Source organism: Prosthecobacter sp. (genome assembly GCF_044222565.1).
Lineage (GTDB): Bacteria > Verrucomicrobiota > Verrucomicrobiia > Verrucomicrobiales > Verrucomicrobiaceae > Prosthecobacter.
The window spans coordinates 1-57,671 of sequence record NZ_JBGANA010000034.1; the positions used below are offsets into that span (position 1 = coordinate 1).

General features: G+C 61.7%; 24 protein-coding genes (1 of these 24 running past the window's edge). 16 read left to right on the forward strand and 8 right to left on the reverse strand.

Annotation, left to right across the window (positions count from 1 at the left end; translation table 11 throughout):
* On the forward strand, nt 1-439 hold a 439-nt coding region (locus ACILSR_RS30325), incomplete at its 5' end, for a hypothetical protein (protein WP_395753567.1).
* A 135-nt stretch (nt 440-574) separates the two neighbouring features.
* On the opposite strand, the gene ACILSR_RS30330 is transcribed toward ACILSR_RS30325, so the two are convergent.
* Nucleotides 575-2,602 carry a DNA gyrase/topoisomerase IV subunit A gene (locus ACILSR_RS30330; RefSeq protein WP_395753568.1) on the reverse strand — a complete coding sequence of 676 codons (2,028 nt, stop codon included), beginning with the start codon at nt 2,600-2,602 and terminating at the stop codon, nt 575-577.
* Nucleotides 2,603-3,010: 408 nt separating this feature from the next.
* Between ACILSR_RS30330 and ACILSR_RS30335 the strand changes: the two genes are divergently transcribed.
* Nucleotides 3,011-12,832: an Ig-like domain-containing protein gene (locus ACILSR_RS30335; protein WP_395753569.1), complete on the forward strand. Its 9,822-nt coding sequence runs from the start codon at nt 3,011-3,013 to the stop codon at nt 12,830-12,832.
* A gap of 122 nt (nt 12,833-12,954) precedes the next feature.
* On the opposite strand, the gene ACILSR_RS30340 is transcribed toward ACILSR_RS30335, so the two are convergent.
* Nucleotides 12,955-14,289 carry a carbon-nitrogen hydrolase family protein gene (locus ACILSR_RS30340; RefSeq protein WP_395753570.1) on the reverse strand — a complete coding sequence of 445 codons (1,335 nt, stop codon included), beginning with the start codon at nt 14,287-14,289 and terminating at the stop codon, nt 12,955-12,957.
* A gap of 123 nt (nt 14,290-14,412) precedes the next feature.
* On the reverse strand, nt 14,413-17,181 hold the full coding sequence (locus tag ACILSR_RS30345; protein WP_395753571.1) for a zinc-dependent metalloprotease: 2,769 nt from the start codon (nt 17,179-17,181) through the stop codon (nt 14,413-14,415).
* 200 nt (nt 17,182-17,381) lie between these two features.
* Between ACILSR_RS30345 and ACILSR_RS30350 the strand changes: the two genes are divergently transcribed.
* Both ACILSR_RS30350 and ACILSR_RS30355 read left to right on the forward strand, forming a co-directional pair.
* Nucleotides 17,382-19,547 carry a DUF1549 domain-containing protein gene (locus tag ACILSR_RS30350; RefSeq protein ID WP_395753572.1) on the forward strand — a complete coding sequence of 722 codons (2,166 nt, stop codon included), beginning with the start codon at nt 17,382-17,384 and terminating at the stop codon, nt 19,545-19,547.
* Nucleotides 19,548-19,566: 19 nt separating this feature from the next.
* On the forward strand, nt 19,567-20,865 hold the full coding sequence (locus tag ACILSR_RS30355) for a DUF1501 domain-containing protein (protein WP_395753573.1): 1,299 nt from the start codon (nt 19,567-19,569) through the stop codon (nt 20,863-20,865).
* 33 nt (nt 20,866-20,898) lie between these two features.
* On the opposite strand, the gene ACILSR_RS30360 is transcribed toward ACILSR_RS30355, so the two are convergent.
* Nucleotides 20,899-21,333 carry a type II toxin-antitoxin system VapC family toxin gene (locus ACILSR_RS30360; protein ID WP_395753574.1) on the reverse strand — a complete coding sequence of 145 codons (435 nt, stop codon included), beginning with the start codon at nt 21,331-21,333 and terminating at the stop codon, nt 20,899-20,901.
* A 4-nt stretch (nt 21,334-21,337) separates the two neighbouring features.
* Nucleotides 21,338-21,574 (reverse strand): hypothetical protein, encoded by a 237-nt coding sequence (locus ACILSR_RS30365; protein ID WP_395753575.1) that lies wholly within the window; start codon nt 21,572-21,574, stop codon nt 21,338-21,340.
* A 122-nt stretch (nt 21,575-21,696) separates the two neighbouring features.
* Between ACILSR_RS30365 and ACILSR_RS30370 the strand changes: the two genes are divergently transcribed.
* From ACILSR_RS30370 to ACILSR_RS30415, 10 genes are all read left to right on the forward strand, one after another.
* Nucleotides 21,697-23,025, forward strand: a complete 1,329-nt coding sequence (locus tag ACILSR_RS30370; protein ID WP_395753576.1) for a hypothetical protein — start codon at nt 21,697-21,699, stop codon at nt 23,023-23,025.
* Between the two features lie 66 nt (nt 23,026-23,091).
* Nucleotides 23,092-25,962 carry a hypothetical protein gene (locus ACILSR_RS30375; RefSeq protein WP_395753577.1) on the forward strand — a complete coding sequence of 957 codons (2,871 nt, stop codon included), beginning with the start codon at nt 23,092-23,094 and terminating at the stop codon, nt 25,960-25,962.
* A gap of 12 nt (nt 25,963-25,974) precedes the next feature.
* The gene (locus ACILSR_RS30380) at nt 25,975-26,958 is read left to right on the forward strand and encodes an AAA family ATPase (RefSeq protein ID WP_395753578.1); all 984 of its coding nucleotides are present in this window, start codon (nt 25,975-25,977) and stop codon (nt 26,956-26,958) included.
* Between the two features lie 12 nt (nt 26,959-26,970).
* On the forward strand, nt 26,971-27,858 hold the full coding sequence (locus tag ACILSR_RS30385; RefSeq protein ID WP_395753579.1) for a DUF58 domain-containing protein: 888 nt from the start codon (nt 26,971-26,973) through the stop codon (nt 27,856-27,858).
* The gene (locus ACILSR_RS30390; protein WP_395753580.1) at nt 27,855-29,870 is read left to right on the forward strand and encodes a BatA domain-containing protein; all 2,016 of its coding nucleotides are present in this window, start codon (nt 27,855-27,857) and stop codon (nt 29,868-29,870) included. The genes ACILSR_RS30385 and ACILSR_RS30390 overlap by 4 nt, the downstream gene beginning before the upstream one ends.
* Nucleotides 29,867-32,065 carry a hypothetical protein gene (locus ACILSR_RS30395; protein ID WP_395753581.1) on the forward strand — a complete coding sequence of 733 codons (2,199 nt, stop codon included), beginning with the start codon at nt 29,867-29,869 and terminating at the stop codon, nt 32,063-32,065. The genes ACILSR_RS30390 and ACILSR_RS30395 overlap by 4 nt, the downstream gene beginning before the upstream one ends.
* Before the next feature lie 19 nt (nt 32,066-32,084).
* On the forward strand, nt 32,085-34,811 hold the full coding sequence (locus ACILSR_RS30400; protein ID WP_395753582.1) for a hypothetical protein: 2,727 nt from the start codon (nt 32,085-32,087) through the stop codon (nt 34,809-34,811).
* A 41-nt stretch (nt 34,812-34,852) separates the two neighbouring features.
* Nucleotides 34,853-35,485 carry a DUF4159 domain-containing protein gene (locus ACILSR_RS30405; protein ID WP_395753583.1) on the forward strand — a complete coding sequence of 211 codons (633 nt, stop codon included), beginning with the start codon at nt 34,853-34,855 and terminating at the stop codon, nt 35,483-35,485.
* On the forward strand, nt 35,469-39,659 hold the full coding sequence (locus ACILSR_RS30410) for a cytochrome c biogenesis protein CcdA (RefSeq protein WP_395753584.1): 4,191 nt from the start codon (nt 35,469-35,471) through the stop codon (nt 39,657-39,659). Before ACILSR_RS30405 ends, ACILSR_RS30410 begins: the two co-directional genes overlap by 17 nt.
* 24 nt (nt 39,660-39,683) lie before the next feature.
* Nucleotides 39,684-42,221: a peptidase MA family metallohydrolase gene (locus ACILSR_RS30415; RefSeq protein WP_395753585.1), complete on the forward strand. Its 2,538-nt coding sequence runs from the start codon at nt 39,684-39,686 to the stop codon at nt 42,219-42,221.
* Here ACILSR_RS30415 and ACILSR_RS30420 read toward each other — a convergent pair whose 3' ends face one another.
* The 3 genes from ACILSR_RS30420 to ACILSR_RS30430 form a co-directional block, all read right to left on the reverse strand.
* Complete coding sequence (locus tag ACILSR_RS30420) at nt 42,222-42,851, reverse strand: hypothetical protein (protein ID WP_395753586.1); 630 nt, start codon at nt 42,849-42,851, stop codon at nt 42,222-42,224.
* A gap of 63 nt (nt 42,852-42,914) precedes the next feature.
* Entirely contained in the window at nt 42,915-44,216 is a 1,302-nt protein-coding gene (locus ACILSR_RS30425; RefSeq protein WP_395753587.1) for a nucleotide sugar dehydrogenase, read from the reverse strand.
* A gap of 115 nt (nt 44,217-44,331) precedes the next feature.
* Nucleotides 44,332-45,234 (reverse strand): hypothetical protein, encoded by a 903-nt coding sequence (locus ACILSR_RS30430; RefSeq protein ID WP_395753588.1) that lies wholly within the window; start codon nt 45,232-45,234, stop codon nt 44,332-44,334.
* 157 nt (nt 45,235-45,391) lie between these two features.
* Between ACILSR_RS30430 and ACILSR_RS30435 the strand changes: the two genes are divergently transcribed.
* Nucleotides 45,392-46,168 (forward strand): YdcF family protein, encoded by a 777-nt coding sequence (locus ACILSR_RS30435; RefSeq protein WP_395753589.1) that lies wholly within the window; start codon nt 45,392-45,394, stop codon nt 46,166-46,168.
* A 511-nt stretch (nt 46,169-46,679) separates the two neighbouring features.
* Nucleotides 46,680-57,671 carry the 5' portion of an autotransporter-associated beta strand repeat-containing protein gene (locus ACILSR_RS30440; protein WP_395753590.1) on the forward strand. Its footprint extends 10,518 nt past the window's final position, so the window shows 10,992 of its 21,510 coding nt (coding positions 1-10,992); the start codon lies at nt 46,680-46,682; its stop codon lies beyond the right edge, outside the window.

Consider the following 57,671-nt stretch of genomic DNA (forward strand, 5'->3'; position numbering starts at 1 on the left):
TCTTCGCCACATACTCTTTTCGACTCAATTGACTCATGTCCGGTGGGGGCTCCATCCGGTGTCATTCATTTTGAGGCAACGTTCCGCCAGGGCCTCACTCGTTCACGCTCCCCCGGTGTGTTTCTTTTTGAGGCAACTCGGTATCACTGTCAGCTCACGGTTCACCCTCGACAAGCCAATCGATCCTGGTGTTATTATCGTCATCATGCTCGCCACCTACTACCCGCCTTCGTTTGTGCTGTTCATGTGGGTTCTCGTGCTGTGGCCGATCTATCCTGGGCTTTTCGTATGCATGATCGCTTTCATCCAGATGCTTCGAGGGCGCAAAAGTGGTGGACGGCTGGCTCGTATCGGAGGCCTGCTGCTGCTTCTCGGGGCTGGTTTCGTTGCCTGGAATTGGGACAGCATCACCTCGGGCAATCCCTACCACATGTTCTGACTTGTGGTGTGGCGTCCTCAGGCTGTTTGAAAGGGGGGGCGGGCTTGTTTGAAAAGTAGTCAGGAGCTTTAGCTCGTTCTGGACAGCACGGAGCTTCCCAGAGCGAGCTAAAGCTCTAGACTACTTTGGCGCTCTCTACGCGCTCTCCCCCGCCTTCGGCTCACGCACCACGCGGTCCACCGAGTGCTTGGTGATGATGTTCCCCTGGGACTCGCGTCCTTTGATGGCGAGGGTTTTGAACTCGAACTTGATCGTGAGGTTGCGCAGGTACAGCGCGGGCTTCAGATGAACGATGACGTTCTGGGCGTCGCTGTCCTCCTGGGTTTCGTGGCGGATGAAGTACAGCACGTTGGAGCCGGGCGTGCCTTTGGTGAGCACGTATTCCTTGTCTCGGGTGATGCCGCCGATGCGGAAGCGCTTGGCCATGAGGCTGCCCTGGCGGCCGTCGCGGAAGATCATGGTGTAAACGGCCGTGTCGTCCTTTTTGAAGAGGTTCACATACAGCGGGTTCTTGCCCACAAAGAACTTCGGCGCGGCCTTGGTCACGGTCATGTTGCCCTCGCGGGTGAAGAAGAGCACGTCGTCCAGCGGCGAGCATTTGCAGATGGGTTCGCCTTCACGCTTGAGCCCGGTGCCGGCAAAGCCTTCCTTCGCATTGAGGTAGAGGGTTTCTCCCTGGATGATGACTTCGGCGGCGGCCACGCGGTCAAAGCTGCTGATCACCGTCCTGCGTTCGCGGCCGGGGCCGTAGGTCTTTTTGAGCTCTTCAAAGTGACGAATGGTGTACTTCGTCAGGCCCTTGAGGAACTTCTCCGCCTGGTCGATCTCCTCCTCCAGTTCGCGGATGTGCTCGTTGGCTTCGAAGGTGTTGAACTTCGAGATGCGCTTGATCTTGATCTCGGTCAGGCGCGCCACGTCGTCATTGGTCACTTCGCGCTTCAGCAGTCCGAGGTGCGGCTTGAGGCCTTTCCAGATGGCCTCCATCACGGCCTCCCAGGTTTCGGCTTCTTCAATGCGGCGGTAGATGCGGTTCTCGATGAAGATCTTTTCCAGCGAGCTGAAGTGCCACTTCTCATTGAGCTCGCCGAGGAGGATGCCCAGCTCCGCGCCGAGGATCTTCTTGGTGTTCTCCGCGCTGGCCTTCAGCAGGTCGTTCACGTTCATGAACTTCGGCTTGTCGTCCTGAATGACGACGGCGTTGGGCGAGAGGGAGACTTCGCAGTCGGTGAAGGCATACAGCGCCTGGATGGTCTGCTCCGCATCCGTGCCCGGAGGGAGCTGCACGACGATCTCCACCTTGTCCGAGGTGTTGTCATCCACGCGGGCGATCTTGATTTTGCCTTTGTCGTTGGCGGCCACGATGCTGTCGCGCACGCTGTCCGTGGTGGTGCCGTAGGGGATCTCGGTGATGACGAGCGTGTTTTTCTTGTCGCCTTCATCGATCTTCGCACGCACGCGGATGCGCCCGCCGCGCAGGCCGCCATTGTAGTCGCTGGCATCCATGGTGCCGCCGGTGGAAAAGTCGGGCTTCAGATCCACCTCCTCACCGCGCAGCGCGGCGATGCTGGCATCGCACAGCTCGATGAAATTGTGCGGCAGAATGCGGCAGGAAAGGCCCACGGCGATGCCTTCCACGCCCTGCGCGAGCAGCAGCGGGAACTTCACCGGCAGCGTCACCGGCTCCTTATTACGTCCGTCATAAGAGGCCACCCACTCGGTGACCTTTGGGCTGTAAACGACATCCAGCGCAAATTTGGAAAGGCGCGCTTCGATGTATCGTGGCGCGGCGGCGTTGTCGCCGGTGAGCGTGTTGCCCCAGTTCCCCTGGGTGTCGATGAGAAGGTCCTTCTGGCCGAGCTGCACCATGGCATCGCCGATGGAGGCGTCGCCATGCGGGTGGTATTTCATCGTGTTGCCGACGACGTTGGCCACCTTGTTGTACCGGCCGTCTTCCAGCTCGTCCATGCTGTGGAGGATGCGGCGATGCACCGGCTTCAGGCCGTCATTGATGTGCGGCACGGCGCGCTCCAGGATGACGTAGCTGGCGTAATCGAGGAACCAGTCGCCATAGAGCGTGTCCACCGGCTTGTGCTCCACCGGGGCGGCGGAGGGCAGGATGGGGGAGTAGTCGTCAGCGGATTTTTTGGAGGACTTTTTGGCCACGGCGGGAAGGGGCGGGGGGAGTGCAGATGAACAGGCAACGGAACGAACCGCTCTATTAGGAAATCATTCGGGTCTGCGCAAACCGAAAATTCACTCCCAGGGCGGAGATCAGCCGCCGTGTAGCGGGCGATCTCTGCGGAAACGGGGAGCAAAAGGGGGGGCTGGAGCAGGGGCCACGACCTGTTTCTAAACCCGGCCAGGCGGCTGCGTGGCGGGCGTTCTCCCTCACAGATGGCGCAGGCCCACCTCCAACGCTCGCCCTGATGTCAGCCGGGCGCTGAACGCTACCGGGCGGGGAGATTGTCAGGCCTTGCCAAAGGTTCAGGGCACGAAAGCTCATTTACAATCTACTGAATTGTCCCGCAGGAAGGATGGTCACTTCTTCCAGCTTTGAAAATTCGTGCAATTATGAATCGCAATTTCGAAGTTTTTCGACGGGCCAGGCAGTGCTCGGGTGCCGGACTATGGGCTGTGCTTGCGCTGCTGTCCTTCGTGACGCCGCTGCAGCTGCGGGCGGACGGGGGCGGTCATGCCGAGGCGGACGCCCTGCTGGCGGAGGCCGCGCGCCTCGCTCCCATGGCGGAGGCGGTGGTCTTGAATGTGGGAATTGTATCTCCCACGGAGTATGTGACCAAAGGAAACTGGGGCGGCGTCATCCCCTGGACGCCGCACATTCCCACCTCCGCGGCCCTGCTGCCGGACGGCAGGCTGCTCACCTTTGCCTCGAATCAGCGCACGACCTTTCCTGACGGCCCGCAGTTCACTTACGCGGCGGTGTGGGACCCCGCGACGGGCATCTTCACCGAGATCAACAACGGGCGGCATGACATGTTCTGCGGCGGTCTCTCGCTGCTGCAGGACGGGCGCCTGCTGGTAAACGGCGGGAATGGCATCAATGGGACAACGGCCCTCGCGAGCCTGTTTGACTGGCGCACGAATGAATGGGTGCCGGCGCAGACCATGGCGGACGGCCGCTGGTACAATACCAGCATCGCCCTGCCGAACGGCGAAGTGCTCACCGCCGGCGGCAATGCGGGCGCGAATGGCAATGGCACCATCGAGCAGTGGAACGCCAGCTCCGGCTGGCGGCGCATGAGCGGCATCAACTGGGCTGCCGTGGCCAATCCGCCCATCGCCAACGCCATTGAAACGAACTGGCATCCCTTCTTCCTCGTGGCTCCGGACGGGCGTGTGGCTCACTTCGGTCCGCATCAGGTGCTGGATTGGATCACCGCAACGGGCACGGGCTCCATGACCGCAGCGGGAGCCAGCATTCCCGGCACGCATTACCCGAAGCAGGGCGCCTGGGCCATGTATGCTCCCGGCAAGGTGGTGGTGGCAGGTGGACTGACGGCGATCGATGACGGCACGGTGGTGAAAAATGCCTTCACGGTGGATCTCAATGGTGCCACGCCTGTGACCGCGCCCACCGCGCCGATGGCCAATGCGCGCTCGTTTTCAAACTCCGTCATCCTGCCGAACGGCGAGGTGATGGTGGTGGGTGGCAACAGCACCGGCGAGTTCTTCAGCGATGTGGGCGCCATCATGACCCCGGAAATCTGGAACCCCACCACCGGCCAGTGGCGCGCCGTGGCGGACATGTCTGTGCCGCGGAACTACCACTCCCTGGCGATGCTGCTGCCCGATGGCCGCGTGTGGTCTGGCGGTGGCGGCCTCTCTGGCGATGCGCTCACGGACCATCAGGACGCGCAGGTCTTCACCCCGCCGCAGCTTTTCAATGCGGATGGCAGCGCCGCCGTGCGACCGGTGATCACCGCTGCGCCGGACCGCATTGGTCCTGCGAGCGTGTTCACAGTCAATGCCAGCGCGGGCGTGCAGTATTTCAGCGCCATCAGCATGTCCGCGCTCACGCATTCCGTCAGCACCGGCCTGCGGCATGTGCGCTTCACGCATACCAATCCCTCTGCAGGCGTGTATGCGGTGACCGCACCTTCGAGCATCAATGTGCTCACACCGGGCTACTGGATGATGTTTGCGGTGGATGCGAACGGCGTGTGGTCCGTCTCGCGCATCATTCAGGTGACGAATGCCACGCTCCCCGTGGTGACGAATCCGGGCACGCAGACCGTGAATCAAAACAGCGTGGTGTCCCTGCCCATCAATGCCAGCGCCAGCGGCGGCACGCTCAGCTATACCGTCAGCGGACTGCCCACAGGTCTTGGCATCGATGCAGGCACTGGTTTGATTTCTGGCACCGTCACCGCCGCGCCGGGAACCTATCGCAGCACTATCTTGGTGACGGCGGCAGGGCAGGTGACCTCGGTCTCGTTCAACTGGATCGTGCTGCTGCCCAATCTCGGCACCGGCCAGATCATGCGCGAGTACTGGACCAGCATCAATGGCATCACCGTCGCGAGTCTGACGGGTAACACCGTGTTCCCGGCCAATCCGAACGGACGCGACATGCTCGGGGCCTTTGAAGCTCCGTCGAACTGGGATGATCAGACGGGGCAGCGCCTGCGCGGCTTCCTTTACGTGCCAGTGACGGGACAGTACCGCTTTTACATCGCCAGCGATGACCAGTCGAGCCTGAGGCTCAGCACGGATGCCAATCCGGCCAACGCCGTGGAGATCGCCAGCATGCCCGCGTGGTGTCCGCCGCAGACCTGGACGTGGTACGCACAGCAGGCCTCCGCACTGGTCACGCTGCAGGCTGGAAAGCGCTATTACATCGAGGCCCTGATGAAGGATGGCACGGGTGATGATCACCTCTCCGTCGGCTGGATGAAACCGGGAGACGCTGCGGTCTCGGTCATCGCGGGCACTTATCTTTCGCCTTATCTGCCGGTCGAGAATCCGATGATCACGTGGAATTTTGATGAAGCAGGCTGGAATGGCACGGCGGGAGAGGTGAAGTCCACCGCGACGAGTCTCTTCACCGTCAATGGCACCGCCAGCGGCGCGGTCACCACACCCAACAATCCCGCTCTCGGCGGCAATCCCGGCACCGGCGGCAGCGCGCTCTTCAACGGCACGACCCAGAGCGTCGTCATGCCATACAGCGCCGCGCTGAATCCGAATGACTTCACCATCGCCGCGTGGGTGCGGAACGATGCGGCGCTGGGCACGGCGCGCTGCATTCTCGCCTCGCGGGATGAGTCCACGGGCACCAAAAAGGGCTATGGCCTGTGGGTCACGGCGGATGGCTTCTGGCAGCTGCGCACGGGTGCGGACGCCTCGGGCCTGAAAGGCAGCGCCGTGACGGTGGGGCAGTGGACGCATGTGGCGGCCACCTTCCGCACCACGAGTGTCTCCGGCCAGACTTTGACCGGCGTGCGCAGGCTCTACATCAATGGGGTGCTCGTCAATGAAGACACCGGCACCTATGTGCCGAATGGTGCCAGACCGCTCGTCGTGGGTGCGGCGGACAGCCCCGGAACATCCTTCTTTGCAGGCGCGGTGGATGAGGTCACGCTGCATCAGTCGCCGCTTTCGCCGGCTGACATTTTGGCGCTGCGGGATCTGCGCCACGCCACGAGCATTGTGGTGGTGAATCAGTCGCCGCAGATCACCAATCCAGGCACGCAGACCTCTCTCCTCAATGCGGTCGTCTCACTGCCGGTGGTGGCGAACGATCCTGAGAATGATCCGATCTCTTTCAGCGCCACGGGTTTGCCCACGGGGCTGACCCTTTCTTCCTCCTCAGGCGTCATCTCCGGCTCTGTGACGGTGGCGGGCACCTACAGTGTCACCATTCGTGCCAGCGATGGCATTAGTGCCGCTGGCACCGCGAGCTTCACCTGGAACGTCTCCGCGGGTCTCACGCTGCAGCCGCTGGCGGCCGCACCGAAGGCCACGGGCAGCGTGCTGACCTTCACCGCGCAATCCACGAACGGCGTCAATCCGCGCTACAAGTGGAACTTTGGCGACGGCACCCCCGAGACCGCATGGCTCACCACCACCAGCATCACCCACACGTATGCCGGACCCGGCCGCTATCTGGTGACGCTCACCGCCACCGATGACACGGGCATCACCATCACCAGCACCTTCTACCAGGCCGTGTATGCGGCGCTGACCACGCTCAAGCCGGCGGCCTCCAGCAGCATCGTCTATGAACATCCTGCCACGGGAAATGACCGGGTGTGGTGTGTGAATCCGGACAACAACAGCGTCACCGCCTTTGATGTGGTTACCCGTGCGCGCTACGCAGAAATCACCGTGGGCACCGCACCGCGCAGCCTTGCCCTGGCTCCCGATGGCAGGTTGTGGGTCGCGAATTCGGAGGCAGCCACGCTCAGCATCATCAACACCAGCACGCGTGCCGTCGCGGCCACCGTCACACTCCCGCCCGGCACACGGCCCTTCGGCATTGTCTTTGATCCCGCAGGCACGGCGGCATGGCTTGCCTTGGAAGGAACAGGCCATGTGCTGAAGCTGAACCCAAGCACTGGAGCACAGCTCGCGGATGTGGATGCCGGCGGCCCGGTACGGCATCTGTCCATCTCCGCGGACAGCGCGCGCGTGTATGCTTCACGGTTCATCACTCCGCGAGTCTCTGGAGAAAGCACCGCCACACCGCTGCTCACGGGCGCGGGCGGTCAGGTGGTCGTCATTGGCACGGCGGCTCTGGCGGTAGAGCGCACCATCTTGCTCAATCCAAGCACGGCGGCGGACACCTCCACCTCCGCGCGTGGTCTGCCAAACTACCTCGGGGCCGCGGTCATCTCGCCAGACGGCCTCTCCGCATGGGTGCCGTCCAAGCAGGACAACATCCAGCGCGGTGTCTTCCGCGACGGCCTGCCTTTGAACCATGAAAACAGCGTGCGCGCCATCGTCTCCCGCATTGATCTCACGGCGCAGGTGGAAAACCTCGCATCGAGGGTGGACATCGACAACGCGGGCATGCCGAGCGCGGCGGCCTACGATCCCTTTGGCATCTATCTTTTCACTGCGCTGGAAGCCAGCCGCGAAGTCGCCATCATCGATGCCTGGTCGCATCAGGAAATCACCCGCGTGCCGGCTGGTCGCGCGCCGCAGGGCGTCGTGGTCTCGCCAGATGGCAACACGCTTTACGTGCAGAATTTCATGGACCGCTCCATCACGGTGCATGACGTGCATGGCATCACGCAGGGCGGCAATGCGGCCCCGGTGACGGCGGCCACGCTCAGTGCGGTGACCACCGAGAAGCTCACCGCGCAGGTGCTGCGGGGGAAGCAGCTCTTCTATGATGCGCAGGATCCGCGCCTGGCCCTGCAGCAGTACATCAGCTGCGCCGTCTGCCACAATGACGGCGGGCATGACGGCCGCGTGTGGGATCTCACCGGCTTCGGCGAAGGTCTGCGCAACACCATCACGCTGAAAGGCCACGCCAATCACGGCATGCTGCACTGGACCGGAAACTTTGATGAGGTGCAGGACTTCGAAGGGCAGATTCGCAGTCTGGCAGGGGGCACCGGCCTGATGACGGACACGCAGTTCAACACCGGCACGCGCAACCAGCCGTTGGGAGATCCCAAGGCAGGCGTGAGCACGGATCTCGATGCTCTGGCTGCGTACGTAAAATCTCTCACCACCAACGGCAGCAGCCCGAATCGAACTTCGGCAGGTGCGCTGAGCGTGGCGGCTACGGCGGGCCAGCAGGTCTTCCGCGCGCAAAACTGTGCGTCCTGCCACAGCGGCGCAAACTTCACCAACAGCGCCCTGAATGTTTTTGCCAGCATTGGCACCCTCAAACCTTCCAGCGGCAAGCGTCTCGGCGCGGCGCTCACCGGCCTCGATGTGCCGACTCTGCGCGGCACCTGGGCCACGGGACCGTATTTGCATGATGGCTCCGCTGCCACCATCTCCGACGCCATCACCGCGCACAATGGTGTGACACTGAGTGCGACGGATCTTGCCAATCTGTCTGCGTTCGTGGCCAGCATCGATGATGCGCCCACCACTGCGCCGCTGCCTTTCACCGTCGCTCTCAGCACCAGCGCCACGACCGTGACAGGCGCTTTCAATGTGTCGGTGGCCTTCAATGCCTCGGCATCCGGTTTCACGCTCAGCGATGTCGTGGTCACCAATGGCGCCGCCTCCACTTTCAGCGGCAGCGGGGCCGCCTACACCTTCAAAGTCACGCCGAACAACCCGGGTGCAGTCACCATCAGCATCCCGGCCGCTTCGGCCACGGACAGCACGAGCCTGGGCAACTCCGTCTCCAATCTGCTCACTGTCACTTACGCTCCCACGGACTCCACGCCTCCCACGGTGGTACTGGCCACGCCCGCCAGCAGCGTGTCCGCGCCCTTTGTCGTCACGGCCACTTTCAGCGAAACCGTCACAGGATTGCTCGCTTCCGAGTTTGTCGTCACCAATGGCAGCGTGAGTTCCCTGACCTCCTCGGGCCTGGTGTGGTCCGCCACCATCATTCCTGCGGCGGCGGGGACCGTGAGCGTGTCTCTGCCTGCGGGAGTCGCGCAGGATACGTCGGGAAATCTGAGCACCGCCTCGAGCGTGCTGCCCGTCACCTACGCGCCGTTGGTCACAGGGCAGCCGCTGCGGATCCAGGCGGAGGATTTTGATGAAGGCGGAGAAGGCGTGGCCTACCACGATGCGGAGGAAATCAACCTCGGCGAATTCGTCAGCGGTCTGCACTACCGCACGACGGGAGTGGATATTGAGCCTTCGCAGGACACAGACGGCACGCCCTCCGTCGGCTGGATCACATCGGGGGAATGGCTGCGCTACACCACCGTGCTTTCCGCCGGAACCTACAACTTCAATTTCCGCGCGGGCACTCCCTTCAGCGGGGTGCCGGTCCGTGTTTTGATCAACGGCACGCTCATCACGACGCTCAATCTCACCGGAAACGGCAGCTACTATGGCTGGAAAACGTACTCCGTCACCGGCTTGAACGTGCCCACCTCAGGCACCGCCGTCGTGCGCATCGAGTTTCCCAGTGGCAATCTGAACTTCAACTGGATGGAGTTCATCAGCACGAGCACCACTCCGGACACCACGCCGCCATCGGTGACGCTCGCCACCGCATCGTCTAATGTCTCCGCGCCGTTCACGGTGAACGCCACCTTCAGCGAAGCGGTCACGGGAGTTGCTCTGGGAGATTTCACCGTCACCAATGGCGTGGCCTCCGCGCTCAGCGGCAGCGGTGCCTCCTACAGCGTCACCATCACGCCCATGGTCAATGGTGCCGTCACCGTGGCCATGCCCGCGGCTGCGGCGGCGGACGCGGCCACGAATCCGAGCCTCGCCTCAAACACCCTGAACGTCACCTACACGACGCCGCTGCCTGCGCCTTCCGTGGCTCTCAGCACCGCGGCCTCCACGGTCCCGGGCAGTTTCACAGTGAACGCTGCTTTCAGCCTGCCCGTCACGGGCGTGGCGCTGACTGATTTCACCGTCACCAATGGCGTGGCCTCCAATCTCAGCGGCAGCTCGGCAAACTACAGCATCCTTGTGACGCCGACGGCAGCAGGTGCTGTCACCATCAGTGTTCCTGCCAATGCCGCCATCAATGCGACTGGAGCGGGGAACACGGCTTCGAATCTTCTCTCGGTCACCTACCAGCCGCCTGACACCATTCCTCCCACGGTGGCGCTCACCACGCCGTCCAGCAGCGTCACCGCGCCCTTTGTGGTCACCGCCACCTTCAGCGAGACCGTCACCGGTGTGGCTTTGGGCAGCTTCAATGTCACCAATGGAGCGGCCTCAAATCTCAGCGGCAGCGGAAAAATTTACACCATCACCATCACTCCCGCGGCGAACGGAGCCGTGGCTGTAACGATGCCCGCGGGCGCTGCGTTGGATCTTGCCAGCAATTCAAGCCTGGCCTCCAGCACCCTGAGCGTCAGCTACACTGCCCCTCTTCCCGTACCCACGGTCGCACTCAGCGCGGCGGCATCCACGGTCACCGGCAGTTTCACGGTGAACGCTGCTTTCAGCCTGCCCGTCACGGGTGTGGCGCTGAATGATTTCACCGTCACCAACGGCGTGGCTTCGAATCTCAGCGGCAGCTCGGCAAACTACAGCATTCTTGTGACACCCACCGCCGCGGGCTCGGTGACCATCCGCGTGCCGGCTGGCGCGGCCATCAATGCCACCGGCGCGGGCAACACCGTGTCGAACCTTCTCTCGGTCACCTATCAGCCGCTCGACAGCACGCCGCCGTCGGTCGTGCTGACCACTGCGGCTTCGAGTGTCACCGGCCCCTTTGTAGTCACCTCCACCTTCAGCGAAAGCGTCAGCGGACTGCTTGCGTCAGAGTTCACCGTGACCAATGGCAGCGTCACCGCGCTGTCATCCACCGGAGTCATCTGGTCCGCCACCGTCACGCCTGCCGCCGCGGGAAATGTCACCGTGAGAATCCCCGCCGGAGTGGCGCAGGATGCGGCGGGAAATCCGAACACGGTTTCCAATCTGATCACCGTCAGCTACGCGCCTGTGGTCGCCACCAACGGCCTCACGGGTGATTATTACATCGGCAAAAACTTTGAGCAGTTCAGCTTCACCAAACTGGAGTCCACCATCAACAACACCTGGGGCACCGGAAGCCCGGATGCGCGTATTCCCAAGGACGGCTTCAGCGTGCGCTGGCATGGCTACATCACTCCGCGCTACACCCAGACCTACACCATCATCCCTGTGACCGACGACGGCGTTCGCCTCTGGGTGAATGGCAAGCTCGTCGTCAATGACTGGAACAATCATGGTGATACCTGGAACAACGGCGTGATCGCCCTGCAGGCGGGGGTGACCGTGCCCGTGGTCATGGAGTACTATGAAAATACCGGCGGAGCCACGGCGCGCCTCCTGTGGGAGTCTCCCAGCCAGGTGCGCGAAGTGATCCCGCAGAGCCAGTGGCTGGTCAATGCGCCGGCCACGAGCCAGGGTTCCGCGCCGAACAGCATCACACTCACCTCGGTCATTCCTGTGACGATCTCGCTGGGCTATAATCTGGCCAGGACCGACACCGATGGCGATGGTGCCTCCGATCTGCTCGAGACCACGCTGGGCACTTCGCTCACCAGCGGCATCACCCTGCCGGGCATGGGGCTGCAACTCGTGACTCGAAATGGCAGCAGCGTCGACGCCACGCTGCTGCATCCCTCCGGGCAGAGCCTCTTTGCGCTCTCGCTCGAAAGCAGCACAGACCTCGTCAACTGGACGCCGCTGAACCTCAACCCCACCGTGGTCACTCAAAGCACCGGCTGGGAGCGCGTCACGTGGTCGGATCTTCAGAATCTGCCGGGTCAGAGTCTTGCGCGAGGCATCGTGCGCCTGCGTGTGAATCAGACACTCGGCGGCAGCTCCACCAGTGCGCCGCTGGGCTGGCAGCAGGTGGGCCTCCACACTGGCACGCAAAGCCACGGCCACAATCTCTGCAACGATGTCCTCCTCGCTGGCACCATCACGACTGCCAGCGCCACCAGCATCACTCTCAGCGAGCAGGAGGCACTCGTCTCTGCCATGGACCCCGCGAAGCAATACTACCTCGAAATTCTCAGCGGACCGCAGGCCGGGCATCGTCTCGATATTCAAAGCATCGCCGGCGGGGAATGCTTCATCGCAGAGGATTCGCCAAACACCACGCTCGCAGGCTCCGCCATCGCAGGTTTGACCGGAGCGCGTGTCAGCCTGAGACCGCATCGCACGCTTGGCAGCGTGTTTGACCCGGCGCAGTTTCAGGGCTCCACCGAAGCCACCAGCGCAGATCAGGTCCTCTTCCACACACCCGCCGGCTACAATACCTGCTGGCTTTATGCCTCCGGCGGCCTGCGTTTCTGGGTGCAGAACGGTGCGCCGCTCGCCAGCGTGAATGACACGCCGATCCTCCCTGGCACTGGAGTCATGCTGCAAATCGCCAACGCATCCCCGGCTCCTATGCTCATCACCGGCAGTGTGCGCACCACCGCCTTTGCCCGACCATTGCAGGCAGGCTACAACCTGCTTGCGAATCCCTGGCCGCTCGACGTAGCGCCGTCTCAGGTTGGCATGACTTCCACGAGTACGTTCGTTGCCACCATGAGCGCTTCGAGCGCTGACCAGTTGCAGCTTTGGAAAGGCGACACCACCTCGGGTGCCAGCGGCTACGCCGGCTACTGGCTCCTCCAGAGGCCGGGCCAGATCGTTCCCATCTGGGTCTCCTCCGCCGATGCCACGTTGGTCTCGCAGAACAACGCCACGCTGCTCCGCGCCGGACGAGCCACCTTCATCAAAGCCCAGCCCAAGGCGAACCGGCCGGTGTGGATGATTCCAGCGCCGTAATCGCGGGCTGCCAGCAAGGGTGGCTACGAAGCGACACCCACGTCAGAGTCTAGCAAGCCGTATGCTCAAGTTCACAGCATCGCTAAGCGACGCCAGTTCTTGCGGTTTGTTTCACTTGGGCCTCACTCCTTCAGCGCCGGCGGCCTGTGGCTCGGGATCTGCGCTTTGAAATCTCCCAGGCTGTTCCAGTGCGTGGGCTCATTGAGGTCCACTTCCGCGATCGCCACGGTGCCAAACTCGGCGCCCTGCGCCAGCACATCGCCGTAGTGGTCAAAGATGCCGGAGATCATCCACTGGTTTTTGCGCGCGTCCGTGTAGGTGCTGCTGACGATGTACACGTGGTTCTCACAGGCCCGTGCTGCGGCGAGCATGGGATTGCAGCCCCACACCGGCCACGCGATGATCTCCGCGCCTTTGACTGTGAGCGCACGTGCCACTTCAGGGAAGAAACCGTCGTAGCAGACCATCATGCCCACCTTGCCAAAACGGGTGTCAAACACCGGGTAATCATGACCGGGAGTGATGCCCGCCTCGATCTCTCCACGTGGCAGCGTGACCTTGCGATACTTGCCCACCAGCGTGCCATCCGGGCCCAGCAGCGCGGCGGTGTTGTAGAGAGTCTTGCCTTCGCGTTCGACCAATCCGGCCACGATGTACAGACTGTGTTCCTTGGCCAGTTTGCCGAAATACTCGGTGCTCGGTCCCGGCACGGGTTCCGCGCATTCTTCCATCGTCTTGCCGGTGCCGTAGTAGGTCAGCGTTTCACCCAGCACCACGAGGTCCGCTTTCTGCTTCGCAGCCTCGGCGATCAGCGGTGCATACTGCGGTGGTTTGTCGGCGGGGTTCTTGCCTTCTTTTGGCAGCAGATGGACTGCCGCCAGGCGCACTTTGCGCGGGGCAGGGGCCTCCGTTTCGGTGAGAGAGACCCTCTTCCACTCCACAGTGGCGTTCGCCGCCCACTGGAGGTACAGCTCAATCTTCGCCTGACGGGCCTTCACGGGCGCACGCAGAACGCTGTCGCAAGTCGTCCACTGGTTGGGTTCGCCGAGCGGCATGTGCGGGTATTCTGGTTCGGCGCGCGGGATGGAGCCCTTGGCGTAGCCTTGTTTCGCCGGTTCTTCCCAGGTCACGGGCTTGCCTTTCTCGTCCTGCCAGAGGATGCGCGCATACACACTGCGGCGCGGCGTTTCGATCGGGCTGAACTTGCACAGGGCATAAAAGCGGTAGTGCTTGCCACCGTTGACGGGGACCGTCTTTGTCCAGGCACCGATCCAGTGCTCACCCGCGCCGGTCTTGAGGGTCAGGGTCTCCTCGGGGTGAGGGCCGTCGGACACGTTCATTTTGCCATCTGGCATGGCTTCAATGCGGGGGAACCAAAGATCCCATTCACCCTTGAGATCCGCGGCCAAAGACCATGAGGGGAGGGACAGGCAGAGAAGCGGCAGCAAGAGTTTCATAGCAGAGCAGATGAATACGGAACGGCGCAGCTGATTTAGCGATGATCAGCAAAACGTGGCAGGACGCGGAAAGCTCCAGGGGATTGGAGCTTTCCGATTCGAAAAGGGCATGTCCCTTGCCTGCTACTTCTCATCCAGGCCACGACGGATGCGATACTTGATCGCAAGCTGATGCGCGGGAGAGTTGGCGAAGTTCAGGCCTTTGATGCGCTCAAGCTGCAGCAGCGCGACGCTCTGCACGGCATGGTAGTAGCCGCCATTGTGAGCGACGTTCAGCAGGCGGTTGATGTAGTCCAGCTGCAGGTTCTGGCGCATGATGCTCACCGGTTTGGCTGGATCATCGCCGGTGCAGATGGCGGTGGTGAGGGTGTCCATCACTTCATCCAGCGGCACCTGGTTGCCATACAGGCTCGAGTCTTCGATGCGCTCCAGCGTGTGAGGATGCAGCAGCTGGTCCAGCAAGGCGCGCTGGATCTGGAACACGCGCTCATGCAGCTTCGGGTCCTCGCCTTCGTCATGATGGTCAAAGCCGCGGCGCTGCACCTGCAGGTGCGTGTAGAGTTCAGCCGGTGCGTTCAGCGCATCCGGGGCAAAGCCATACTTTGCCAGCACGGAGAGCGCCTGGCGTTGCTTGGCGGCTTCGACGGGCTTGAACGGCGCGACGTTCGGGGCCTGGCCCTGCACGGGGCGCTCCACATACACGCCGCCCACATAGCGGGAGACGGCATTGAGCGAGCTGCTGGCCTCCTTGGTCAGCGAGGCAAAGGCCTGCGCCACTTCCTGCCAGCTCTTGCCGGGGTCTGACACATCCTTCATGATGTTGGCCAGCTCCACGCGGACGGTCTCGCAGCGCTGCTCGGCGTAGCTGATGGCATCGCTGCTCATGTCATAGAGCATGGCGCGCGGGTCGATGGCCTTGCCGGGCGCACGCATGTCGTCGGCGTCATTGGCAAAGGCCAGCTCGGGCTTGTGCGAGAGCGCGGCGATGGCCTCGAGGCGCTTCGCTTCCTCGACGGGATCTTCCAGGGATTCGCTGTAGCCGTAATTGATCACCCAGTGGTCATACGGTCCCGGTTTGGTGGTGAAATACTGGCCCTGCTTCACCCCTTTCGGCGCGATGTTCACCGGCGGATAGTCCATGACGGAGCCCGTGAGGCCGTTCTTCTCCGTGACCTCGGCATTGTGGATGTCCTTCAGGCTGTGGAGCGTGCTGCCGCGGAAGTTGTGGTTCAGGCCGAGCGTGTGGCCCACCTCGTGCAGGCAGAGGTAGTAGAGAGATTCTTTGATCATGCGGTCCACCTCCACGCGGTCGCTCTTTTGCAGGCGCAGCATGGTCTGGCCAAACATGAGGCTGTTGCGCGCATTGTTGCAGGCATCGCAGCAGTTGGGATCAAAGGCCTTGGTCTGGCCTGGCGCAGGCTCCGCAGCTGCGCCGAGGTCGGCGAAGAGCTTCTTGGTCAGCAGGCGCTTGGTGATGAAGCTGTACTCCAGCATGATGTCCGCGCCGAGGATCTCTCCGGTGCGCGGATTGGCAAAGCTGGGGCCATAGCCGCCGAAGGGCGGAGCCACGCTGCTGGTCCAGCGCAGCACATTGTGCTCGATGTCTCCCGCGTCCCATTTTGCGTCATCGGGCTGCTGCTTGACGACGACGGCGTCTTTGAATCCGGCGGTTTCGAAAGCCTCGTTCCACTTCAGCACCGCGGCGCGGATGGTGTCCCGGAACTCCACCGGGGTGGTGTTTTCGATCCAGAAGACGATGGGCTCCACGGGCTCGCTCAGCGCGGTGCCGGGTTTCTGTTTCACCAGGCGCCAGCGGTGGATGACGTCGCGGTAGGGCGCCGGGTCCGTGCTGGTCATGTCAGTCACCTGGTGGGTGAAGTAGCCCAGGCGCGGGTCGTCCATGCGCGGCTTGTAGTCGCTCTCCGGCATGGCGATCAGGGTGTGCTGCACCTGCACGGTGATGTAGCGCGGGTTGGCCACATCCGCCTGGGTTTCCCAGCTGGGTGTGGGGTTCTCAAACACATATTCCGTGATGATGGCGGTGTTCTTCGGATAGCCGTTGATGCGGAGCACCTTGGTCTTGGCTTCGGAGAGCTTGCCGAGCACGGCACGGTCTCCACCCATGTTGCTAAACTTCACCTGCGTGAGGTTTTCGCGCAGGAAGAGATTGGTGCACGGAATGAGGTAGCCTTCCTCGTCTTCGGCGATGATGGCTTCGCTGGTGAGGATGGCGTTGCTGGTGTTCGCCCGGTTGGCTTTGTTCAGGGCGCTCTGCGGGTCGAAGTAGAGCTTGGTGTTTTGCTCGATGAGCTCGATGCGGTCAAAAATCCGGCGGATGCTGAAGACCAGCGAGTCGCCGTAGCGTCCACGGTTGTGACCGGATGCCACGGGGCCGTCCACGCTGTGATTGAAATAGATGAACTCGGGGCCGAGCTGCGATTTGGAGACAAACAGCCAGGGATTGCCATGCTCAAAATCCAGGTAGGTGCGGAACAGGCCGTCGATGCGCTTGAAGCCCTTCGTGAACTCGGCCACGGATTTGCGCTTTGGCTTGTTGTCATCGCTGCGGGTCAGCGTGGTGGTTTGCGGCGGTGTGTGCGTGGGGCCCTGGACAGGAGCCGCCGGCGCGGCAGGAGGATTGGAGGGCGCAGGGGGAGGCGTCGGCGCGGGCACTGGTTTGGCCGGTTCGGGCTTTGCAGGTTCTGGCTTCGGCTCGGGTTTCGCCGGATCAGGCTTGGCCGGCTCGGGTTTGGGTTCTGGCTTTGGGTCCGGTTTCGCGGGCTCCGGCTTTGCTGGGGCGGGCTTCGGTTCCGGTTTGCGTTCGGGGGCTGCGGGCAGGCTGGAAAGCGTCAGGATCAAGGCTGAGCAGGTGATCAGGAGGCGGCGAGGCATGGTGGTAGGCAGGTGCGGCTGGGATTTAAAGCGAGGTAAAGATATTACCGAACACAACGGCTCAGTGGCGAGATCATTGTATAAATTTGTGGAGCGCTCCGCCGAAGGGCCGAAAACGCAAATAATCAATTTTGCGTTAAGATAGGCTTAAAGCCTGCGTTTTCGCGGCTGGAAGCCCTTTCCGCCCCTCCCCCCCCACTATGAACGCCCCCCGCCTTCTCATCGCGAGCTTACTATCAGCAGCTGCGCTCCAAGCGGCGTCCCTGCCAGAAAGCCAGAAAATCGACCAGCTGCTCAGTCAGGACTGGCAGAAAGCCGGCCTCAAGGCAAACCCGCCCGCCAGCGATGAAGTGCTGGTGCGCCGCCTGTATCTCGACATCGCAGGCCGCATCCCCACTCTCGACGAAGCGCAGGCTTACATGAAGTCCCAGGACCCCGAGAAGCGTCTGAAGCTCATCGACATGCTGCTGGCCTCAGACGGCTACACCAGCCACATGTTCAACTACTGGGCCGATGTGCTCCGCCTGACGGACAATGTCAAAGGACGCATCACCGCAGAGGCCTATGAGGAATGGCTCAAGAAGCAGGTCAAAGACAACGTGCCCTATGACAAGTTCGTGAAGAACCTCCTCACCACCGATGGCGGCGTGTGGGACAGCGGCAGCATCGGCTTCTGGCAGCGGGATGAGAACAAGCTCGACCACCTCGCCTACACCGTGCAGGTCTTTCTGGGCACCAGCATCGTCTGCGCCCAGTGCCACAACCACCCCTTCGACAAGTGGTCCCAGATGGACTACTACCACATGGCCGCCTTCACCTACGGCATGGACACCAAGAGCCGGGGGCTCGACTTTAAAAGCGACTCCATGAAAAGCGTGGAGCTCGACAAAAAGGCCATCCAGGCCATGAGCAACGAGGAAAAGAAAGCCTACCGCGCCAAGTATGCGGCAATGCGCAAGGCGGACGATGCCCGTGTCAGCCGCGAAGATCTGGCTCAGGTGAAGCGCGCCATGCAGGACGTCATGAAGCCCCTGCGCTACACCAGCGCCGAGTGGCAGGACGGCAGGCTGCCCAGCCTTCCCTCCGATTATAAGTATCCCGACGCCAAGCCCGGCCAAAAGGTGGAGGCCAAGACCATGTTTGGCAAAGACGCCGAAGTGAAGCCCGGCCAGACCCAGCTCCAGGCTTTTGCTGACTGGATGGCCAGCCCCGAAAACCCGCGCTTCACCACGGTCATTGCCAATCGCATGTGGAAGAAAGCCTTTGGCATCGGCCTGATTGAGCCGGTGGATGAAATCACTGACAGCACCGTCGCCAGCAATCCGGCGCTGATGGACTACCTCAGCCAGCTGATGGTCGAGCAAAAGTATTCGCTCAAATCCTTTCTGCGGGTGCTCTACAACACAGACACCTACCAGCGCGCCGCCACCACACAGGAGGTGCCCGCCGGGGAGACCTACCACTTCACCGGTCCGGTCCTCCGCCGCATGAGCGCCGAGCAGATCTGGGATTCCTTTGTCACTCTCTCCAAAGGCAACGTCGATGACACCGTCGATGAGGAAAACGCCCGCCTGCATCAATACCTCGACGATCTCTCCTCCTTCCTCGGCACGGTGAAATCCAAAGGCGCTGAAGGACTGGTGCAGGTGGCCAAGGATGGACGCGCCAAGCTGGACGCCAACCAGAAAAGGATCGACGAGATGAAGGCCAAGCTCGCCGCTGACAAGGAAAAGGGCGTGGACACCACCGCCGCCTCCAAGCAGCTCGCCAAAGAAGCCACCGCCCTTCGCAAAGCCTCTGAAAAGGACATTCTCGTCGCTTTGCTTGGCAAGGAGCGCGCGGATGACCTTCGCAAAGGCTACCAGCCCAGCAACAAAGCCAAGGACCAGCGCCCTGAGATCGACCGCAAGACGCTTGAGTCCATGACCAAGGAGCAGCGCAAGGAATTCCTGCAGGCCTATCAGCGCAGCACCAGCCGCAAGGATGGCATGGGCCTGACATCCCGTGCCTCGGAGCAGCCCAGCCCTGCGCGCCCCGGCACCTTCCTGCGCACCTTCGGCCAGAGCGATCGTGAGCTTATTCAGAACGCGAGCGACGACGCTTCCGTGCCGCAGGCCCTCACCCTGCTCAACGGCCCCGCCGCAGATGTGATCAACAATCCGGCCTCCAAGTTGAACCAGGCCATCGCGAAGGCCGATTCACCAGCCCAAAAGATCAACACCCTGTATCAAGCCCTGCTGAGCCGCGCCCCGACCGCCAGCGAGCAGGTCGTGCTCGACGGCGTCATCAAGGAGCGTGGCGACAAGGCTGTGGCCGACGTCACCCACGCGCTGCTCACCGGTTCCCAGTTCCTCTTTGTCCAATAATCCCTCACGCCCCATCCTCATGAAAACTCTCCTCAATTCCTGTGACGATGTGACCCGTCGTGACTTTGCCAAAAACATCGCCAAGACCTGTCTCGGCGTCTCGGTGATGAGCGCTCTCGCGCCGCGCGGATTTGCCGCGCCGTTTGAAGGTTCCAGCAAAGCCAAGCAGGCCGCCACGGCCAAGCGCGTGATCTATTTGTACATGTCCGGCGGCATGACGCACCTGGACACCTTTGGCTGCGTGCCCGGTGCTGATACCATGGGTGGCACCAAGACCATCCCCACCAGCGCGGACGGCGTGCAGATTGGCGAACTCCTGCCGCACACCGCGAAGATGATGCACCGTGGTGCCATCATCAATTCCCTCTCCTCCACCCAGGGTGCGCATGCGCAGGGGAACTATTTCCAGCACACCAGCTACACCATGCGTGGCGCCACACGGCACCCCACGCTCGGCGCCTGGATGCAGAAGTTCCAGGGCAAGGGCAACGTGGACCTGCCCGGCTCCGTCATCATCACCAGCGACAGCAAGCACCCCGGCGGCGGTTTCTTCGAGGCCGCCTGCCAGCCCCTCGTGCTGAACGATCCCGCCCGCGGCCTGCAAAACAGCCACCGTCCCGCCGCCCTCAGCGAGAGCGACTTCGACTACCGCCTCGGTCTCTCCGCCCGTCTCGATCAGGGCTTCCAGCAGGCCTACAACTACAAAAACGTCAAAGCCTACGCCGAAGTGTACAAGGACGCCATCAAGGTCATGAAGAGTGAAGACCTCGATGCCTTCGACCTCAGCAAGGAATCGCAGGAAACGCATGCCGAATACGGCAGCGGAAACTTCGCGCAGGGCTGCCTCCTCGCCCGTCGTCTCGTCGAGCACGGCGTGCGCTTTGTGGAAGTGAACCTCGGCGGCTGGGACATGCATCAGGACATCGGTGCCCGTCTCCCCGAACGCTGCGGAGACTTGGACAAAGCCCTCGGCACGCTGCTCACCGACCTCGAACGCCGCGGCCTGCTGGATGACACCCTCGTCGTGCTCACCTCCGAATTCGGCCGCACGCCGAAGATCAATCAGAACGACGGTCGCGATCACTACCCGAAAGCCTTCAGCTCCGTCCTCTGGGGCGGCGGCATCGCCGGTGGTCAGGTCTATGGCAAAACGGACAAGGGCATCGAAGTGACCGAAAACAAAGTCGGCGTCCCCGACTTCAATGCCACCATCGCCTACGCCCTCGGCCTTCCGCTCGATCTCGTGCTCTACTCCGGCTCCAAGCGTCCGTTTACAGTGACAGACAAAGGCCAGCCGATCACGAGCCTGTTTGGCTAAAAAGTTGCCCAGTTGCGCCGCAACTGGGGTATTTCACGGCTGCAATGGATTAATCCATTGCAGGCCGGGAAATTTGGCAAAGTCAGTGTCGCATGAGGCAAGTTCGCAGCCGTGCTCGATGGCGAGGGCGGCAAGGTGGGCGTCAGTGATGAGGTTGCCCTTGGCGTTGGTTGCGCGGCAGGCTTTTTCAAAGTGATGTGAGTGTCGTGTGCCCGGCTCGATCAGTCTCACATCGGGCAGAGCGATCCATTGATTCACCTGCTGAAGGGCATCATCCAGCGATCGTGGCGAGGTGACGATTTTGGGATTCGTGATGATGCGAACAAAAGCAACGAGGGAAAACCAGCTCAGCGCAACGGATCCCCGCTGGCCATTGAGTGTTTCATGGACCCAGGTTCTCGCTTGGAGATGCAACGGAGCATCGGCATTGACGGCGTAAATGAGCAGATTGGCGTCCAGAAATATCATGAGATCATTCGCTCAAATCGTCTTCGTCCACATGCGCCAGTTTGGTGAGATCAAGTCCCGGACGCACCCCGAGGTTCCAGCTGGGCAGTGTGTAAGGCGCAGTTTTCCGAATGACCGGCGCGGCAGACTGCTTCCTCCGGGCCATTTTTAACATCTCCAACAGTGCACGCTGGATGCTCTGTGCATCCTCGGGTTCGAGTGCTTCAAACTCCTTTTCAAGATTGACACCAATGGCGCTCATGGTGGGATGATAACAGCTTCCTGCCCCATTGGCAATACGCGGCTGGCCACCCGTACTGGGCATTGCTCATAACTCTTGCCCACCCAGTGCAAAACAGTAGCCTCCACCCCATGCCGGACAGCATGAACCAGCGCTACCGCCTGACAGGGATGCCTCGCCGGGTCTTGATCCTTTTGCTGCTGCTCATCGTCGCGCCGCTTGGTTTGGGGGCTTATCTTTCGAGGCGAATCAGTCAGCTGGAGACAGCGGTGTGGGAACGCAGCGAGTTTGGCGAACTGGCAGGCAGCGAGAGCGTTTTGCAGGATGTCGTCACCAGCCAGATCATCCCGGGATTTTTGCGCAACAGAGCTTCCGGCTTGCTCGGCGATCTGTCGTATCATCGCAAAGACTTCAAAACGGCACTCGACTATTACGGCCTGTCGATGGGGAGACTCAAAGACGGCGGCTTCGCGAAGCTGCTGCATTCCATTCCCGCAGCCTGGCAAGGTCCGGGTGACTTTCACCGAGGATACCGTGACTACAACACCTCACCGCCACCTGCTCCCTCCCTAAACGACGCGGATCTCGAGCTCCCTCCTTCCACGAAATCACTGAACACCGAAGCCTGGCGCGATTTGACTGGGATCCCTCCGGTGGATGCTGCGGAAGCTCGGGAAATATGGGCATGGATCGGAAGCAGCAAGGAGGCGTTCCCTGATTATGATCGAGCGGAAGACTTGCTGGAGAAATATCACGGGCAAATTGTCGCGTTGCGCCGCTTCCACGAGCCGATGCCCCCTCCAGACCCGGACGATTTTTCCGACTTGGTGACTCTGAGAGGATTTGCCGGACTGATGATGCTCGATGCATTGCAGTGCGCTGAAAGCGGCAGCTTGGACCAGGCGGGCAGCTCCTTCGACACAGCCTATACTTTGATGGAATGCCCTGAGCAACATCCGCGCATGGTGACACTGTTCTCGTCTGTAAACATGCGTTCAAAGTTTGCAGATCTGCTCGAGTCTGAAACAGGGGGCAGTCTGCGGAGCTTCTTCCGGCAGAAGCACTGTCTGGAGGAAAAGATCTGGAAGCAGCTGCCTCTGGTGGAATATCAGGCCACGAAACGTCTGACAGCGGAGACCATGCCCGCATCAGACCCGACCGCAGTCAGACTCCGCGGACGAGTCCTGGCCAAACAGGCGGCTTTCTGGCGTGGCGTTCGCGAGCATGGAACGGGAAATTCGGTGGCCGATTTTTCCGAAGCCATGGCCGGATACGTTTTCAAGAACCGGCGCTTTTTTCAGCGGGCTGACACCGCCTCCTATGCAGATGGCCGGCGAGCGGCCGAAGAGTGTGAAGACTGCATGGCCGAGATTGTTCATCGGTTGGGCGTCCCAAGCATGGGAAGCATGGACCAGGACTTTGCCGCGTTGCACGCCCGGGAGGCGGCGCTCGCGCAACCACAGGCGAAATAGAAAAGCAGATTTCACAGAGCTTTTGATCGACAAAATTTTCTCTATTGCGCATGATGCCCGAAAATCATGCGAATCGGGAAAGTGCTGCTTCACCTTGAGATTCTTGCCTGTCTGGCGTTCGCCATGCCGACTATGGGCGGTGACCTCACGGACGTGCAGCTTCGCGATGGGCTGACGAAGCTCGAAGCGCTCCTGGGAAATGTGGTGCCGAAAAATGCACGCTGGGTGCAGGTGGAGAGCCAGGGGCAACGCTTCGGCATCTTCACCCGCGAGGAAGACGTCTTCCGCACCGAGGGGAACGCATTTCTCTTTGATGAAAAGCCGGGGGTGGAAGCACAGCTCGTCATCTTGCATTCGGGCACTCTTTTCACCGCCAAGGCTGAGACCAATGACAGACGGGCGGGAGTTCGCCGAGGCGAATATGCCGCCACTTGGAAGAATGCGGACATCTCCAAAGATGTGGCTGCGGCGATAGAGTGGTTGACCAAGGAGTCCAAAAAGCCCGGCATCAATCAGGCGGTGCCGCAGTCGGTTGATCCTTTCAGTCGCGGTGGGCGCATGAACGAGGAGGCCGCCCAGTTGGTGCAGCATCGGCAGACGGCGCTTTACTGGTCAGCGCTGCTGCTGCGCACCGGCCATGAGGCAGAGTCCATTGCTCTCGCTCGCGCGGCTTTCGGCAATGCCGAGGAAAAACTCCGCAAGCAATTGCTCGACGGGTTCTTTGATCGGCAGGCGCAGTCCGCCTATCAGGACGCGATGGGGGCTTTCGCCAAACATCATGATTGGGCAAAACTGAGTGCGGCGCTGACGGCGGTGGTGAATCAGTTTCCCCTCGGCTGGCAGCAGCGCGATGCGGCGCGTGTGTTCATTCACAAGGTGAACGAGCGCGCCAGGCTCCCTGCCATGCCGCCCATCAAAGCTTCGCGTCCGCTGTCGGAAAAGGAGCAAGCTGTGCTGACCGCATGGCTACAGGATCTCGACGCGGGAAAGAGCACGGACCATTCCCGCTGGACTCTGCCCCTGCCTTCGGGTGAAGCAGGCGCGGAGGATCAGGAGGACAAAGACAGCCGGGCCTCATTCCCACGCAACTACGGAATCGCCGCCGTACCATTGCTCGCGGCCATCCTGGGAGATGAAACTCTCACCCTCGCGGGGCTGAACGTGCGCCAGTCACAGTCATTCGGCCTCGGCGGCCACGTCAATTTTGGAGGCCATGCAGATGCCGCAGAGTTGCTCCGCTCAGCCTACGGCAGGCTGCAAACACCTTCGACGCGATCGCAGCTCGCCTGGAGTCTCCTGCAGCAGGTCCTGCCCCAGGACCTGCGGTCTGAAGGATCGCAAAACGTGGCGGAAGTAGCCCCGGATATTCTCGCATGGTATGCCAGTTTGAAGGATGCCACTCCGGGCGAGATTGCACTCGCCTACATCGAGGCGGGGGAGGAGGATGAGGAAATCCTCGCCCAGGCACTGACGGTGACCGATCCCAAAAAGCTCGCCCGGCTTGAAAACGGCATGCTCGAAAGCGCAAACGTCTATGACATGAGCAATCTGACGCCCTTCGTCCGCAAGCTCGGGCCGGAAAAAGCCCCGGCGTTCATCAAAAAGGTGCGGCTGAAGTTGGAAGCCGAAATCAATGGCTTCCGCTCCACCGATCAGGAAAAGCAGCGCAAGCAGATGGAGTCTGGATTGAAGCGGCTCGCAAAGGCGGCCCAGGGAGAGCAGAAAAAACCGGGACTCAAAGAGATGCTGGTGATGCTGGCCGCCTACGATATGAAGGCCGAGGACGAGGATCAGCAGGAAGCGCGGGAAACCTTTGGAAGCCTGCCCACGCTGCTGAACAAACTGTCTGTCACGGAACGCCTGGACATGCTGCTGCCCCTGCTGCCGGATTTCAAATCGCCACAGGTCGCCGAACACTTGCTAGGTCTGGCCCTCAATGGGGAAAACGGTGAGGGGGACAAGAATCTCAAGCCGCAGGAACGTCTGGCTCTGCTGGAGCGCACCCGCCCGCACTGGCAGAAACTTCTGAATTCAAAGGAGATCGAGGACGATTCGCTTCGCATGCTCGTCCAACTCGTGGCAAGCCTGGAGAAACTGGTGACTGGGGAGAATGTGTCTCCAGATTTGTACGAGTTTCCTTCCTTGGGAGACTACGGAGCCAGGCTTCTCAAGGAGCGTGCCAGCGCATTGCTCTCAGGCCAGAAAGTGGAGCCATTGCCGAGTGCTGCCGCCATCAGTTCGGACGAGCGCAAAAAGCTTCTCGAAGACCTGGGCAGGAAAACTGTGGCTGAGATTGGCAAGGAACTCGAAACGATCTCGGTGGACAAGCTGCTGGCGCTCAATCAGGCGTTGATGCGGGGCGCCGAAGTTTCTGAAAACCTCAAGACATACATCGCCACCATCAACGAGGTGAAGGTCAAGGACCTCGCAGATGCCACGCCCTGGCAGGCATTTCGTGGCAAAGGCTTTAGCAAGGATACGATGCTGGAGATGGCCAGACAAATTTCCGCCCAGACTGGCGGGCCTGTCACTGTGGAGTTGCGTCGCAACGTTCCGATCCTCGGTCTCAAACTGCAGGTCCGTGAATCCAAAAAGAGTGCAAAAAACTGGGAGCTGCAGAATTTGGAAGGCATCGCATCCGGCTTTGGTGATAAATTGCCGAAACTCGGCAAGCGGCTCTCCATGGCCTACTTTCAGCAGCAGCGGACGAATGCGCACTGGCACTGGCTGGACGCGCCCATGGCAGACCCCTCCAAGGAGACTCCCAAAGCAACCGGTGATGACGACGATGCCGCGGAAGAGATCCGTATGCTCCGCGGGACTGAAAAAGACGCCTGGGGAACTCTGGCCAACGCCGCTGCTGAGACCAGGGCTCTTCCACTCTCGCTTGTGATCATCAGCGCTGCCACCGCCGATCTCGTCAAAAAAGAAGACTAACCACCTCATCCTATGCCACCACCCGTTCCACAATCCTCCTGGGAGCATGTGCTCAAGCAAGTCACCCGCGTGCGCGAAGAGACCAGCCGCGTCATCGTCGGCCAGAATGCGGTCGTCGAGCAGATGCTCACGGCCCTGCTTTGCCGCGGCCACTGCCTTCTGGTCGGTGTGCCGGGGCTGGCGAAGACGCTGCTGGTATCAACGCTGGGGAAAATCCTGGGCCTCAAATTTCAGCGCATTCAGTTCACGCCTGACCTGATGCCCACGGACATTCTCGGCAGCGAAGTGCTGCAGGAGACGGCAGGTGGCGGCCGCAGCTTCAATTTCGTTCCCGGTCCCATCTTCGCCAATCTCATCCTCGCAGATGAAATCAACCGCACGCCGCCGAAGACTCAGGCCGCCTTGCTCGAAGCCATGCAGGAGAAGCAGGTCACTGTGGCTGGAAAAACTCGCTCTCTTGAAGAACCTTTCCTCGTCTTTGCTACGCAGAATCCCATCGAGCATGAAGGCACCTACCCGCTGCCGGAGGCTCAGCTCGACCGTTTCTTCTTCGAGATCCGGCTGGACTATCCCACCATGGCTGAGGAGGCGGAAGTGCTCGCTCGCACTACCGGCAAATCCTCGGCCGCGGTGGAGGCGGTGCTGGACTCCGCGAGCTTGATGGCGCTTCAGGAGGCCGTGGTGGAAGTGCCCGTTCCGGATCATGTCACGCAGGCCATCCTGCAACTCACCCATCGTTCACGTCCGGGCGGCGAACTCGCCGATGACTACATCAAAAACTACGTCGCCTGGGGCGCTGGCCCGCGTGCCTCGCAGTCGCTCGTGCGCGCTGCTCGTGCCCTCGCACTGCTGCGCGGGCAGGCGGCTGCTTCCATTGAAGAGGTGAAAGCCGTGGCCGCGCCCGTGCTGCGTCATCGCATTCTGCCAAACTACAACGCCACCGGAGACAACATCACAGTCGAGCAGATCATCACGCATCTGCTTGGCAAACTCTGATCTCAAACCACCGTGGCCAGCACCTTCAAGCACCTCAAGCCCGAGGACGTACGCAAGCTCAGGAACTACGAGCTTTCGGCGCGCCTCATGGTCGAGGGCTGGCTCAGCGGACGGCATCGTTCGCACCAGCGCGGCTCATCCATCGAGTTCCATGAGTATCGCGGCTACAGTCCGGGCGATGATCCGAGGCTGGTGGACTGGCGTGTTTTTGCGCGCACCGACCGCGTGTTTTTGAAAACATTCGAGCAGGAGACGAACATGGAGATGCACCTGTTCGTGGACAGCAGCGCCAGCATGGGTTTCCCGCTGGCGGACGGTGTCACCAAACTTGATCACGCCTCCTTCTTTGCCGCCTGCCTGGCATGGCTCGTCGTGCGGCAGACAGACAAGGTCAGCCTGCATCTGTTTGACGACCGCATCCGGGCGTCGTTCCCGCTGGGCAGCACGCGCACGCATCTGCATCAGTGCCTCAATGCGCTGGAAAACAACAAGCCCGGCAATAAGACCTCGCTCGCGGCCGCCTTGGAGCGCTCGCTGCCGGTGCTGAACCGACGTGGCACGCTCGTCATCCTCAGCGATTTTTACGAAGACCCCGCCGCTGTTTTCAAAGCGCTCAATCCCTACATCCACCGCGGGTTCCGCATTCATCTCTTTCAAGTGCTCACGCCGATGGAACTCGACATTGGCGAGATCGGCCTCGCGCGGTTTACCGATCTCGAAACCGGCGAGAAGCTCACCATTCACAGCCAGCAGGTGCGCGAGAGCTACCGCGAGGCTGTGCGCCAGCGCATTCAGACGCTGCGCACTCTTGCCGTCGGCCGCCGTGTGGACTGGATGCTCGCGCGCACGGATGAGAGCTACTTCGCGCTGCTGGACCGACTCACGCAAAATCACGGATGAACTTCTCCCTGCTCAATCCTGCGCTGCTCGCCTGCACGGCCTTGATTGTCGTGCCGGTGCTGGCGCATTTGTTTGCGAAGGCGAAGCCGCGTGAGTTTCCTTTTCCCTCGCTTCAATGGCTGCGTCAGGTGGAGCGCAAAACCACCAATCTGCGCAAGCCCAAAGACTGGCTGCTGCTGCTCCTGCGCACGCTCATTGTCGCGGCCATCGTCGTTGCCTTCCTGCAGCCGCTGCTCTTCACTGGAGCACAGCTTACGGCGGCGAATGCGCGCAAGACCATCGTGCTCGTGGTGGACCGCTCCGCTTCCATGGGCTTCGTCGAGCAGGGCCAGTCACGCTTTGTGCGCGCCACCGCCCAGGCGGAAGATGTGCTTAAAGGAGCAGGCTCTCAAACACTGGCCAATGTGGTCTGGATGGATGCCGCACCGGACGCGGAGTTTCCTGATCCCGCAGTGAATGTGAATGCGCTGCGCGAGTCCCTGCGCCGTGCCCAGGTCACGCTGGAACCCGGCGAAGTGAATGAGGCCATGCGCATCGCCATGGAGCAGCTGGGTCGTGGCGAAGGCGCCAAGGAACTCTATGTGCTCAGCGACTTCCAAAGCGCCGCATGGAAACAGGCCTCGCTGAGCATTCCGCCAAACGTGAAGCTTCTCACCATCCCCGTGGCGACCACCGATGCCGCCAATGCAGCCCTCACCAGCCTCGTCGTACAGCCGGAGCGTCCTGTCAGCGGCACCGAGGCGCGCATCCTCTGCCGTGTGCGCAACTTCAGCGCGGCTGAATCCAAGACCACGGTTCAGCTTGCCTTTGCCGAGGTGCGTCAGACGCGCGCCGTCACTCTGCCTCCATGGGGCGAGGGCGTGGCGGAGTTCCGTGTGCCGTGTGGGGCCGCTGGGTTGCAGAGCATCTCCGCCTCACTGCCGGAGGATGCCTTTCCGGCAGACGACCGCCGCTTTGCCACGGTGGAAATTCGTGAAAACTGGCGTGTCGCCATCGAAGGTCCGCCGCAGGATGCCTCTCTCCTGCTATGGCAGCGTGCGCTGGGCTCTCTAGGCTGGTTGGATATGAAGAGCACCGCGCCAGATCCTGAAGTGCGCCTGGCCATCCATGCGGCGCCGGATCGTGCAACAGAACTGCGTGCCGCCGCCGAACGCGGTGCTGTGGTGATCTGCCAGCCCGGCGAAGACTGGAACGGCAGCGCTTGGATGGCCCTCTGGAATGCCGGTGCCAAAGAGGCAGCGCTGCGCTCCGAGCAGTTGAATCGCGACAAGGACAAACCCTGGGCCATGCAGACCGTGCAGGATGACCAACCGCTGTGGCAGGTTTTTCGCAGCGGTGAGTATGGCGATCCCGCCGGCGGCAGCGTGTGGAAGCGCATCAATCTCAAAACCAGCCGTGAGCAGACTCAACTGCGCTACACCGACGGCGTCCCGGCACTGGCCGCCCAGCGCGTGGGCAAAGGCTGGATCATCCTCTGGAACATCGAACTCGATGAAACCGTGAGCGACCGTGTGCAGCAGCCTGCCTTCCTCGTGCTGCTGGGCGAGCTGCTGCTGCATCATGGCGAAGCCGGCGGGCATGGGGCATTGCGTCAGTTCATTCCACCGCAGAACATCTTCTGGCAGCCCCAGCAACCCGTGGCCGCGGATCAGGTGCGCCTGCAGGATGATGGCGGCGCAGATCACATTTATGCCAATGATGCCGCGCAGTCTCCCGCCGTGTTTCGCGCCCAGGAGGCGTTGCCGCCCGGCAACTACAAATGGCTCCTCGACGGCCAGCCCATCGAACGCGCCAGCGTGAATTTCCCCGCCGATGCCGAGAGCGATCTGCGCACGCTCGATCCCGCATCACTCGGCATTGGCAAGTCGCTCACGCTCAGCGCCGCCGCCGCGCTGGCTGCTCAGCGCGATGGCCTGCCGCTCTGGCCGTGGTGCGTGGGAGTCGCACTGGGCGCGCTCGTTCTTGAAAGCCTCGTGGCCCGCAGTGCCATCCGCACCCCATCCGCCGCATGACCTTCGCACCCGCCATTCCTGAACCCTGGCCCTGGATCGTCCTGGTGGTGCTGCCACTGGTCGGTTTGTGGCTGGCGTGGCGTGCAGGCCTCACGCTGCCTGCCGCCACACGCTGGGGCCTCGTGCTGCTGCGCGGCCTTGTCTTCACAGCACTCGCATTGCTGCTGCTCAATCCCGGGGAGTGGAAGCAGCCGGAGCACAAGGAGGAAAAGCTGCATGCTGTGCTGCTGGACCGCAGCGCCTCGATGGATGTGCGCGATGTGGGAGAGGCCACGCGCTGGACCGGCGGCCTCGCCATGACGCAGGTGATCGCAAAAGCCGGAGGGGAACAGGTCAAAGCCTTTGCCTTCAGCGATGCACTCGAAGGCGATGCCCTCAAGGCCGGTCTGAAAGCGGACGGTCAGGCAAGCGCCATCGTGCACAGCGGCAACGCACTTTTCAGCGGTGCTTCCGGGCTTGGCCGCAAGCTCGCCAGCATTACTATCATCAGCGATGGCCACCAGACACGTGAGGACGCCGCCGCGGAACTCATCCTGCGTGCCCGCGCCTCGCACGTGCCATTGCACGTCGTTCCGCTCGGAGGCGAGTGGGGCGGGCGCGATCTCATCCTGCATGCCACTCGTCGTCTGGTCATGGCACTGCCCGGCAAGCCCGTGGCCATCAGCGTGAGCTTGGAAAATCGCGGCCTCGGCCTCATCAAGCCACGTGTGCAAATCGTCGATGCCGCAGGCAAGGCGCAGGCGGAACGGGATGTCGAACTCGACAGCGGCGGCAGAAAGACCCTCAGCATCGAAGTGCCAAAACTCGCCGGTGGCGACTACCGCGTCGTCGTTGCCACGCAGCAGGGGGAGGACATCACCCGCAACAACGAAGACCGCGTGCGTGTGCAGGAACTCACCAGCCGCACCCGTGTCTTCATCGCCGAAGGCGCACCGTATTGGGACAGCAAATTCCTCGCGCAGCTGCTGCGTGAGCAGGGCTTCATGGATGTACGCGCCATCTACCGCCTGAATGACGAGCGCTACTTCCGTGTCGATGCCGGCACCTCCGAGCCGGTGGTCAGCGGCGAGTCCACCTTTCCTGAAACCGCGGACGATTTTGCCAAGATCGATCTCATCGTCTTGGGCAAAGGCGCGGAAGGATTTCTCGATGCGAAGCGCATCGAGGCGCTGAAAAGCTTCGTGCGAGATCGCGGCGGCGCGTTGCTTCTCGCACGTGGCAAATCGTATGCGGAACGTCTGGCAGATTTTGAGGTGCTGGAGCCGCTCGAATGGGGCGCTGCCATGGATGGCGAGTTCCGTTTTGAGCCCGGCAGTGTCGGCGAGGCCGCCGGTCTGTTTGGTCAGGCGCTGCCCGAAGCGCAGGATCCGTTGTGGCGTCAGCTGCCGCCGCTGAGCGACGTCGTAACGATTGCCAAACTGAAACCCTTCACTCAAGTCATGGCCATGGGCGTCAAGCCCGCCGTGGGCCGCGAAGAGCGTGTGCCTCTGCTTGCCGCCAAGCATTTCGGGCGTGGTGTTGTCGTGGCCCTGAATGCCGACGGCTTGTGGAAGTGGGACTTCGATCCGCAGGCTCGCAAGCTGGGAAACATGTATGAAGAATTCTGGACTCAGCTGCTTCAGTGGACTGCCAGCTACGCCGAATTTCTTCCCGGCCAGGAGCTGTCTCTACGGCTGAGTGAATCGAACGCCAAGCTCGGGCGCGGCGTGCGTGCCAGCATCGGCTGGCGCGGCGGCAAGGATGTGCCGCAGCCAAAAATCCGCGTGTATCATGATGGTGGTCAGCTTCCGGACATCAGCGCCAGCGAGGCGGAGAGCGATGCTGATGGCCGCCGCTCCTGGAGCGCATTGATCCAGCCGGAACTTCCCGGCACCTACCGTGTGCAGGCCTTCAATGGGGACAAGCCGGGGCCTGAGGCCGTGCTGAATGTGCTCGCTCCGCCGTCCGAGCAGGAGGCTCTCGCGGCCGATCCCGATTTCCTTCAGGAACTCGCCACCGCAACGGGTGGGAAAGTTTGGAACCCTGCCCAGGCCGCTGAACTCCTCACGCATCTGTTCGCACCGCCGCCCGATCAGGTGCAGGAGCGCGAGCAGGCCACCTGGCACCCATGGTGGCCGCAGTCCTGGCTGCTGGTGCCGCTCGTTCTTCTTCTGGCATTGGAGTGGTGGTCACGCCGTCGTCTGGGTCTGCTGTAAACCTGTTTTCATTCATCCTATGAACACCTTTGACTCTGCGCTTTCCCGCTTCGCCTCTCGCTGGCGGCGCGGCCTGCTGCTGGTGGCCGTGCTGATGACGGTGGCCATGGGCTGGCTGCTGCTGATCCTCCTGGGTGTCTTCGACTACGTGGCGCCGCTGAGCGATGCCGTGCGTCCGGTGGTGTTCCTGGCCTGGAGCAGTGTTGTCGTGCTGTTGGCGCTGAGCTGGTTGCTGCCGCTGTTCCGTTTGAACCGTCAGGCCGCCGCGCTGCGCGCCGACGAAACTCTGTCTGAACGCCGTCCCGTCACCACAGCACTCGAAGTCTCCCAGCAGCAAGGCGAGCCCACACCTCTGCGCACCTTCCTGATCGAAAAAGCTCTGTGGCAGGGGGGGAAGGAGCTCTCCGCACTGAAGTTTCCCGCCACGCTGCCTTGGCGCTCCATCCGAAAAGCCGTCGGGATCAGCTTCGCAGTATTGCTGTCTTTTGTGGGACTGTGCGTGATGAATTTTGATGCGGTGAAAATCATCGCTGCGCGCCTGCTTCATCCGCATGCCGACGTGCCGCCGTACTCACCGCTGAAGTTTGAGGTCACACCTGCACAGCCGAAAGTCGTGTATGGCTCGGATGCCGAGCTGGAAGTACGCATCACCGGCGGACCGGTGCCGGAGGGCGTGGTGCTGCTGACTCGTGAGGACGAATCCGCACCGCTGTCTGAATCGGGCGCGTTTGCCATGGGTGGCGGTCGCTTTGGCCAGCGTCTGCAAAGAGTCACGCAGCCGGTGCAGGTGGCCTTTGCCACAGGCGGGGCTCGCAGTCCGTGGCTCACGGTGGATGTCATGCGCCAGCCACGTGTGGAGAGCGTGATGCTCAAGATCATTCCGCCAGCTTATTCTCGCCGACCCGCGCGTGAGTTTGCATTGGGCACTTCGGAACTGGTGGCGCTGGCAGGCTCGGAGATCGAGGCACGCGTGACGAGCAACCGCCCGCTCAGCGGTGGCGAGGTCACGCTGACTCCGGCCCGCAGTCTCACCCGCGAAAAGCCGGAGACCGTCGTCGCCCGTGCCAGTGGTGGCAAAGAGGTGGTGCTGCGCTGGAAGGTGAAGTTGCCCTGCCTTGTGCGTTTGGATTTGAAGGACATCACCGGCGCGAGTTCCGCCGCGCCCGTGGAGCTGGAGCAGAAGATGCTGCCGGACAATCCGCCCATTGTTTCGATGGAGTCGCCCGCCGGTGTGACACTCGCCACGCCGGAAAGCGAAGTGCCGCTCAAAGTGGAAGTGGAGGATGACCTCGGACTGGCTCGCATCGATCTGGTGCGCAAGCTCTCCGGCTTTCGTGATCGCGGCCGCCGCCTGACGGAGGATGCGGAGGAGCAGGCCTTCGCGGTGGATGAAAAGCTCCAGATGAAAACCCTTGGCGTGGAGCCGGGACAGATGCTGGAACTTCACGCGGAGGCGCATGATCACAATCCCTCCCTCATGGGCATCGCGAGCTCCAGTGTGGGCCGCATTCAAATCATCAGCACCGAGGACTATGCCAACGTCATGCGCGCGCGGACCTCGCTGCAGGAGTTTCAGGCCCGCTTCAGTGCTTTGAACGAGGCGGTGGAGCAGGTGAGGGAAGCCCTCGCCAAAGACGACCGCGCCGCCGCGCAGAATGCCATGGAGCAGGCTCAGCAACTGGCCGAGGCGATGGCGAAAGACTTTCAGGCCTTCGATGCGGAAAAGCAGGTGGCCGACGAGGCGCAAAAAATCGCGCAGATGATGCAGGACCTGCAGAAGCAGCTCGCCAACGCCTCGAAAGAGGACATCGAAAAGATGAAGCAGACTCTGGGCGAGGCGGCCCAGCGCACGGAGCAGATCAAGAAGAAAGGACAGGAGTTCGCGGAGATCGGCCGTGTGCTGGAAATGGCCGCCGAGTTCAAGGCCATGCATGCGCAGCAGCAGCAGCTCACCAAGCAGCTGGAAGAACTGGCGCGCCAGATCATGCTCGGGGACATGCGCAATGCGGCCAGGCTCGACAAGCTGGCCCGTCAGCAGCAGGCCGTGCTGGACCGCTGGAAGGAGTGGCTGCCCGAACTGCGCGCTGCCGCTGAGGCCCTGCCTGCCGATCAGGCCGACCTGAAAAAAGAAGCGCTCGATTTTGCCAACGCCGCCGAAAACGCCGGCATTCAGCGCAGCATGGAAACCGCCATGCAGCAGGCCAAAAAAGACAACACGCCCAACACTTTCGTAAATTCCCAGCTTGCCCTGGTGGGCATGGACACCCTCATGAACAGCGACAACAAGCTGTGCAAAAGCTGCAAGAACGGCGGCATCCATTTCATGACCAAAGAAGGCATGTCTGACACGCTGGCCCAGATGCTCGCGGGCATGTGTAAACGCCGTGGCCCGAAAGGAGACAAGCCGGGGCAGGGGCAGAGCGGCGGAGACGGAGATGCCGGAGACGGCTTCAGCACCGAGGGAGATCCCATGCTGAACGCACCGGTTTACGGACCTGATCGCATGGCCTTCGGCGGGGACAGCTCCATGCGTGGGAAGCACGATTCACGCGGCAGGAGCGGGCAAGGCAAGCCTGTCGTCACCCCTCAGCACGCCGACACCATCTCCTCCACAACCGTTCGCACCGAGGCCAAGCGCCAGATCTCCCTGCGCGATGTGCCGGAGCGCTATCGCGAAGCGGTGAGAAAATTTTACGGTGAGGAAGCAGTGATGGAGACTTCAAGTTCAAAGGAGGCGAAACCATGAATGCAATGACCAACAACAGGGCAGGAACAATGAGATGGCGGATGATCGCGATTCTCTTCCTTTTCACCCAAAGCGCCCTCATGGCGAAGGAAGGCGCCATCCAGTGCGGCATGCTGATTTACGCAGGCACAAAAACCTCCCGCTGTTTCAGTGATGAGTTTCTCAGCACGGTGCAGCAGAAGACCAGCATCGCCACGGAGCGGCGCTTCAAGTTTGTGAAGATGGGCACCGATGATCTTTTCGCCTTCCCGTTTGTGGTCATGACGGGGGAAGGGGACTTCACCCTGAGCCAGCGGGAGCGCGAGAATCTGAAGAAGTATCTCACCAACGGCGGCTTTCTGCTGGCCAGCGCGGGCTGTTCCAACAAGGACTGGGACAACGCCTTCCGGCGCGAGATGAAAAAGGTGATGGCGGAGACCCCGATGAAAGGCATCGCCAGCACGCATGCGCTGTTCCGCACGGTGTTTCAGCTGGACAAGATGAAGCTCTCCAAATCTTCCGGTGAAGCCAAGCTCGAAGGGGTGGAGCACAATGGCCGTCTGGTGGTCGTCTATTCCGGTCAGGGGCTGAACAACACCGCCAACACCAGCGGCTGCTGCTGCTGCGGTGGCAACGAGATCGGCAACTCGCTCGAGGTGAATGTGAACATCGTCGCTTATGCGCTGCTGCATTAAAATCGCCGCGTGGCTGCTGCTGACGGGCCTGTTTGCGCAGGCTCAGAACGGCCCTGTGCTGGATGCCGGGCCGCCTCGGGTGCAAATTGATCCTAGTGAGCTGAATCCCAAACTGCGCGCCGCCGCCGCCACGCTGGATGCCATGCGGGAGGACGGTCTGAAACCCACACCGGAGCAGTGGGCGGTTGTCTGCGAGGCATGCGGACTGCATGTAAGCCTGCGCAGCTATGCGGCCATGGTGAAACCCTTCCCATCGGAAATCACGGTGGGGCTTCTCAAGCATCCCATGTTCGCGGTGCGCATGGGCGCGCTGGAAATTTTGGAGGAGCGCACCAATCAGGATTCGCTGTTTGATCCTTGGGCGCCGGAGGACTCCAAAAGCATGGAGGCCCTGAAACAGTGGCAGGCCTGGGCCACCGGCAAGACGCCCGCGGATGAAAAGACCGCGCCCGTTTTTGATGAAGCCCGGATGCGTGTTTATTTGGTGGATGTTGTGGGCAATGATGTCGGCAAGCAAGAGCGCGCCTTTGAGGCCATGGCCAAGTCCGGCATGCAGTCAGTGAAGTTTCTGGAGCAGTACCTGCATGACACCCCTCAGCTCAGCGATGGCGTGCGCGCCAAGGTGAAGCAGGCCCAGTATCGGCTCGTGATGGCTGAAAGCCTGCCCAAGGATGCGCAGCGGCTCTCGCGCGATCTCGTTTTCGGCACGCGAGATCAAAAGCTCTCAGCAATGCAGCCTTTGACGCGTTGCCGTGAAAAGGCCGTGCCGGTGCTGGCGGAGTTTCTGCCGCATGAAGATGCGCTCATCCGCGAAGCCGCCATGGATGCGCTCATCCTCGCGGGCGATGAGGCCGTTTACGATCTCGTGCAGGAGCGGCTCAAAGTGGAGACAGATCAAAACGTAATCCATGCCGTGCTGCGGCGTGTGAGCACCAAGTCAGATCGCGGCGCGGCATTGATCGCGAGCTTCATGACTTCCAAGAACGAGGATCTGCTGGTGGCCTCTCTCAACGCGCTCTCTGACGGCAGGTCCAAGGCGGGCAGGGAAGGTGTGAACGCCTGCCTCGCCGATCCCCGCTGGCGTGTTCGTGTGGCGGCCCTGGAGTACGTCGGCAAACTAAAAATCAGCAGCGCTGGAGAAGCCGTGATCGCCGGCTTCAGCGACAAAGATGAATTTGTCCGCTATGCTTCCATGAAGGCGGCTGCGGACATGAATCTCGGCAACGCCGTACCGCTCATCACTAAGATGGCGCTGTCAGACGACACCCTGCTGGGGCCGGCGACGGATGCCATCGTGCGCATGGGCCGCCTGCTCCCAGATGAACTGGTGGCCGTCCTGCCCAAAAAGTCAGGCGAGTCATTGCTGGGTGTGCTGCGCGCCTTTGGCACGCAGGCGGGGCATGATGGCGAACACATCGACCTGTCCCGGGCACACAAGTCAACGACCGGTGGTTTTGGCGGGGATAAAGGGCATGACACCGCGTTCCAGGCGCTCACCATCATCCGCACACTTTCCACCCACAAGGATCCTGACGTGCGCGCGCTCGCGGTTCATCTGCTCGCAGGCTTCATGTTTGAAGACGAGGACAAAAAGCGCGTCTTCGAAGCCCTGAAGCAGGCCGATGCGGACGGAAAGATCGCCATCATCGAGAGCATCAGGCCGGGCAATTTTGATTTCACCGACGCCCAATCGGATGCTGCGGGGGAGAATGCCGATGGATCTGCGACTGCTTCCGGGGAGAACGACATCTTCAATCAGGTCCTGCGCGAGCCGCCTCCGCGCAATGCCGCCCAGGAGGCGGTCTATGCCGCGTTTGGAGTCCCTGTCGCAGCGCCTCCTGGCAGCCCCAAGGCTGCGGTGACAAACATCACCTCGCCCCAGGATCGAGAGTGGCGGCCGATGGAAAAGGAGTTTCGCGATCTGTTTGAGGAAGAGATGCGGCACAAGGACAACCCTGAGCTGATGTTCAACGCCGCCCTTCAGCTCGCCTGCGGTGGCCAGAGGCGGGCGATCGAAGAACTGCTGCGCCTGCTGCCAAAGCTGGAGCCGCACCAGCGTGCGCGCCTTGCTTCGTCCCTGAGTGCGTTTCGCCTTAGTTCAAACAAGTCTGGTGGCGCCCTGCTGAGAACGATGCTGCAGGATGAGTCTCCCGAAGTCCGTGTGGATGTGGTCGAGGCGGTGATGCGAACAGATTCTTCCGAGCGCCTGAAAATGCTGCTGGAGGAAGTCGCCCGACCTGACGGAAATCTCAAGGCCGTGGATGCTTACAATTACACGATGGCGAATGCGACAGAAAAGCCCGTGATGAGGTCCGCCATGCAGGCGTGGAGCACTGAGGTGCTGTCCAAGCCGCAGGGCAAAGAGGATGCCAAAACTCTGGCGCTGGTGCTGCTGGGAACGATTTCAAAGCTGGAAAACAAACCCCTCGTGGATGCTGCTCTGACGACGCCCAATGTGTGGCAGCGCCGTGCGGCATGGCGCGCGCTGCTGCAGCTGGACCGCGAAGAGTTTGCCGCCAAGGCAGCACAGCTTGCAGGCGACAGTTCTCCTCTGGTCCGCGAAGTGCTTGCGGCAGCCTATCAAAAAGGCGACAATCGAGAAGACAACTGGCGTGTGTGGTTTGGCGAGCGCGACTTTGAGGAAGAGACCATGCCGTGGAGGCAGCGCTCTAAAACTTATTCCATTCCCGAGCATGTCACGCCTCATCTAGTCAAGCTCTCGCGCGATCCAGAGCCGGAGGTGAAGCTGCCCGCCATGCTGACGCTCCTCAGTCATGGGCAGAGCGTCGAGCCACTGGCACTGCGTGAGGCGGTGGCCGGCCTTTCCGACAAGGACGAGCGCAGGCGGCATCTGGAGCCGTTTCTACAATCGTCCTACCGTCAGCTCTCGCCGCAGTACGGCTTCCTTCTCGATCAGGTGGAAAAACAGTGGTTCGGCGAGGACGACTGGAAGGCGATGAACGCCCTCATGAACCCGGGCGCACAGAAGAAGACCGGCAAGGCGCTGACCAGCTTTGCTTCGCTGGTGCAGGCCGGGGTCCCTGCAGCCGCGTCGGTCAAAGCGGCTGCGCCTGCTGTTGCATCTGCCGCAGCACCCGTGAGCCAGACCGGCCCGGTGAAGGTGCTGTTTTTCTACAAGCCGGGGTGCAAGGACTGCGAACGCATCCGTGACATGCTGCGCACCATTCATGAAGCCCAGCCGCTGGCACTGGAGGAGCACAATGTGGAACTCAGCGATGGCGCGGAGCGCAATGAAGCGCTGTGCGTGCGGTTCAAGGTGACACCGGAACTCCACCAGGTGACGCCCGCCGTATTTACGCAGGCAGGCGCGCTGGTGAAAACGGCGGTCACCTACAATGCCCTGCAGCGGCTCATTGAAAAGACCACGGAGCAGCCACCGGATGACTCATGGTATCGAGTGGAAGACAGCGAGCGGAGCAAGGCTGGGGAGGAGATCGCCCAACGCTACGATCGCTTCAGCATCGGCTGGGTGGCCCTGGCAGGACTGCTGGATGGCATCAATCCCTGCGCCTTTGCCACCATCATCTTCTTTCTGAGCTACCTGCGCATCGCAAGGCGGAGCCCGCGCGAGATCCTCATGGTTGGCGCCGCGTTTATTCTGGCGGTCTTCCTCGCCTATTTTGCAGTCGGGCTGGGTTTGAGCCAGCTCGTGTCCAAGCTTACAGCCTTCGGCTGGGTGCGGATCTGGCTGAACCGCCTCCTCGCCCTCGTGGCGCTCGTGCTGGCATGGCTGAGTTTCCGCGATGGCATTCGTGCCTGGCGCGGCCGGCTGGGAGAGGCGACGCTGCAGCTGCCTGAGTTTCTAAAAACACGCATCCGTGGTGTGATCCGCACTCAGACCAAGAGCTCCCGGTTTGTCATCGCCGCCTTCGTCAGCGGCATCGTCATCAGCCTGCTGGAGCTGGCCTGCACCGGGCAGGTGTATCTGCCCACGATCATTTACATGATGAAGCAGGGCAGTCTGGGTGCGGTGGCCTACCTCGTGCTGTACAACGTGGCCTTCGTCCTGCCCCTGATCGCCATCTTCATCCTCGCCTGGCTCGGCATGACCAGCGACGCGCTGATCGAGTTCCAGAAGCGCCACACCGTGACGGTGCGATTTTTGACCGCCTTGCTATTTCTGGCCTTGTGGATCGTTTTGCTGGTGGCGTGAGATTTGCGCCTCCACCCTGTCATCATGATCCGAACGATTGCCTCCGCCGTCCTGTTGATTGCCGCGTCGCTGCACGCCCAGCAGATCGATCTCGAAAAAATCTTCGAGGAGCGCAACCTCGGGCCGGTGGGCGAGCTGCTTGCCAAGGGCGATTATGAACTGGTGGCCCGGATCGGCGAGGCGGCTGTTGAGAAGGGGCTGAAAGCGCCCGACTGGCGGATCCTCCGCTTCAAAGCCCTGCGCGAGATGGGACAGGTCGAGACCGCACTGGACGAGACGCGGAAGGCGCTGGTGGTGTATCCGGGACATTTTGAAATCCTCATGCTGCGCCATGATCTCGCCAAACTGCTGGGAAAAGAGGATGTGGCTGCCGAATCTCTGAAGGGCATCAATGAAGCGGCAAAGGCCAAGCCCTCCAAAGACCGCACCGCCATCGAGACCGTTTCCCTCGGTCGCGCCGCCGTGGCGCTGGGGGCGGACGCGCAAAAGGTGATCGCGCAATATTTCAAAGTCGCACAAGGCAAAGACGCCAAATTGGAGGCCGCCTATCTCGCGGAAGGAAATCTGGCACTGCAGAAGGATGACGCGCAGAGGGCAGCGGATGTGTTTCGTGCCGGACTGAAAGCGCACGGAGAGACGGCTGATCTGCGCATGGGGCTCGCCCGCGCCTTCCAATCGAGTGACCGTGAGAAAGCGGCGGACAGTTTGAAAAAAGCGCTGGAGCTCAATCCCCATCACTCTCCCGCGCACCTGCTGCGTGCGGAGCTTCTTATCGGCGGTGAAAAATTCGTGGAAGCAGAAGCCGCCATCCAGCAGGTAATCGAGCTTGATGCCGAGCAACCGGTGGCATGGGCCTTACGCGCCGTGGTGGCGTATCTGTTCCAGGCCGATGCGGAAAAAATGGAGGAGGCGCGGCAGCAGGCCCTGAAACGCTGGGATCGAAATCCCGAAGTCGATCTCACCATTGGCCGCTGCCTTTCCCGTGCCTACCGCTTTGCTGAAAGTGCCGCCCACCAGCGCAAGGCCCTGGAGTTTGATCCGAAATACCTGCCCGCCAAAATGCAGCTCTGCCATGACCTGCTCCGCCTCGGCGAGGAAGAGGAGGCCTGGAAGCTCGCGGAAGTCATCCGCAAGGAGGACGGCTACAACATCCAGGCGCACAACCTCGCGCTGCTGGAGAAGGAGATGAACGGCTACGTCACTAAGACCTTCGATGACTTCATTCTGAAGATGCCGAAGCGCGACTGGCCCATCTATGGCGAGCGTGCGCTGGCGCTGCTGCGCGATGGCAAAACGGTTTTGAGCGCAAAGTATGGCGCTGATTTGAAACGTCCCGTGCTGGTGGAATTCTTCGGCGCGCAGCAGGACTTTGCCATTCGCACCTTCGGCGCGCTGGGCGGTCAGGGCATGCTGGGCGTATGCTTCGGCACGGTGGTGACGATGAACAGCCCCGGCAGCCTCGCCCATGGCCGTAACAACTGGGAGAGCACGCTGTGGCATGAGTTTTGTCACGTCATCACGCTCACAGTGACGAAGAACCGCATGCCACGCTGGCTGAGCGAGGGCATCAGCGTTTACGAAGAGCGGCAGCGCGATCCTGCCTGGGGCATGGCGATGGATGAAAAGCATCGTGAGATGGTGCTCGATGAAGAAACACTCACACCCATGTCGCGTCTCAGCGGCGCCTTCATGTCTCCGAAAACCCAGGAGCATCTCATGTTCGCCTACTATGAGTCGAGCCAGGCGGTGGAGTTTCTGCTCACGACTTTCGGCAAGGAAAAATTCCAGGGCATCCTCGCGGATCTCGCTGCAGGGAAGCGCATCAATGATGCCATCTCTGCGAACGTCGGCGGCATCGAGGAGGTGGAGAAAGAGTTTGGCAAATACATCACCGCAAAAGCAAAAGCCTTCGGTGCAAAAGCGGAGTGGGACGAGCCAAAGCCGGAGGAATTGAATCCGTTTGATTCAGGTTCATTCACCGAGTTCTTGAATAAGCACCCTTCCAATCTCTGGGCGCTGCGCAAGGAGGCGGATACGCTGAGCCTGGCCAAGAAGTGGAACGAAGTGCTCCCCATCGCCGAGGCGTTGATCAAATTCCTTCCCGACAGCTTTGACGCCGACAGCGGCTACGCTTTGAAAGTGCAGGCGCTGCGCCAGTTGAAACGCACCGATGAAGAAATCGCCGTCCTGCGACAGATCGCCGCGAAGTCATCCAGTGCGCAAAGCACCTTCCTGCGGCTGATCGAACTCGACCTGCCGGCCAAGCGCTGGCCTGAAGTGAAGGCGAACGCCCTGCGCTCCATGGCTCTGAACCCCTTTCTGATCACGCCGCAAAGGGCTCTGGCAGACGCCTGTGCCGCCATGAACGAAGCGCCTGCAGCCATCGCCGCCTACGAACGCGTTCTGATTCTCGATCCCAGCGGCGGCGCTCAAACTCACTTCAAACTGGCCGGTATGCTCCGGGCTTCTGATGCCACGAAAGCAAAAAGACACCTGCTCGATTCCCTGGCCCGCGCACCCCGAAATCGCGAAGGGCTGGCCATGCTGCGCGAGTGGAAGTGACTACTTCACTTCCTCCACACTCAGCACATTGAGCTGGATGAACTGACCGTTGTAGGGCTGTGGTGCGGGCGCAATTTCAGGCACGACAAGCTTGGAAAAATTGGTGATCATGTGCCCGTTCTGGCCGTCGCCGTGAAAGGTGAGCGTGGCGCCTCCTTCGATTTCGATGGTGGCTGTGTAGTCGATGGTGAAGATGCGGTGGCCCACCTTGTCGTCGCGGTTGAAAAAGAAGTGGGAGGCAGGTGCGGAGACGCTGAGCTTGTAGATGTTGTAGGTGGCGTTGTTTGGAGCGCCGCCAATGTAGAAGCGCTCGCCCACCTGCTGGCCGTCCTTGTACATCATGGGTTCCACCACGCCGCGCACACGCAGCGTCACCTTGTAGCGCTTTCCGGCCTCTCCGCCGAATTTCTTCACGTCGGTAAACTTGTCATTCGTCGCAGGATCATTCGTCATGCGTGCCGAAATCCCGTCCGCGCCGGGCTTCGGATTCTCCGGCATAGGATCCCTGCAGGGAAACTCAAAACGGTAGCCGTCGAGTTCGGTGGCGATCTTCTTCAAATCATCAGCAGCATGAGATGAGGCACTGAACAAAGCACAGACGGACAAAGCGAGGATAAGGCGGCGTTTCATGGTTGAGGAATGCTACCAACGCAGGAGAAAGCCGCAACATTCAACCGTGCACCGAGAACCGTTCTACCAGCAGATGCCGTCGTACTGGCAGGGCAGGCTCCTCAGTTCGTCCCAACCGTTCATGTCAATGATGTGGTGGTCCGGGCGGACATCCGGCAGCAGCGCTTCCAGCGTGGCGCATTTTTGGGAGATCACGATGACGTCGCTGTTTTGCAGTACTTCATTTGCCGTGGACTTCATCAGCTGCGCCAGGTGTGGCATGCGCTGCTGGATCTGCTGCTCGTTTGAGCCGATGAGGCGGGAGAGATTGATCTGAGGATCAAAGATGCTGAGCGAATGGCCGCGGCCATACAGCGTCTCTGCGGCCGCCACCAGCGGGCTGCCACGCAGGTCGTCGGTGTCCGCTTTGAAAGCCAGCCCGAGAAAGCCGATGCGCCGCTTTTGCTTGCTCTCGATGAGTTGTACAAACAGCTGCTGATGCGCCGCGTTGGTGGCCAGCGTGTTTTCCAGCAGAGGCAGGGACATGCCCTCGTGGCGCACAAAGGCATGCAGCGCGGAGACATCTTTCGGCAGGCAGGAGCCGCCAAAGGGCGCTCCCGGTCGCATGTAATAGCTGGAAATGTTGAGCTTCTTGTCCTCGCACACCACCTGCATCACCCGTTTGCCGTCCTCGCCCAGCTGTTTGCAAAGGCGGCCGATCTCATTGGCAAAGCCCACCTTCAGCGCGTGGAAGTAGTTGCAGGAGTACTTGATCATCTCCGCTCCCTCCCAGCGCAGCAGTTCAGGCTTGCCGCCCAAAAGTCCGGCGATCTCCTCCGGCACCGCCGAACTACCGTCCTCGGTCCCCACGACCGCAAGGGATGGCTCGTCAAAGTCGCGCACTGCCGTGCCTTCACGCAAAAATTCCGGGCAGTAGTAGATCTGCAGAGTTCCAGCCTGCACCAGTCCAGCAAACACCTCGCCCACGATCCGCCGCGTGCTTCCCGGCAGCATGGTGCTGCGAAAGATGAGCACATGCGCTTTCTTCGACGCCGTCAGCGCCGCGGCGATCTGCCTGGCCACCGACAGCACGTAGTTCAGATCCAGGCTGCCCGAGGGCAGGGAAGGGGTGCCCACGCAGATGATGCTGGCCTCCGAATTCGCCACCGCTTCGTCCGCATTTACCGTGGCGGTGATGTGTCCGCTCGCGCTGCCGGATTTCAGCAAGGCGTCCAGCCCCGGCTCCACGATCGGGGAGATTCCCTGGTTGAAGGCCGCGACCTTGGCCGGATGCAAATCCACACCGATGATGGAATGCCCCTTCTTGGCCAGACAGGCTGCGGTGACTGCACCTACGTAACCAAGGCCAAAGACAGAAATGTTCATGCGAAAGGGACTGCGAAAAGAAAGGGGTTATGGGGAATCCTGCTTATTGAGCGAACCTCGCGGCTTGTAAACCAGCAGCCGAAAATATTTTTATGCCGGAATTGCGCCCGGTCGCCTACTTCGCCTCCATTTCCTTCGTCTCGATCAAGCGCAGACGGTGGATCTCCAGTTCTGCTGCCTCGGGATGAGCTGCGAGAAAGACCACCAGCTGATGCACCCGTGGTCTTGGGGCATCCTTGGGCCAGGAGATCTGGATCACTCCGTCCCCCGGTTGCATCCACCCTCCGGTGCGGATGCGTTTGCCGCCATCTTCTCCCACATCCAGCCGCACTCCCACCTCCACTGCCGCCTTCGCCTTCAGCGTTCCGGAAATCTCCAGCCCTGCAAAACCGCTCCAGTCGCGGTCCAGAGTGTCCAAATGCATGCTGCCAGGGTGGGCGCCATCCCGGGAAAGCTTCAGACTCGACTGAGCATCCACGTTTTCTCCGGGAGAAGGCTCGATCGTCCAAAGCAGCTGCATTCGTGCGTGGGTGCTCTCAGCGAGCACGGGAAAGATGCGCCGCGCGTCTGCCCGCACCAGCGTTACCTGGGTGAACCAGAGAAATGGCGGAGCCAGCGCACACACCACCGCGAGAATCCAGGCAGGAACTCGTGCCGACAGGGAAGGGAGCAGCCCCGCACACTGCCAGAGGCAGCCGCCCAGCACGCCGGTCATGCCCCAAAGGAAATCATCCAGGCTGGCCGTGCGGCCAAACCAAGGCTGCACCCATTCGATCAGCGCAGCCAGCGCCACCGCGACTGTCACTGCCAGCACCAGGCTCGGCAACGGCTTCTGAAACTGACCCAGCAGTCGCGCTGCGGTTACCAGGCACACAGCCATCAGTGGCGCGTGCAGGCGGTTGGTCAGTTCTCCACGCCATCCCTGTGCCCAGCCCTGCGGCAACGGCAGAAGAAACAGCAGGAACACCAGACCTAGGATGGACAGGGGGACGAGAGTGTTGGGAAAAGGACGCTTCAAATCAGGGGGCCTCAGGGCTGGTTTCCATTAAATAGCGCATTCCTAACGGATTGGCGAGCCAGGCAGAGAGACCGCCTTGTGGAGCCCTTTTTCCTAACGCGGGCAGTTTTTTTCCGCGATACTTGCAGAGGCGGCTAAAATCGTTGTAGCGTCTGGTATGACATTGATTTTGAAGACCCTGCTCCACCTAATCCAGCCCCTGTCCATCATCTGGCTGGTCATAGGCTTGTGGTTGGTGCGCAGGATCTTTCGGCGCCGTTCTCCTGATCTCTGGTTTCCGGGAGCAGCCTGGCTACTTCTCACGCTCCTCACCTGCACCCCCTTTGCCTCATGGCTCATATCCGGTCTGGAAGATCAGGTTCCCCGGGTGAAGCTGGCGGACCTGCCCCAGACCGAGGCCATCGTATGCCTGGGAGGAGGCTTCGAACCCTCCTTGGTGGAACCCTCTGGTTTCAAGCTGCAGTCTGGAGCCGACAGGCTGACCACCGCCCTCACTCTGACAGCCGAGAGCAAGGCACCGCTTCTCATCTTGGGCGGCGGCGGCTACCCCCACGAAGGCCGTGTTTACTCCGAGGCGGACGCCGTGAGCGACTACCTCCGCGCCCACGTCACGCTCAAGGCCGAACTGCTCAGCATGGGAGTTTGCAAAGACACCCACGACGAAGCCGTCAAAGTGGCAGCCCTGGCAAAGGAGCGCGGGCTTACCCGGCTGCTCCTCGTCACGAGCGCGAATCATATGCCCCGCACCCTGGCCACCTTTCGCAAGGCCGGGATCAATGTCATCCCCGTCCCCTGCAACTACCTCAACAGCCTGAACCATCTTGGAGAGCTGCACTACCTCCACCTTCCCAGCCCACGTGGCCTGGAGGTTTTCGGTGCCTGGCTGCATGAAACCGTCGGTTCTTGGGTTTACCGCTGGCGAGGGTGGGTTTGACAGGAGGCATCCATGGTTTTGGAATTTTTTTACCTCGGATTACCCGACCTTCTGAGGTCTGAATAATGGAAAATTGCAGGACTACAAAATAATTTGTATTTAAGAAATGCCACTTGCTCTGGCATGGGAGTTGCGCCAGATAAAGCTGTCTTTATTTGGTTAATTCATCTGCGTGCAGGGAAATTTGTCCCTCATTTGAACTAGCCTCTTTTCACAACCTGCTGCCGGGAAATTCCTGGCTTTGCAAGGGGCGCTTGCTGGTTCCGCCTGATCTCTCCGGACACTCTGCTGCCCCACATAATGACATCCACACATCTCCTCACCTGCGCCTCGCTGCTCTTTCTTGATCAGCAACTGCAACGACGGACCGCTGTCATGGGTAGGGAAAACGTGGATGTTCGACCGGCATTTTACGAAAAAACCTGTCAGTCCGATGGCTGAGTCAGAGTCCTTTCCACACCGTCCCCTCATTTTGATTTTCCTCTCTGTTTCCCGTCCTGCCTTCTTTGCCATGAAAAGCATTCTCTCGCTTGTCCTCCTGAGTTTCACCGCAGCGCTTTACGCGGTCGAGCCGTTCCCGGCAAAAACAGCCGTAGAATCCGTTCCTATCCCGTTTTCGGAACTAGGGTCGAAGGCGACGGCGGACTACAAGGGCGATGCCATTGGCATTACCGCCACGGCAGGCGGCGCCATTCTGCGCACCGGATTCCAGAAACTTGTTGGCACGGTGACCCGCGAGGGCCTTTCGCTGGAGTCCACCGCAGAGGGTGGAGGCACCTTGAAACTCTCCGCCAGCGCCATTGGGCGGGCCGAAGGGCAGACCTCCCCGATTCCCCAGCGGGGCAGCGTCGTCTTCACAGACAAGCTTGTCACCTTCACCCGACCAGGCTTGGTTGAGGAATACAGCGTCAGTGCCGATGGCGTCCGTCAAGATTTTATCGTCATGCAACGGCCTGCGGGTTCAGGCGGTGTCAATGTGGAGCTCGCGCTGAGTGGGGCCACGGCGGAAGCGGCCTCTGAAGGGGTAAAACTTACGCTGGACCGCTCCGGACGTGTGCTGGCTTACAACCGCCTGCGCGTGACGGATGCCACGGGCCGCGCTCTTGCTGCGACTTTGGAAGTTCTGTCCCCTGCACGCCTGGCTGTGCGTGTGGAGGATGCGGGTGCGGTTTATCCGGTTCGGATCGACCCCACCTTCAGCGACGCGGACTGGGTGAGCCTGAGCTCTGGGCTGATAGGCACGTCGAACGCGGTGAACGCACTCTTGGCAGATGCCAGCGGCAATCTCTATGTGGGCGGCTCCTTTGTAGTGGCTGGCACTGTCGTCGCCAACCGCATTGCCAAATGGGACGGCAGCGTTTGGACGACTCTTGGCTCCGGAATGGATGGCGCAGTCAATTCGCTGGCCCTGAACGGCACCGATCTTTACGCGGGAGGTTCCTTCCTCACTGCGGGCGGGGTGACAGTGAACCGCATCGCCAAGTGGAATGGCACCGCCTGGTCGGCCCTCAGCACCGGTATGAACGGCAGCACTGTCAATGCGCTGGCGGTCAGCGGCACTGATCTCTATGCCGGGGGAGACTTTACCACTGCGGGTGGGGTGACGGTCAACCGCATCGCCAAGTGGGACGGCACCGCTTGGTCGGCTCTCAGTACGGGCATGGCCAGTGGCAGCGTCAACGCGCTGGCGGTGAGTGGCAGCAATCTTTATGCGGGGGGGAGCTTCCTCGTTGCTGCCGGGGTTACGGTCAACAGCATCGCCAAGTGGGATGGTACCGCCTGGTCGGCTCTCAGCACCGGGATGTCTAACCCTAATGTCAGGGCGCTTGCGGTGAACGGCACCGATCTTTATGTGGGGGGGCTCATGGTCTCTGCAGGTGGAGTCACCGCCTATGCCATAGCGAAGTGGAACGGCACCGCCTGGTCGGCATTGAGTCAGGGGCCGACTTCCACGGTCAACGCGTTGGCGTTCGTCGGCACCAATCTCTATGCCGGGGGGGGATTTACCTCCGCGGACGGGCTGACGGTCAACCGCATTGCCAAGTGGAGTGGCACCGCCTGGTCGGCGTTGGGTGCGAGCACGGGTACAAACGGCACCGTTTCTGCGGTGGCATTGATGGGCACCGATCTTTACGTCGGCGGAGACTTCACCTTGATAAGCTCAGTTCCTGCCAGAGGCATCGCCAAGTGGAACGGCAGCGCGTGGTCGGCACTCGGTAGCGGGGTCAGTTCCAACTCCGTATGGGCCCTGGCGGTCATGGGCAGCGACCTTTATGCGTCGGGTACTTTCCCTTCAATCGGCGGGGTGTCAGGAACCGGTGGGGTCGCCAAGTGGAACGGCACTTCCTGGTCGAAACTTGGCACCGCAGGAACCGCCATTCATGGCCTGACAATGGCCGTGAGAGGTACTGATCTGTACGTCGCGGGATCCTTCTCCACTGTGGGCGTGGTGACGGCCGAAAGAATCGCCAAATGGGATGGCAGCACTTGGTCGGCACTCGGCACAGGGTTCGCCGGTCAGCCCTCTTCAATGGCAGTGCTAGGCAGCGATTTGTACGTTGGCGGAGCTTTGACCCAGGCGGGCGGAGTGACGGTCACAGGTATCGCCAAGTGGAATGGCAGCATCTGGTCTGCGGTGGGCGGGGCGTTGAACAGTCCTTATGTCAATGCACTGGCCGTAAAGGGCACCGATCTCTACGTCGGGGGAAGTTTCACTTCGATCGGAGCGCTTACGGCCAACTACGTCGCCAAGTGGGACGGCACTGCCTGGTCGGCCCTCGGGACAGGACTTGGCTCCTCCGTCAATGCGTTGGCGGTGAGTGGCAGTGATATTTATGCCGGCGGAGACTTTACCACGGCAGGCGGCGCTGCCGCCAATCGCATTGCCAAGTGGTCAGGCACTGCCTGGTCGGCCCTGGGGTCTGGCATGGATGGAAGCGTGAAGGCGCTGGTTGTCGATGGCTCGTCACACCTGTATGCAGGCGGCTCCTTCGGCACGGCGGGGTCCACCCTCTCCCCCTCCATCGTACGGGCGAATCTGCCACTGAACCCTCCTAGCGTCACCAGCCTTGACATCGCCAGCGGCAGCACGGCCGGTGGCACAAGCGTCACGATCACGGGCACGGGCTTCACCGGAGCCACCACCGTCACCATCGGCGGCGTGGCGGCGGCGAGTTTTTCCGTGGGTAATGACACCACCATCACTGCGGTGATGCCTGCGGGCACGGCAGGCAGCGCAAGCGTGGTGGTGACGACCCCGGGCGGCAGCAACGCGGCGAACACACTGTACTCTTACAGCACGCCGCTTTACACCAACCATTTCACAGGTAACTCGGGCGGCCTGCCTGCGGGCTGGACGGACATGGGGCTGGACACGGCGGGGACCTCCACCATTGTCGAGTCCGGCACGGTGGTGACGATCACGGACACCCGTAGCAATGGCGGGCCCAAATTGATGAAGACGGCCAGCCTGGGGCCTCTTGCGGCATTCACCGCCTATGTGGACATTAGCTCCATGACCTCCCCCACGATCGGTGGCGTGCCGCAGGCCCTGGTGGCTGTGGGCCAGTTCGGTTCCGCTTATGTGTTCATTGTCAATTTCGATGCGGTTACCAAAACATTTAAAGCCAGCGCCATCGGCGGCACATCCGGCTCATTGACGCTGGCTGGCGGGCCGCATCTGCCTTCCTATGCAGGCGGCGCCCTCTCGTATGTGGTGCAGGCGGACACGGACAGCTTCCGGGTCACCAGCACGACGGACAGCTATGACTCGGGGGAAATTCTCTTCTCCGCCATCGGTGCCTCCGGCTTTGATTCAATCGATGATCTGGGCACCGCGCCCACGCTGCTTCTGGGGGCCGAAAGTGGTGGCTCGGTGACGGATGCCCTGGCCTCGGTGGCTTTTGACCGGGTGGTGCTGGACGGCACTGCCGCTGTCACTGTCACGGCCATCCTGCCGCCCAATGGCACCACGGCGGGTGGCTCGTCTGTGACGATCATCGGTACGGGCTTCACCGGGGCCACTGGTGTGACAATCGGCGGCGTGGCGGCCACGGGAGTGACCGTCATCAGTGACACGATGCTCACGGCGACGACCGGCGCGCATGCGTCAGGGGCCACTAACGTGGCGGTCACCGCGCCTGGCGGAACGGCTACTGGCACGGGAATGTACACCTTTGGCACGGCACCAGTGGCTGCCGGAGGCACCTGGGGGGAACAAACAGGGACAGGCAGCATCACTTGCTACTCCATCACCTCCTCCGCCGATGGGCTCAAACTAGCGGCGGCGGCCAATAACGGCTCCATCTGGACCTCCACCAATGGCGGGGTAACATGGACGGAGCGGACGGGTGCTGGCACCCGCATTTGGTATGGCATCACCTCCTCGTCTGATGGACTTAAATTGGCAGCGGTGGCTTTTGGCTCCGCAGTCGTGACTTCCTCTGACGGCGGTGCGAATTGGACGGTGCGTACAGCTTCAGGAACTGGCCTCTGGCATTGCATCACCTCCTCCGCAGATGGCAGCAGGCTGGCTGCGGTGCAGTATGGTGGGAACATCAAAACCTCCACCGACAGCGGGGCTACCTGGACATCCAGCGCCACCGGAAGTGGTCTGAATTGGGTCGGCATCGCCTCCTCGGCAGACGGCATGAAACTGGTGGCCGTCGCAAAGAGCGCAGTCGTCTGGACTTCGACCGATGGTGGCGTCAACTGGACGCAGAACGCGGGGTCTTCGGCTCTCCAATATCAGACCTGCGCCTCCTCGGCAGATGGCACGAAGCTGGCGGCAGCGGTATATGGCGGCTACATCTACACTTCAGCTGACAGCGGCGTGACATGGACGGAGCGAAGCCCACCGGGCAATGCCTCGTGGACAGGCATCACTTCTTCGGCGGATGGCAATCTCCTCGCGGCAGTGGCTGATGGAACGAGTGTTTGGACCACCAGCGACGCAGGCAGCAATTGGGTGGAGCGCACATCCTCAGATTCCCGCTCCTGGACGTCCATCACCACCTCGGCGGATGGCAGTCGGCTGGCTGCAGGTGTCGGCGGAGGCTACATCTACACTTCGCAAGGCGCTGCTGCTCCCACCGTCACCAGCCTGGACATCACCAGTGGCAGCACGGCCGGTGGCAACAGCGTCACGATCACGGGTACGGGCTTCACCGGAGCCACCACCGTCACCATCGGCGGCGTGGCGGCGGCGAGTTTTTCCGTGGTCAATGACACCACCATCACCGCGGTGATGCCTGCGGGCACGGCAGGCAGCGCAAGCGTGGTGGTGACGACCCCGGGCGGCAGCAACGCGGCGAACGCCCTCTTTACCTACAACGCCCCTCCGACACTGGCGGCCATCATCAAGAGCGGCTTTGAGGACACAACGGTGACCTTCGCTGCGGCAGACTTTACCGGAGCCTATAGCGATCCGGAAAGCACCGCCCTGGCCAGCATCACCGTCGCTTCTCTGCCCATCACGGGCGCCTTGAAGCTCTCTGGGGTTGACGTCACTGCCAGCCAGGTGATCGCGGCGGCAAATCTCGCCAACCTGACCTACGTGCCTGCCGTTAATGAAAACGGTGACAAGACCTTCGGGGTAACCGCGTCCGACGGTACCTCCTCCTCCGCTCCCGCCACGACGGTTACCATGACACTGACGCCAGTCAATGATGCTCCCAGTTTCGCCTTGCCCGCTGGCGTCACCACCCCTGCTGGGGCCATCTGGACAGCGCGGGATAGCGATCGCAGCTGGACTTCCATCGCCTCTTCCGCAGATGGCACCAAGTTGGCCGCAGTGACGAACGGCGGCATGATCTACACCTCGACCGACAGCGGGGCGATCTGGACGGCACGAGAAAGTGATCGCAATTGGAAGTCCATCGCCTCCTCGGCAGACGGCAGCAAACTGGCGGCGGTGGTCAACGGCGGCCAAATTTACACCTCCACTGACAGTGGAGCGAGCTGGACCGCACGGGACAGCAGCCGCGACTGGCAGTCCATCACCTCCTCAGCGGATGGCAGCAAACTGGCGGCGGTGCATCTGGGCTTCATCTACACGTCCACCAACAGCGGAATCTCCTGGACGCAGCAGAGCGCCCCCAACACCTACTGGGTCTGCATCACCTCCTCTGCGGATGGCAGCAAGCTGGCTGCTGTGGACTGGGGCAGCGCGATTTACACCTCCTCCGACAGCGGAGTGACTTGGACGCTGAGGGGCGGGGGCAATTGGTGGGCCATCACGTCCTCAGCGGACGGCAGCAAGCTGGCCGCGACACAGACAAACGGCCAGATTTACACCTCCACCGACAGCGGGGCAAGCTGGACGGCACAGGCCAGTGGTAGTTTCAACTGGAAGGCCATCACCTCTTCCGCAGATGGCAGCAAGCTGGCGGCGGTGGCCGACAGCAGCCAGATTTACACTTCCGCTGACAGCGGTGTGACCTGGGTGGCGCGGGAAAGCGATCGTACTTGGTCTTCCATTGCCTCTTCCGCAGATGGCGGCATGCTGGCGGCAGTGGACGGCGCAGGGCGTATTTACACCTCAGCTGGCGGCTCAGCCCCTCATAACATCAGCGTGGCTGGAGGTTCCGGCGTCTCCACGACGGCGGGTTTTGCCAGCAGCATCAGCGCAGGCCCGGCAACTGAGGCTGGACAGACGGTGAGTTTCGCGGTGAGCGCTGACAACACGGGACTCTTCACCACCCAGCCCGCTATTGCCGGCAACGGCACGCTCACCTTTACTATTGGCAGCACGGCTGGCTCGGCCATCGTGACCGTGGTCGCCCAGGATGACGGCGGCACCGCCAACGGTGGCACGGACACGAGCGCCTCACAGACCTTCACGATCACTGTGACGCTTCCCGTGCCCACCGTCACCAGCCTGGACGTCACCAGCGGCAGCACGGCTGGCAGCACCAATGTCACGATCACGGGCACGGGCTTCACCGGAGTCACGGGCGTGACCTTCGGCGGCGTGGCGGCGGCGAGCTTCACGTTCGTCAATGACACCACCATCACGGCCACCACCGCAGCGGGCAGCGCAGGCAGCGCCAGCGTGGTGGTGACCACGGCGGGTGGCAGCAATGCCGGCAACGCGCTCTACACCTACGCGGTGCCCGACTACATCATCACCACCACGGGCAATGCCATCGTGGTCACGGACAGCACCGGCAATGCCGACACCCTGACCCTCTCCGAACCTAGTGCAGGTAACATCCAGTTTGCCGCTGCAGGCCGCAACTTCACCGTGAACAACGGGGGCATCATTTCCGGCGACTCCGGCACTCTTTCCCGCACCAGCGTCACCAGCATCAGCGTCGATGCAGCAGCAGGCGCTGATACCATCAATGTCGGTGCCTTCACCGGAACCCTGCCCAACCTCACGCTCAATGGCGGCACAGGCAATGACACGGTGAACCTCAATGGCAGCCTCACCTTCGCATCGAACGCCAGCCTCGATCTCGACCTGCAAAACGACAACGCGTCGCCGGGCATCGATTCGGTCAATGTGTCCGCCAGCGCCGTGGTCGCCGCCTCGGGCACGGGCACCGTCACGGTCCGGGTGAGCCAGAGTTTGGCACTGTCCACCGGCGGCCAGCTGAAAACGGTGAATGGGGCGCTCACGATTGAAGCAAACATTGCAGGGACGAACACCAACACCTTTGACGGCGTCACGGTGGATGGGGGCTCGATTCAGACAACGGGAACTGGCATCTTGACGGTGGTTGGCAAAGGCGGCAGCGGCGGCGGCACAGCTCCATCGGGCGTCGTGCTCCTGCATGCGGGCACTATCATCGGCGGCACCAGCGGCACGGTTTCCGTCACGGGCACCGGCGGCACGGGCTCCTCCACCAACTCTGGACCGCTCGGCTTGGCTGGGGTGAAAGTCATGAACGGCAGTTCGACGATCACCTCCTCCGGGGCCAATGTGCAGGTCACCGGATTTGGCGGCACTGCGACTGGCGATTCCGCTTGGGGTATTCTCGTTTACAACAACGGCACGATCACCGCGGGGGGAACTGGATCGGTCACAGTGGCTGGAACTGGAGGCAGTTGTTCCGGGGGCTTTAATATCGGAGTGCTCCTCTCCAGCAACAACACCTTCATCACCTCGGCCAATGGGCCCGTGCAGGTGACCGGCATCGGCGGAGTCGGCGGAGACTCCAATCATGGTGTTATGTCCAAGTTGAACGGCAAGATCACGGCGGGTGGGACAAATGCGGTCACCGTGACGGGCACCGGCGGCAGCGGCACGGGCGGCGGTCACACCGGCGTCTTGGTGACTGACAGCGGCAGCCAGATTACTTCGGGCGGCGGAAATATTACCGTCACCGGCACTCCAGGCACCGGTGGGACTGCCGCTAACGGCGTGCAATTCATTTCATCCGGCGCTCTGACGACGGCCACCAATGGCGGCAACATCACGGTGATTGCAGACACCATGGGGCTGAGTGGGCCGGTGAGCGGTAACAGCAGCAGCACGGTGGCGCTTCGACAGAAGACGAACGGCGTGGCGTTCGATCTCGGCTCTGGTGTGAACACCACACCCAGCACGGTAGAACTCTCGGATGCCGAACTCGATAACGTCACCGCCGGGACAGTGGCAATCGGCGATGCCAACAGCGGCACCATCACCACCAGCGCGGCGATCACCCATCCGAACAACCTCTCCCTCATCACCGGCGCGGGCCTGACCGTCAGCCAGTCCCTAACGATGCCGGTGAACAAGAATCTCACGGTCAATGGGGTTGGCACCCTGGCCGTCAATGCCGCCATCGCTGCCACCGGCACAGGAGCTATTTCGATGACCACGGCGCGTGATATCGTTGTCACCAGCGCAGCGATTTCGACGGTGAACGGTGCACTCAGCCTCAGTGCGAATGCCGCAGGAACCAACACTGCCGCCTTCACGGGCGTCTCTGTGAATACCAACTCGTCAGTTTCCGTCACGGGAAGCGGCAACCTGACGGTGGTTGGCAAAGGCGGCTCTGGCGGCGGCACAGCCCCATCGGGCGTCGAAGTCGTCGATACCAGCTCTATCAGCGGCGGCACCAGCGGCACGGTTTCGGTCATGGGCACCGGCGGCACGGGTTCTTCCGTGAACACCGGGTCGGGCAGCATGGGTGGGGTGAAAGTCTGGAACAGCTCGTCCATCACCTCCAACGGCGCCAACGTGCAGGTCACCGGGGTCGGCGGCACCGGGACCACATCGGCTGTCTGGGGTATTCTGCTCTATGTCGGCGGCAGCAATATCAGCGCGGGAGGAACGGGATCGGTCACGGTTCACGGAACTGGAGGCAGCAGCTCCGGGGGCTTTAACAACGGTGTGGATATCAACACGCAGAACGGCCGTATCAGCGCGAACAATGGCCCCGTGCAAGTCACCGGCATCGGCGGAGTCGGGGGAGCTGGCAACCATGGCGTCAATTTTCGGAATACGAGCGATATGTACACGGTCGGGGCGAACGCGCTCACCATCACCGGCACCGGCGGCAGCGGCACGGGCGGAGGTCACGGTGGCATCCTGGTCGGTGCCAGCACCAATGAAATCAAGACGGGCGGCGGGAATATCATCATCACCGGCACCCCCGGCACCGGCGGCAGCGGCAATCTCGGAGTGTATGCTAACGGCACGCTGACGACGGCCACCAATGGCGGCAACATCACGGTCATCGCGGATAGCATGAATCTCGCGACGGGCACGGTGAGCACCAATAGCTCCGGCACGGTGACGCTGCGCCAGAAGACCAACGCGGTGGCGATCAACCTCGGCTCCGCCGTGGATACGACCGCCAGCACTCTGGAACTCTCGGATGCGGAACTCGACACCGTCACTGCCGGCACCCTGGTCATCGGCGATGCGAACAGCGGCCTGACCACGATCAGTGATGTGATCAGCCCGGTGGGCTACCCGACTCTGGACATCCAGAAGGCGCTCACCTTTGCGGCGACGGGCGGCTTCAGTGCCGATCTGACCTCGGCCACGGTGTTTGAAAAGCTCAAGGCCAATGGCGCGGTCATCATCACTGCCGGCGCCTCCTTGACGGCGACGTCGGTCGGCGGCTACGTTCCTGCGGTGGGGGGCACCTTCACGATCCTGGACAATGTTTCCGCCAGCACCACCACCGGCAGCTTCAGCGGCAAGCCGGAAGGCACGCTGGTTGCCATTGGCGGCGTCAATAACACGCTCACCTATGCTGGCGGCACCGGCAATGATGTGGTGTTTACCACGACGACTGGATTTGCTCCAACCCTGGGTGTCCCGGTCACCTACAGCGCCGTCATCGGCGGTTCCGCGCCTGTCACCATCACGGGAGGCGGCACGCTGGTGCTCAGCGGTGCCAACACCTACACAGGGAACACGCAGGTGCAGAGCGGCACGGTCTCGGTCAACTCCGTCGCCCCCAACTCGGCTCCGCAGCCCCTCGGTCAATCAACCGACGTGCACCTGGGCGTGGCGGGCACCTCCTCCGGCACGCTGCTTTATACCGGCGGCGCGGCCAACCTGCCGAAGAACGTCTTCGCTCTGGGCAACGGCTCTGACACCATCCAGAACTCGGGCAGCGGCCTCCTAACCCTCTCGGGCACGCTCACGAAAACAGGCACGGTGCTCACGCTGCGGGGCGGCCCCTCTGGCATCCGGGTCACCGGCTCGATCACTGGCAACACTGGCAGCCCCAACTCCGATCTGATCATTGACGGTGGCACCACCACGCTGGCCAGCGCCAACACCTACAACGGCCCCACTTACATCATCAACGGCGGCATCCTGAATGCGGACGCAGTGGACGCGCTGCCTACGAACCCGGCGCGCTCCGCCATCCTCATGGACCAGAGCGGCACGGGCAGCTCCACGCTGGCCCTCGGTGTCAGCCAGTCCGTGCTGTCCCTCACCGGGGCCGCCACCTCGTCCCTGAACCTCAATGCGAACAGCCTGACGGTGGGAGACACCTCCGGCAGCACCACGTTTGCCGGTATCATCAGCGGCACAGGCGGCAGCCTCGTCAAGGATGGCGCCAGCACCCTGGTGCTCAGCGGGACGAACACCTACACCGGCGGCACGAATGTTACGGCGGGTTCCATTGTCCTGGGCAATCAGAATGGCTTCGGCACGGGCACGGTCACCCTGGCAGGCGGAGTGAATTTCAGCACCTCGGGTTTTGAGGGTAACACCGTCGCCGGTGCGCTTCCCAATGCCTTCGTTCTCAGCGGCGGGATGGTGAACGTGGATGTCAGCTTTTTTGGCCATAATGATGTGTGGATCAACACTGGCGTCTCCGGAACCGGGGGATTTTCGGTCACTTCGAGTGGCGGGACCATGCGCACACCGGGGCTCATGCTTTCAGGCGCCAAGACCTTCCAAGGAGGAGTGACTGTCGGAGACAATGCCCGCGTCACGATCGACAACAACACCTCCCTCGGGACGGGCGGCCTGCGTGCGGACGGCGGAACGGACACGCTTCGGGTGGCAGGCAATGTCTCCAATGTGGCGAACAGCGTCGTGATC

Excerpts from the sequence above, each read along its gene's own strand:
- ACILSR_RS30345 (WP_395753571.1), bottom strand. The coding sequence starts at position 17,181 with ATGCCTCGCCGCCTCCTGATCACCTGCTCAGCCTTGATCCTGACGCTT.
- ACILSR_RS30420 (WP_395753586.1), bottom strand. The coding sequence starts at position 42,851 with ATGAAACGCCGCCTTATCCTCGCTTTGTCCGTCTGTGCTTTGTTCAGT.
- ACILSR_RS30375 (WP_395753577.1), top strand. The coding sequence starts at position 23,092 with ATGCGAATCGGGAAAGTGCTGCTTCACCTTGAGATTCTTGCCTGTCTG.
- ACILSR_RS30370 (WP_395753576.1), top strand. The coding sequence starts at position 21,697 with ATGAACCAGCGCTACCGCCTGACAGGGATGCCTCGCCGGGTCTTGATC.
- ACILSR_RS30415 (WP_395753585.1), top strand. The coding sequence starts at position 39,684 with ATGATCCGAACGATTGCCTCCGCCGTCCTGTTGATTGCCGCGTCGCTG.
- ACILSR_RS30380 (WP_395753578.1), top strand. The coding sequence starts at position 25,975 with ATGCCACCACCCGTTCCACAATCCTCCTGGGAGCATGTGCTCAAGCAA.
- ACILSR_RS30350 (WP_395753572.1), top strand. The coding sequence starts at position 17,382 with ATGAACGCCCCCCGCCTTCTCATCGCGAGCTTACTATCAGCAGCTGCG.
- ACILSR_RS30425 (WP_395753587.1), bottom strand. The coding sequence starts at position 44,216 with ATGAACATTTCTGTCTTTGGCCTTGGTTACGTAGGTGCAGTCACCGCA.
- ACILSR_RS30335 (WP_395753569.1), top strand. The coding sequence starts at position 3,011 with ATGAATCGCAATTTCGAAGTTTTTCGACGGGCCAGGCAGTGCTCGGGT.
- ACILSR_RS30400 (WP_395753582.1), top strand. The coding sequence starts at position 32,085 with ATGAACACCTTTGACTCTGCGCTTTCCCGCTTCGCCTCTCGCTGGCGG.
- ACILSR_RS30355 (WP_395753573.1), top strand. The coding sequence starts at position 19,567 with ATGAAAACTCTCCTCAATTCCTGTGACGATGTGACCCGTCGTGACTTT.
- ACILSR_RS30435 (WP_395753589.1), top strand. The coding sequence starts at position 45,392 with ATGACATTGATTTTGAAGACCCTGCTCCACCTAATCCAGCCCCTGTCC.
- ACILSR_RS30395 (WP_395753581.1), top strand. The coding sequence starts at position 29,867 with ATGACCTTCGCACCCGCCATTCCTGAACCCTGGCCCTGGATCGTCCTG.
- ACILSR_RS30390 (WP_395753580.1), top strand. The coding sequence starts at position 27,855 with ATGAACTTCTCCCTGCTCAATCCTGCGCTGCTCGCCTGCACGGCCTTG.
- ACILSR_RS30410 (WP_395753584.1), top strand. The coding sequence starts at position 35,469 with ATGCGCTGCTGCATTAAAATCGCCGCGTGGCTGCTGCTGACGGGCCTG.
- ACILSR_RS30360 (WP_395753574.1), bottom strand. The coding sequence starts at position 21,333 with ATGATATTTCTGGACGCCAATCTGCTCATTTACGCCGTCAATGCCGAT.
- ACILSR_RS30340 (WP_395753570.1), bottom strand. The coding sequence starts at position 14,289 with ATGAAACTCTTGCTGCCGCTTCTCTGCCTGTCCCTCCCCTCATGGTCT.
- ACILSR_RS30365 (WP_395753575.1), bottom strand. The coding sequence starts at position 21,574 with ATGAGCGCCATTGGTGTCAATCTTGAAAAGGAGTTTGAAGCACTCGAA.
- ACILSR_RS30405 (WP_395753583.1), top strand. The coding sequence starts at position 34,853 with ATGATCGCGATTCTCTTCCTTTTCACCCAAAGCGCCCTCATGGCGAAG.